Origin of the sequence: Kitasatospora sp. NPDC056273, from assembly GCF_042268845.1 — a bacterium.
Classification (GTDB): domain Bacteria; phylum Actinomycetota; class Actinomycetes; order Streptomycetales; family Streptomycetaceae; genus Kitasatospora.
On sequence record NZ_JBHJSJ010000024.1, the window covers coordinates 33,046 to 90,137 of the forward strand.

At 75.3% G+C, this 57,092-nt stretch carries 45 protein-coding genes and 1 pseudogene (1 of these 46 running past the window's edge); 19 read left to right on the forward strand and 27 right to left on the reverse strand.

Annotated elements, in window-relative coordinates:
• The first annotated feature begins 191 nt into the window (after positions 1-191).
• Positions 192-539: a GntR family transcriptional regulator gene (locus ACFCY1_RS22130; protein WP_074005740.1), complete on the forward strand. Its 348-nt coding sequence runs from the start codon at positions 192-194 to the stop codon at positions 537-539.
• Positions 536-1,561, forward strand: coding sequence for a DUF1648 domain-containing protein (locus ACFCY1_RS22135; RefSeq protein WP_375875707.1), 1,026 nt, complete (start codon positions 536-538; stop codon positions 1,559-1,561). Before ACFCY1_RS22130 ends, ACFCY1_RS22135 begins: the two co-directional genes overlap by 4 nt.
• Before the next feature lie 94 nt (positions 1,562-1,655).
• On the opposite strand, the gene ACFCY1_RS22140 is transcribed toward ACFCY1_RS22135, so the two are convergent.
• Positions 1,656-4,454, reverse strand: coding sequence for a hypothetical protein (locus ACFCY1_RS22140; RefSeq protein ID WP_375875708.1), 2,799 nt, complete (start codon positions 4,452-4,454; stop codon positions 1,656-1,658).
• A gap of 445 nt (positions 4,455-4,899) precedes the next feature.
• On the opposite strand from ACFCY1_RS22140, the gene ACFCY1_RS22145 reads away from it, so the two are divergent.
• Positions 4,900-5,649, forward strand: a complete 750-nt coding sequence (locus ACFCY1_RS22145) for a hypothetical protein (protein WP_375875709.1) — start codon at positions 4,900-4,902, stop codon at positions 5,647-5,649.
• Between the two features lie 99 nt (positions 5,650-5,748).
• On the forward strand, positions 5,749-6,588 hold the full coding sequence (locus ACFCY1_RS22150) for an SAM-dependent methyltransferase (protein WP_074005743.1): 840 nt from the start codon (positions 5,749-5,751) through the stop codon (positions 6,586-6,588).
• A 22-nt stretch (positions 6,589-6,610) separates the two neighbouring features.
• On the opposite strand, the gene ACFCY1_RS22155 is transcribed toward ACFCY1_RS22150, so the two are convergent.
• Positions 6,611-7,270, reverse strand: coding sequence for a response regulator (locus ACFCY1_RS22155; RefSeq protein ID WP_375875766.1), 660 nt, complete (start codon positions 7,268-7,270; stop codon positions 6,611-6,613).
• Positions 7,271-7,320: 50 nt separating this feature from the next.
• Positions 7,321-8,562 (reverse strand): sensor histidine kinase, encoded by a 1,242-nt coding sequence (locus ACFCY1_RS22160; RefSeq protein ID WP_375875710.1) that lies wholly within the window; start codon positions 8,560-8,562, stop codon positions 7,321-7,323.
• A gap of 126 nt (positions 8,563-8,688) precedes the next feature.
• On the opposite strand from ACFCY1_RS22160, the gene ACFCY1_RS22165 reads away from it, so the two are divergent.
• Both ACFCY1_RS22165 and ACFCY1_RS22170 read left to right on the forward strand, forming a co-directional pair.
• On the forward strand, positions 8,689-9,612 hold the full coding sequence (locus ACFCY1_RS22165; RefSeq protein WP_375875711.1) for an ATP-binding cassette domain-containing protein: 924 nt from the start codon (positions 8,689-8,691) through the stop codon (positions 9,610-9,612).
• A complete protein-coding gene (locus ACFCY1_RS22170) occupies positions 9,609-10,505 on the forward strand; it encodes an ABC transporter permease subunit (RefSeq protein ID WP_375875712.1) in 897 nt (298 codons plus the stop codon). The genes ACFCY1_RS22165 and ACFCY1_RS22170 overlap by 4 nt, the downstream gene beginning before the upstream one ends.
• Before the next feature lie 105 nt (positions 10,506-10,610).
• Here ACFCY1_RS22170 and ACFCY1_RS22175 read toward each other — a convergent pair whose 3' ends face one another.
• Positions 10,611-12,086, reverse strand: coding sequence for an MFS transporter (locus ACFCY1_RS22175; protein ID WP_053112161.1), 1,476 nt, complete (start codon positions 12,084-12,086; stop codon positions 10,611-10,613).
• A gap of 275 nt (positions 12,087-12,361) precedes the next feature.
• Here ACFCY1_RS22175 and ACFCY1_RS22180 point away from each other — a divergent pair, with 275 nt between their 5' ends.
• Entirely contained in the window at positions 12,362-14,428 is a 2,067-nt protein-coding gene (locus ACFCY1_RS22180) for an MDR family MFS transporter (protein ID WP_375875713.1), read from the forward strand.
• A gap of 57 nt (positions 14,429-14,485) precedes the next feature.
• Here the strand turns inward: ACFCY1_RS22180 and ACFCY1_RS22185 are convergent, their stop codons facing one another.
• Positions 14,486-15,736 carry an MFS transporter gene (locus tag ACFCY1_RS22185; RefSeq protein ID WP_049653802.1) on the reverse strand — a complete coding sequence of 417 codons (1,251 nt, stop codon included), beginning with the start codon at positions 15,734-15,736 and terminating at the stop codon, positions 14,486-14,488.
• A 105-nt stretch (positions 15,737-15,841) separates the two neighbouring features.
• Entirely contained in the window at positions 15,842-16,510 is a 669-nt protein-coding gene (locus ACFCY1_RS22190) for a GntR family transcriptional regulator (protein WP_074005749.1), read from the reverse strand.
• A gap of 182 nt (positions 16,511-16,692) precedes the next feature.
• Between ACFCY1_RS22190 and lysA the strand changes: the two genes are divergently transcribed.
• The gene (gene lysA / locus ACFCY1_RS22195; protein WP_375875714.1) at positions 16,693-18,051 is read left to right on the forward strand and encodes a diaminopimelate decarboxylase; all 1,359 of its coding nucleotides are present in this window, start codon (positions 16,693-16,695) and stop codon (positions 18,049-18,051) included.
• A 9-nt stretch (positions 18,052-18,060) separates the two neighbouring features.
• Positions 18,061-18,984, forward strand: a complete 924-nt coding sequence (locus ACFCY1_RS22200; RefSeq protein WP_049660390.1) for a LysR family transcriptional regulator — start codon at positions 18,061-18,063, stop codon at positions 18,982-18,984.
• Between the two features lie 67 nt (positions 18,985-19,051).
• On the opposite strand, the gene ACFCY1_RS22205 is transcribed toward ACFCY1_RS22200, so the two are convergent.
• The 7 genes from ACFCY1_RS22205 to ACFCY1_RS22235 all read right to left on the reverse strand — a co-directional run bounded on the left by ACFCY1_RS22205 (position 19,052) and on the right by ACFCY1_RS22235 (position 28,076).
• Complete coding sequence (locus ACFCY1_RS22205) at positions 19,052-19,891, reverse strand: serine hydrolase (RefSeq protein ID WP_053112553.1); 840 nt, start codon at positions 19,889-19,891, stop codon at positions 19,052-19,054.
• Complete coding sequence (locus tag ACFCY1_RS22210) at positions 19,888-21,516, reverse strand: amidohydrolase family protein (protein WP_375875715.1); 1,629 nt, start codon at positions 21,514-21,516, stop codon at positions 19,888-19,890. The genes ACFCY1_RS22205 and ACFCY1_RS22210 overlap by 4 nt, the downstream gene beginning before the upstream one ends.
• Positions 21,517-21,545: 29 nt before the next feature.
• The gene (locus tag ACFCY1_RS22215; protein WP_107418955.1) at positions 21,546-22,346 is read right to left on the reverse strand and encodes an amino acid ABC transporter ATP-binding protein; all 801 of its coding nucleotides are present in this window, start codon (positions 22,344-22,346) and stop codon (positions 21,546-21,548) included.
• A complete protein-coding gene (locus tag ACFCY1_RS22220) occupies positions 22,343-23,323 on the reverse strand; it encodes an amino acid ABC transporter permease (protein ID WP_259316988.1) in 981 nt (326 codons plus the stop codon). The genes ACFCY1_RS22215 and ACFCY1_RS22220 overlap by 4 nt, the downstream gene beginning before the upstream one ends.
• Before the next feature lie 31 nt (positions 23,324-23,354).
• A complete protein-coding gene (locus ACFCY1_RS22225) occupies positions 23,355-24,245 on the reverse strand; it encodes an ABC transporter substrate-binding protein (protein WP_375875716.1) in 891 nt (296 codons plus the stop codon).
• A 190-nt stretch (positions 24,246-24,435) separates the two neighbouring features.
• Positions 24,436-25,233, reverse strand: a complete 798-nt coding sequence (locus ACFCY1_RS22230) for a hypothetical protein (protein ID WP_049654642.1) — start codon at positions 25,231-25,233, stop codon at positions 24,436-24,438.
• 185 nt (positions 25,234-25,418) lie between these two features.
• On the reverse strand, positions 25,419-28,076 hold the full coding sequence (locus tag ACFCY1_RS22235; protein WP_375875717.1) for an SdrD B-like domain-containing protein: 2,658 nt from the start codon (positions 28,074-28,076) through the stop codon (positions 25,419-25,421).
• Positions 28,077-28,566: 490 nt separating this feature from the next.
• Between ACFCY1_RS22235 and ACFCY1_RS22240 the strand changes: the two genes are divergently transcribed.
• The gene (locus ACFCY1_RS22240; protein WP_375875718.1) at positions 28,567-29,535 is read left to right on the forward strand and encodes an NAD-dependent epimerase/dehydratase family protein; all 969 of its coding nucleotides are present in this window, start codon (positions 28,567-28,569) and stop codon (positions 29,533-29,535) included.
• Positions 29,536-29,677: 142 nt separating this feature from the next.
• Here ACFCY1_RS22240 and ACFCY1_RS22245 read toward each other — a convergent pair whose 3' ends face one another.
• Entirely contained in the window at positions 29,678-30,715 is a 1,038-nt protein-coding gene (locus tag ACFCY1_RS22245; RefSeq protein ID WP_049654646.1) for an aldo/keto reductase, read from the reverse strand.
• A 119-nt stretch (positions 30,716-30,834) separates the two neighbouring features.
• On the opposite strand from ACFCY1_RS22245, the gene ACFCY1_RS22250 reads away from it, so the two are divergent.
• Positions 30,835-31,455, forward strand: a complete 621-nt coding sequence (locus ACFCY1_RS22250; protein WP_375875719.1) for a TetR/AcrR family transcriptional regulator — start codon at positions 30,835-30,837, stop codon at positions 31,453-31,455.
• 703 nt (positions 31,456-32,158) lie between these two features.
• On the opposite strand, the pseudogene ACFCY1_RS22255 reads toward ACFCY1_RS22250, so the two are convergent.
• Positions 32,159-32,710: pseudogene (locus ACFCY1_RS22255) on the reverse strand (TerD family protein); the annotation flags it as partial.
• Between the two features lie 258 nt (positions 32,711-32,968).
• On the opposite strand from ACFCY1_RS22255, the gene ACFCY1_RS22260 reads away from it, so the two are divergent.
• Positions 32,969-34,228, forward strand: coding sequence for a pyroglutamyl peptidase (locus tag ACFCY1_RS22260; RefSeq protein WP_375875720.1), 1,260 nt, complete (start codon positions 32,969-32,971; stop codon positions 34,226-34,228).
• 54 nt (positions 34,229-34,282) lie between these two features.
• Here ACFCY1_RS22260 and ACFCY1_RS22265 read toward each other — a convergent pair whose 3' ends face one another.
• Positions 34,283-34,783: an inorganic diphosphatase gene (locus tag ACFCY1_RS22265; RefSeq protein ID WP_049652137.1), complete on the reverse strand. Its 501-nt coding sequence runs from the start codon at positions 34,781-34,783 to the stop codon at positions 34,283-34,285.
• A 229-nt stretch (positions 34,784-35,012) separates the two neighbouring features.
• Between ACFCY1_RS22265 and ACFCY1_RS22270 the strand changes: the two genes are divergently transcribed.
• The gene (locus ACFCY1_RS22270; protein WP_049652136.1) at positions 35,013-36,089 is read left to right on the forward strand and encodes a restriction endonuclease; all 1,077 of its coding nucleotides are present in this window, start codon (positions 35,013-35,015) and stop codon (positions 36,087-36,089) included.
• Between the two features lie 76 nt (positions 36,090-36,165).
• Here the strand turns inward: ACFCY1_RS22270 and ACFCY1_RS22275 are convergent, their stop codons facing one another.
• The 3 genes from ACFCY1_RS22275 to ACFCY1_RS22285 all read right to left on the reverse strand — a co-directional run bounded on the left by ACFCY1_RS22275 (position 36,166) and on the right by ACFCY1_RS22285 (position 40,488).
• A complete protein-coding gene (locus tag ACFCY1_RS22275; protein ID WP_375875721.1) occupies positions 36,166-38,061 on the reverse strand; it encodes a CocE/NonD family hydrolase in 1,896 nt (631 codons plus the stop codon).
• 222 nt (positions 38,062-38,283) lie between these two features.
• A complete protein-coding gene (locus tag ACFCY1_RS22280; RefSeq protein WP_082345763.1) occupies positions 38,284-39,108 on the reverse strand; it encodes a Mut7-C RNAse domain-containing protein in 825 nt (274 codons plus the stop codon).
• A gap of 102 nt (positions 39,109-39,210) precedes the next feature.
• On the reverse strand, positions 39,211-40,488 hold the full coding sequence (locus tag ACFCY1_RS22285) for an MFS transporter (protein WP_074005760.1): 1,278 nt from the start codon (positions 40,486-40,488) through the stop codon (positions 39,211-39,213).
• Positions 40,489-40,956: 468 nt separating this feature from the next.
• On the opposite strand from ACFCY1_RS22285, the gene ACFCY1_RS22290 reads away from it, so the two are divergent.
• From ACFCY1_RS22290 to ACFCY1_RS22300, 3 genes are all read left to right on the forward strand, one after another.
• Positions 40,957-43,404, forward strand: a complete 2,448-nt coding sequence (locus tag ACFCY1_RS22290) for a molybdopterin cofactor-binding domain-containing protein (RefSeq protein ID WP_375875722.1) — start codon at positions 40,957-40,959, stop codon at positions 43,402-43,404.
• Between the two features lie 35 nt (positions 43,405-43,439).
• A complete protein-coding gene (locus tag ACFCY1_RS22295; RefSeq protein WP_049652133.1) occupies positions 43,440-43,907 on the forward strand; it encodes a (2Fe-2S)-binding protein in 468 nt (155 codons plus the stop codon).
• 301 nt (positions 43,908-44,208) lie between these two features.
• Positions 44,209-45,366 (forward strand): alpha/beta hydrolase, encoded by a 1,158-nt coding sequence (locus ACFCY1_RS22300; protein ID WP_375875723.1) that lies wholly within the window; start codon positions 44,209-44,211, stop codon positions 45,364-45,366.
• A 12-nt stretch (positions 45,367-45,378) separates the two neighbouring features.
• On the opposite strand, the gene ACFCY1_RS22305 is transcribed toward ACFCY1_RS22300, so the two are convergent.
• From ACFCY1_RS22305 to ACFCY1_RS22330, 6 genes are all read right to left on the reverse strand, one after another.
• On the reverse strand, positions 45,379-45,975 hold the full coding sequence (locus ACFCY1_RS22305) for a TIGR03086 family metal-binding protein (RefSeq protein ID WP_375875724.1): 597 nt from the start codon (positions 45,973-45,975) through the stop codon (positions 45,379-45,381).
• Between the two features lie 176 nt (positions 45,976-46,151).
• On the reverse strand, positions 46,152-46,916 hold the full coding sequence (locus ACFCY1_RS22310; protein ID WP_375875725.1) for an SDR family NAD(P)-dependent oxidoreductase: 765 nt from the start codon (positions 46,914-46,916) through the stop codon (positions 46,152-46,154).
• Positions 46,917-47,192: 276 nt separating this feature from the next.
• Positions 47,193-47,936 (reverse strand): transglycosylase family protein, encoded by a 744-nt coding sequence (locus ACFCY1_RS22315; RefSeq protein WP_375875726.1) that lies wholly within the window; start codon positions 47,934-47,936, stop codon positions 47,193-47,195.
• Between the two features lie 556 nt (positions 47,937-48,492).
• Complete coding sequence (locus ACFCY1_RS22320) at positions 48,493-49,161, reverse strand: response regulator transcription factor (protein ID WP_049652130.1); 669 nt, start codon at positions 49,159-49,161, stop codon at positions 48,493-48,495.
• Between the two features lie 149 nt (positions 49,162-49,310).
• Entirely contained in the window at positions 49,311-51,011 is a 1,701-nt protein-coding gene (locus ACFCY1_RS22325; RefSeq protein ID WP_375875727.1) for a sensor histidine kinase, read from the reverse strand.
• 147 nt (positions 51,012-51,158) lie between these two features.
• Positions 51,159-53,690 (reverse strand): SpoIIE family protein phosphatase, encoded by a 2,532-nt coding sequence (locus ACFCY1_RS22330; protein ID WP_375875728.1) that lies wholly within the window; start codon positions 53,688-53,690, stop codon positions 51,159-51,161.
• A gap of 94 nt (positions 53,691-53,784) precedes the next feature.
• Between ACFCY1_RS22330 and ACFCY1_RS22335 the strand changes: the two genes are divergently transcribed.
• The 3 genes from ACFCY1_RS22335 (at position 53,785) to ACFCY1_RS22345 (ending at position 56,219) form a co-directional block, all read left to right on the forward strand.
• Positions 53,785-54,111: a DUF4326 domain-containing protein gene (locus ACFCY1_RS22335; protein WP_117493083.1), complete on the forward strand. Its 327-nt coding sequence runs from the start codon at positions 53,785-53,787 to the stop codon at positions 54,109-54,111.
• Positions 54,112-54,215: 104 nt separating this feature from the next.
• On the forward strand, positions 54,216-55,553 hold the full coding sequence (locus ACFCY1_RS22340) for a PQQ-binding-like beta-propeller repeat protein (RefSeq protein WP_375875729.1): 1,338 nt from the start codon (positions 54,216-54,218) through the stop codon (positions 55,551-55,553).
• Positions 55,554-55,583: 30 nt separating this feature from the next.
• On the forward strand, positions 55,584-56,219 hold the full coding sequence (locus ACFCY1_RS22345; RefSeq protein WP_375875730.1) for a uridine kinase: 636 nt from the start codon (positions 55,584-55,586) through the stop codon (positions 56,217-56,219).
• Here ACFCY1_RS22345 and ACFCY1_RS22350 read toward each other — a convergent pair.
• A complete protein-coding gene (locus ACFCY1_RS22350) occupies positions 56,167-57,015 on the reverse strand; it encodes a DNA-formamidopyrimidine glycosylase family protein (protein WP_049659204.1) in 849 nt (282 codons plus the stop codon). The two genes, ACFCY1_RS22345 and ACFCY1_RS22350, sit on opposite strands and share 53 nt — an antisense overlap.
• Before the next feature lie 52 nt (positions 57,016-57,067).
• Positions 57,068-57,092, reverse strand: the 3' portion of a protein-coding gene (locus ACFCY1_RS22355; RefSeq protein WP_049659205.1) for a universal stress protein. 437 nt of this gene lie beyond the right edge of the window; the window shows 25 of its 462 coding nt (coding positions 438-462); its start codon lies off the right edge, out of view — the gene reads right to left on this strand; it ends in the stop codon at positions 57,068-57,070.

Consider the following 57,092-nt stretch of genomic DNA (forward strand, 5'->3'; position numbering starts at 1 on the left):
GTGGGCCCCCCTGGCCTGGGGCCTCTTTTGGTTGTTTGGGGGCTTCTCGTGGCCGCGGCTGGGGTCGGGGCGCCGGCCGGCGGGGGCGGGGGGGGGGGGGGGGGGCCGGGCCCCCCCCCCCCCACCGCTGCCCGTTCCGCCGTCCCGGGGCCGTGGCACCAGACGTGAATGGTGCTATCGTCACTAGCACCATGTTGCTGAAGCTGGACATCGGGGACACCCGACCACTGCACGAACAGGTCGCCGGCGCGATCAGACGAGCCGTCGCCGAGGGCGAGTGCGCCCCCGGGGACAAGCTGCCCCCGGCCCGGGAGCTCTCCCGGGCCCTGGGGGTGAACACCAACACCGTCCTGCGCGGGCTGCGCACGCTGCGCGACGAGGGGGTGCTGGAGTTCCGCCGGGGCCGCGGCATCACGATCGCGACCGGCGCCGACACCCGCTCCGAACTTGTGGACCGGGTACGGCAGTTGGTCGAGGACGCGGCCCGGGCCGGCTACAGCAGGAACGATCTCGTGGACATGATCAGGGGGATGTCGTGACGGACTCGGGAAACACCACGGAACCGACCACGGAGCCGGCCGCCGCGCGGCCACCGGCACCCGGTGGCGCCGTCTGGGCCGCGGCGGCCTGGTCGGTCGGGGTGCTGGCGCTGCTGGTCGCCCTGCCGCTGGTGGCGCGCCACCGGCTGCCGGACCCACTGGCCACCCACTGGGGCGGGCGGGAACCCGACGGCTCGATGTCGCTGACGGCGGCCACGGTCTTCCCGGCCGCGTTCTGGGCGGTCCTGGTGCTGATCTCGGTGGTCCTGCGGCGGTACTGGGCCGGCCGGACGCCCGGGGCCGCGTCGGCGATGCTGGCGGCCGGCGGGGTGCTGCTGACGGGGGCGCAGGCCTCCATCGTGCACGCCAACCTGGACCGCGCCCGCTGGCAGGACGCCGCCCCGATGGGCATCGAGGTGGTCCTGATCCTGCTGGCCACCGGCCTCGCCGGGGTGCTGGCGGTGCTGGCCGGCCGGCGCTACGGCGGCCGTCCGGAGCGGCACCCGGCGGCCGGGGCACCGGCGCTGGAGGTGCCGCCAGGCGAGCAGGTCGTCTGGCTCTCCCAGGCCGCCAACCCGTGGCTGCAGCTGTCCGCCGCGGTGCTCGGGCTGCTCTCGGTGGCGGGGGTGCTGCTCACCGCGAGCGGGGTCGTCGACCTGGACTGGGTGCTGGTGCTGCCGCTCGCCGTCGGCGCCCTCGCGCTCCTCGGCTGCTCCTCGGTACGGACCCGGGTGACCGCCCGCGGCCTGACCGTCGGCTTCGGCCCGTTCGGGTGGCCCGCCCGCCGCTGGTCCCCCGCCGAGCTCGACTCCGCCCGTGCCGAGCGGCGCACCGCCGCGCAGTCGGGCGGCTGGGGCTACCGGATCAACGGGCTCGGCACCACCGTGATGGTGCGCCCGGGCGTCTGCCTGGTGGTCCGCACCCGTCGGGGCACGGACTTCGCGGTCAGCGTCGACGACGCCGAGCGCGGGGCCGCACTGCTCAACGCGCTGATCGCCCGCACCCGGCAGCCCACCGGCTGAATCGTTTCGGCGGCGGGATACCCGGCGGTCCGGTCACCACGACCGGGCCGCCTCGCCGTTCCGACTCCCCTCGCCGCACTCACCCCCGCTCCCCTCAGGACTCCCCCGCGCGCAGTTCGGTGGCGATCTGCCGCCGTCCGGCGACCAGCGTCTCCAGCACCACCCCGAGGCAGGCCACCAGCGTCAGGCCCGCGGTGGGCAGCAGCACCGGCAGCGGCGCGGGATCGAGGGAGCCGCCCGTCCCGGCCCCGACCAGGGTCGAGAGGTCGAAGGCCGGCCCCAGCAGGACGGCCGCCAGCACCGCGACCCCGGCGCCGCCGGCGGAGGCCGCCAGGGTCCGCGGCAGCGCCTCGGCGATGATCAGCGCCAGCCCCTGCCGGGGCCGCAGGCCCATGGTGCGCAGCCGGGCGAGCACCGCCGTACGGTCGGGCGCGGCCCGCAGCAGCGTCAACAGGACAGCGAGGACGGCGAATCCGGCGCTGGCCGGGGCCGCGTACCAGAACAGCCGTCCGGCGGCCTGCTGCAACGGGTCGTCGGCGAGCTGTGCGGCGTACTCGCGGCTGCTGCCGACCCGGTAGGCGGGCGGCAGTCCGTGGCTGCCCCGGCCGGCCGCCGCGGCCTCGTCCGCGATCAGCTTGTCGAGGCCGGTCGGCTCGACCAGGCCCCGCTCCAGGAGGAGCGACCTGATCCGTCCGGGGTCGAGGCCGTCGCCGACGGCCAGCCACCCGGTCCACCGGCCGAGTTCCGGCAGGCGCTCCACGGCGGGGCCGCTGGGCACCACGACGAACGGCTGCTCCGGCTCCGGCAGCGCCGGGGTCGCGGTGACGATCCCGGCGACGGTGGTGCGCAGTTCGCTCGCGGTGGACAGGTGCAGCGTCGGCGCGCCGGCGGCCAGGCGCGCGGCCAGGTCGCGGCTGAACAGCGCGGGTACCGGGGTGTCCGGGCCGCCGGGGGTGCCGGCGAGCTTCGCCGGGTCGAACGCGCCCGCCCCGAGGGTGCGGGCGATCGCGGCGTACGCGGTCGGCTCGGCGACCACCAGGGTCACCTTGGTGTAGTCGTTGGGGCCGGCGCCGACGAACCGCGCGCGCTGGTCCACCCGGACCGCGGTCGCGCTCCTGGCCTCCGGGAGTCCGCCCACGGCCTTGAGGAACGGGTCCGGCAGGGTCGCGTAGTCCGGGACGGAGACGGCGATGTCGCCGCCGGTCGCGACCCGTCCGGCGTGCAGCCTGCCGTGGTCCACGGAGGCGAGCAGGGTGGCGCCGAAGCCGGTCGCGGTGACGGCGATCAGCAGGGCGAGCAGCGGCAGCGCGGAGGGCCGGCGGCGCCCGGAGCCGTCCCGGGCGGCCCGGGCGAGGCCGAGGAAGCCGATCAGGCCCCGGCCGCGGCCGACGAGCCCGGCCAGCCGGCCGGTCGCGACCGGCTCGATCCGCGCCAGCAGCAGCCCGCCGGCGACGGCGAGCAGCAGCGGGGCGGCCACCAGCAGCGGGTCCACGCCCCGGCCGGAGTGGCCGACGCCGCGCCGGCGGACCTCGGCCACCGCCACGGCGGTGACGGCCAGCAGCGCGAGTTCGCCGACCACCCGGCGCCCGCGGCCGGTCGGCCGGGGGCGGTCCCACAGCAGGGCGGCGCGGGCCGGGAGGGCGAGCAGCGCGAGCAGGGTCGTGCCGAGGCCGGCCGCCACCGCGAGGCCCCAGCGCGGGGTGGGCAGCAGCACCAGGGCGAGCACCGCCCCGAGCGCGGCGGCGGGCAGCACGGTCACCGCGCCCTCGCCGAGCAGCCGCAGCAGCACCCCGCCGCGCGAGCCGCCGCGGGCCCGGAGCAGCCCGAGTTCGGCGGCGCGGCGGTCGGTGCCGAGCGCGGCGGCCAGGCAGAGCACCACCACGGCGACGCCCGCGACGCCGGCCGGCCCGATCGCGCTCAGCGCCATCGCGGCCCGGTAGCGCTCGGCCGCCCGGTCGAGGATGACGGGCAGCGTCGAGACGGACCGCAGGTCGGCGCGCCCGGTCGCGTCGGCCAGGGCCGCGACGCCCGGCCCGGACACGAGGGGCAGGACGTCGGCGCGGGTCCGCTCCAGCCGGTCGGCGCGCAGCGGGGCGGGGTCCACGGCCACCCGCCAGAAGTTCTGGACGGACGTGCCCCAGCCGGTCAGCCCGGCCAGGCTGTCGCCGTCGACGAAGCCGGTGGCCCCCAGCCAGTTGCCGTGCTCCAGGTCGATGTTCAGGCAGGGGCGGTCCGGGCAGCCGAGGCCGGTCCAGAACGGGTCCAGCGGGTCGTTGACCCGGAACAGGCCGGTCACCACGGCGGTCCGCCGGCTGTCGGGGCCGGTGCTGCCGCTGTCGACGACGTCACCGACCTTGATGCCGACCAGTTCGGCGGCCGTCCGGCTGACCATCACCGGCAGCGGGGCTCCGGCGGTGGCGGGGCCCGGGCGGCTGCCCTCGGTCAGGGTGACCCGGTCGGCGAGGCCGGCCAGGTGGGCCAGGGAGAGCCTGGGCGGGGCGCTGTCGCTCACCCGGCGGTAGCCCGGGTTGAACATCGGGACGGAATCGGTCACGGAGCCGTGCGCCAGGCCCGCCGGGGACAGCGCGAGCTTCCCGCCGACCCGTTCGACGAGCTGCCGGTCGACGGCGTCGAGGTCGGCGGCGGTGTCGCTCGGCCGGGCCTTGGAGGAGAAGTGCAGGCTGGTCGCGTGGATGCCCTGCCGGTGCACGTAGTCCCGCAGCGCCGCGTCCGCGCCCCGGTCGGTGACGCGGGGGACGGCCACGGACAGCAGGACGGTGACGAACGCGAGGGCCGCCGTCAGCAGGGCGGTGCCCGGGTCGGCGCGCAGCCGGGTGCGGACCCAGTGCGCCGGGCGGTGGGCGGCCCCGGGGGTGCCGGCCTTGGCGGTCACGTCTCCTCCACGAGGCGCAGCAGGACGGCGGCCGCCGGAGGGGCCGCGGGTGGACACGTCGTGCGCGCACCGCGCACGGATCACCGGCGACCGGTCGCCGGACGATGCTGTCAGATCCGATCACCGATCGGAAGGGAATGGTACAGATCGATCCCGGCTCGTCCAGGCACGGTTGGGGCTGGTGGGAGCCGCTGTCCCGCTCTCCGCGCGGGAGTTGAACCGTCGGGCCCTCCGGGTCCGTAGTGGATGGTCGTCCGGGGCGCTCCGGACGGTCATCGGGGGTCTAAACCGCTCAAATCGGTGGTGCTTCGAACGCCAATGCGGGTACACCAGTTGACGGTCGCTCAGGTGTGTGGCGGCGCCCGTCCGACGCCGCCCCACCCCGTCCCGCGCGGCCGGAGGACGAGCGGGCCCACGCGCCCGTGCGAAAGGCAAGGAGGCGTCCGTGACTCACGACGTGCGCACGCAGAACTCCCCCGCTGTCCGGCGGAGCACCCAGGACGATCGGACCATCGCGATCCTGCGCCTCGGCGTCGGCCTGATCGGCATCCTGCTGCCGGTGGCCCTGCCGTTCGGCAACTGGCTGGCCGCCGAGCTGACGGGGCGCAGCACCGACGGCTTCTGGCCGAACTCGATGAGCGGCGCGTACTACACCGACACCCGGAACGTCTTCGTCGGCGCGCTGTGCGCCCTCGGGGTGTTCCTGATCTGCTACCGCTTCGACCGCCGGGACGACCGCTGGAGCACGGCGGCCGGGTTCTTCGCGCTCGGGGTCGCGCTCTGCCCGACGTACACCGGGGGCGGGTCCGGCCTCGACCGCACCGTCGGGGTGTTCCACCTGGTCTTCGCCGGCCTGCTGTTCGTCATGCTGGCGGTCTTCTGCCTCTACTCCTTCCGCAACCCCCGCTCCGCCCAGCCGGCCCGGGTGGGCACGGCGTACCTGGTGGCCGGGGTGGTGATCCTGGCCGCCCTGGCGCTCTCGCTGCTGGCCGGGGTGACAGGCGTCGGCTCCGACTGGCCGGTGCGGCCGCTGTACCTGGGCGAGTGGCTGGCCACCTGGGCCTTCGGCCTCGCCTGGACGGGCGCCGCCCTCGAACTCGCGGCGCACGGGCGGCGCGACGCCGACAGCGCCGTGGTCCCCCGTCAGCCGGGCGCCGACGCGCTCGACCCGAAGCACCCGGAGGCGCACGCCTGAGACCCTGTCATTCCCGTGCGGCGGGCGACCGTTACCATGCGCACCATGAACCGCCACCAGGGCGGTTGGTGACGGATGCCCAGCGGCGGGAGAACGAACATGGCGAACGAGGTCCGGGCAGAGCACGGTCCGCGCGAGGACTACCCGTCGGTGGACCTGCGGATGGACGTTCCGCACTCCGCCCGGGTCTACGACTACCTCATCGGCGGAAAGACCAACTTCGAGGCGGACCGGGTCGCGGCGCACGCCTCGGTGCGGGCCTGGCCGGCGCTGCCGACCTCGATGCGCACCACCCGCGAGTTCATGCAGCGCTCGGTGCGCAGACTCGCCGAGCAGTACGGCGTACGGCAGTTCCTCGACATCGGCACCGGCATCCCGACCTCGCCGAACGTGCACGAGGTCGCCCAGGCGGTCGACCCCGAGGCCCGGGTCGCCTACGTGGACAACGACCCGATCGTGCTGACCCACGCGCGGGCCCTGATGGACAGCACGCCCGAGGGCCGCACCTGTTACGTGGAGGCCGACTTCCGCGACCCGGAGTCGATCATCGGCAACCCCCGGCTGCGCGAGGTGCTCGACTTCTCGCAGCCGGTGGCGCTGTCGCTGATCGCGATCGTCCACTTCGTGCTGGACGAGGACGACCCGCAGGGCATCGTGCGCCGCTTCATGGACGCCCTGGCCCCCGGCAGCTTCCTCGCCCTGACGGTCTTCACCGGGGACACCGACCCAGTGGGCGTGGGCGGCGTCGGCCGCGAGTACAACGCGCGCGGCATCCCGCTCCAGATCCGCGACAAGGCCGAGACGGAGGCCTTCTTCGACGGCTACGAGCTGCTCGACCCGGGCGTCACGCTGGTGCACCACTGGCGGCCGGACGCCGGTGCCGCGCCCGTCCGCGACCAGGACATCGCGATGTACGCGGGCGTGGCGATCAAGCGCTGAATCGTTTCTGCGGCGGGCCCGGTCAGCCGGACACCGAGACCAGGCCCGCCTCGTAGGCCAGGATGACCAGCTGCACCCGGTCCCGGGCGTCGAGCTTGGCCAGCAGCCGGGTCATGTAGGTCTTGACGGTCGCGATGCTGAGCACCAGTTCGGCGGCGATCTCGGTGTTGGACAGGCCCCGGCCGACCAGGGTCAGGATCTCGCGCTCGCGCCCGGTGATCGCCGCCAGCCGCCGCTCGGCTGCGACGGCGGCGGCCGCAGCGGTGACACCCCGGGCACCCGGCCCGGGCCCGCCGGTCCCCGACCGCGACGGGCAGCCCCCGACGAACGCCCCGATCAGCCGCCGGGTGACGCTCGGCGCGATCAGCGCGTCCCCGGCGGCGACCACCCGCACCGCGCCGAGGATGTCGTCCAGCGCCATGTCCTTGACCAGGAAGCCGGACGCCCCGGCGTGCAGCGCCGCGTACACGTGCTCGTCCTCGTCGAAGGTGGTGAGCACCACCACCCTGGTCGGCCCGCCGTCGGCGGTCACCAACCTGGTCGCCTCGATGCCGTCCATGCCGGGCATCCGGATGTCCATCACCACGACGTCCGGCCGCAGTTCGGCGGCCAGCCGGACGGCCTCCGCCCCGGTGCCCGCCTCGCCGACCACCTCGACGTCCGCCGTCTCCGCGATCACCATCTCCAGCGCGGCGCGCACCAGCGGCTGATCGTCGACCAGCAGGACCCGGATCACGCGCCCGCCTCCCCGGCCGACGAGCCCGACGAGCCCGGTACCGACACCGCCACCGCCACCGGCACCGACAGCCGGGCGGCCACCCGGAAGCCGCCCCCGGGCAGCGGCCCGGCCTCGAACTCCCCGCGCAGCAGGGCGACCCGCTCCCGCAGCCCGGCCAGCCCGAACCCGCCGCCGGCCCCCCGGACCGGACCCAGGCCCCGGCCCCGGTCGGTGACCTCGACGGACAGCTCCCCCGCCGTCCGGTGGTCCACCGCCACCACACAGGCGTCGGTGTCCGCGTGCCGCACCACATTGGTGACCGACTCCTGGACGATCCGGAAGGCCGCGAGGTCCACCTCCGGCGGCAGCGGCCCCGGTTCACCGCGCCGCCGCAGCTCCACCCGCACCCCCGCCGCGGTGGTCGCCCCGGCCAGCCGGTCGAGGTCGGCCAGGCCCTGCGGCACCGGGGCCGAGGCCTCGCCGTCGGCCTCCCGCAGCGCGACCAGCATCCGGCGCAGCGCCGCCAGGGTGTCCCGCCCGGCCGCCTCGATCTCGCCCAGCGCCTGCTTGGCCCGCTCCGGCCGACGGTCGATCACCCGGCGGGCGGCGCCCGCCTGGAGGGCGACGATGCCGAGGCTGTGCGCGACGGTGTCGTGCATCTCGCGGGCGATCCGCAGCCGTTCGGCGGTGACCGCCTCCTCGGCCGCCCGGGCGCCGAGCGCCGCCGCGTGCTCCCGGTTCTGCCGTCCCGAGCGGCCGACCAGCCAGGCGACCAGCGCGAGCAGCGCGGCGCCGTCGGCCGAGCCGATGTGGGTGCCGGTGAAGATGCCCACCGTGTTGCCGTGCACCATGCCGATGTGCGCCACCAGGAGGGCCATCACCAGCGTGAAGGCGGCCCGCGAGGTGCGGCGCGGCCGGGTCGCGGTGATCAGGCAGAGCGCGACGTCCACGGCGAGCAGCGCGCCGGGCGGCACCTGGGCGCCGCCGGCCCACCCGTCGGTCTCGGTGAACGCGGCGATCAGCAGCAGGGCGACGGAGAGCACCGGCAGCCGTCGCACCAGCGCCGCGCCCGCGAAGGCCACCACCGTGTCGGCCAGGGTGAACGCCCAGCCGCCGTGCGCGGCGGCGCCGGGGTGCTGCGAGGCGTCGCCGCCGAGCCGGACGGCGGGGTAGCCGGCGGCCACGCACCAGGCGAGGCCGACCCAGACCTCGGGCGGGACGCGCCGGAGCAGCGGCGGGGAGGGCGTCGGTGACATGGTCCAAGATCGTAACGACGGTCCGGCGAGGCCGTCATCCAGCCGTGGTTGTACGGCCGGGGGTGACGGGCACTGTCGACGCCGGTCCGATGCTGCCGTACGGGCCGGACGGGCACCGTGGAGCCCATGATCGAAGTCACCGAGCTGACGAAGCGCTACGGCCGCGGCCACCGCGTCCGCACCGCCGTCGACCGTCTCTCCTTCACCGTCCGGCCCGGCCGGGTCACCGGCTTCCTCGGCCCCAACGGCGCCGGCAAGTCCACCACCCTGCGGCTGGTCCTCGGCCTGAGCGCCCCCACCTCCGGCGCCGTCACCGTCGACGGCCGCCCCTTCCGCGGCAGGCCGCGCGGCCTGCGGCACGCCGGCGCGCTGCTCGACGCGGGCGACGCCCACGGCGGGCGGACCGGCCGGGCCCACCTGCGGGCGCTCGCCCGCACCAACGCGATCCCGGCCGCCCGGGTCGAGCAGGTGCTGCACGAGGTCGGGCTCGCCGAGGCGGGCGGGCGCCGGATCGGCGGCTACTCGCTGGGCATGAAGCAGCGGCTCGGCATCGCGGGCGCGCTGCTCGGCGACCCGCCGGTGCTGCTCTTCGACGAGCCGCTCAACGGGCTGGACCCGGAGGGCGTGCTCTGGGTGCGCGGGCTGTTCCGCCGGCTCGCCGCCGAGGGGCGCACCGTCTTCGTCTCCAGCCACATGATGGCCGAGATGGAGCACACCGCCGACCACCTGGTGGTGGTCGGACGCGGCCGACTGATCGCGGACGAGAGCCTGTCCGCGTTCGCCGCCCGGGCCGGCCGGGGCACCGTCACCGTCCGGGCCGCCGAACCCGACCGGCTGGCGGCCGTGTTGACGGCGGCCGGCGCCACCGTGCGGCCCGGCCCGGACGGCGCCCTCGCGGTGACCGGCGTGGGCGCCACCCGGATCGGCGAACTCGCCCTGGAGCACCGCCTGTTGCTGCACGCCCTGACCCCCAGGGGCGCCTCCCTGGAGGAGGCGTTCATGGACCTGACCGCCGACAGCGTCGAGTACCCCGCCGGAGAGCCCCGTTGAACACCTCCTCGAACACCCCGCTGGGCACCGTTCCCGCCGACCCCCGCACCGGCACCCGCACCGACCCCCGCACTGGCACCCGCGCCGCCGAGCCGCGCGCCCGGTTCGGCGACCTGCTGGCCGCCGAGTGGATCAAGTTCTGGTCGCTGCGCTCCGTCCCCTGGGTGCTCGGCCTCAGCGCCCTGGCGATCGTCGCCGCCGGCCTCAAGTCCGCGCTGTACACCCGCGACCACTACACGCCGGGCGAGGACGACCCGGTGATGATGGCGCAGGTGGCGCTGAACAACGCCTTCGGCGCCGCCTCCGCCGACATCCTGATGCTGGTCGCGGGCGGCCTCGGCGCGCTCGTCATCACGGGCGAGTACGCGACCGGGCTGATCCGCACCACCCTGGCCGCCGTGCCCGACCGCCGGGCGGTGCTCGCCGCAAAGGCCTGCGTGCTGGCCGCCGTGCTGTCCGGCTACGGCGTGCTCGCCGTCGGCGCCTCCTTCGGCATCAGCCAGGCGGTCCTGTCCGGGACCGGCATCGGGCAGTCCGTCACGGACCCGGCCGCGCTGCGGTACGTCGCGGCGGCGGTGCTGTTCGGCCCGGTCTGCGCCCTGGTCGGACTCGGCCTCGGCGCGCTGATCCGGCACAGCGCGGGGGCCGTGGTGGGCACCGTCGTGGTGCTGTTCTTCATCCCCTCGCTGGTCACCGAGCGCTACCGGTGGAGCGCCGACCTGCTGCACGCCCTGCCGCTGTCCGCCTGGCAGCGCCTGGCCCGGACCACCCTGACGGGCCTGCGGCCGTCCGAGTACCCGGCCACCGTCACGGGGGCCTGGACCACCTACGCGGTGTGGGCGCTGGCCTCGGTCACCGTCGCGGCGGCCGCCGTCCACCGCCGGGACCACTGACGGAAGCACTGACGGAAGCACTGACGGGACCACCGCCGGGACCGCTGACGGCCGATCCGCGCGCCGGGCCGCCCGGCCGGCGCGCCACGGCCCGCCGGTGCGCTCCTACGGCCGGCCGCCCCGGCCCGAGGCCAGGTCGGCGACCGCCACCAGCAGCGCCGCCAGCACCAGCCCGGCCGCGACCGTCACACCCAGCTGGAAGGCCAGCGACCAGTCCGGGCGGGGCCCCGCGGCATGGGCGAAGAACACCGAGCCGACGACGGCGATGCCCACCGCCGAGCCGACCCGCTGCGCGGTCTGCAGCACCCCGCCCGCGCTGCCCGCCCGGGCCACCGGCACCTGCTGGAGGGTCAGCGTCTGGTTCGGGGCGATCACCAGTCCGCTGCCCACCCCGGCGACCAGCAGCGGCAGCGCCGTCGTCCAGCCCACCCGGGGCCCCGACCACAGCTGCACCGCGAGCGCCGAGGCCAGCAGCCCGGCCAGCACCAGCACCAGTCCGGCCACCACCAGCCGCCGCCCCAGCCGGCTCACCAGGCGCCCGCCCACCGCCGCGGACACCCCCGAGCCGACCGCGAACGGCGTGATCGCCAGGCCCGCCGTCAGCGCCGAGTAGTGCAGGCCCGCCTGGAGGTAGAGCGTGAAGATGAAGAAGATCGCGGTGAACCCGGCGAAGTACACCAGCGACAGCAGCACCCCCGCCGCGTACGGCCGCACCGCGAACAGCGCCATGCTCACCAGCGGTTCGCGCCGCCGCCCGTAGTGCAGCTCCCAGCCGACGAAGGCGGCGAGCAGCACCGCCGCCAGCGGCAGCAGCAGCCAGCGGGTCGGGCCGTGCCACTGCTGCGCCTGGACGAACGGCAGCAGCAGCGAGACCGTCCCGGCGCCGAGCAGCAGCACGCCGACCGGGTCGAAGTCCCGGTGCCCGGCCCGGTCGCCGGCGGGCGGGGGCGCGGGGAGCAGCCGGTAGGCGACGGGCAGCGCGGCGACGCCGATCGGCAGGTTGACCAGGAACACCCAGCGCCAGCCGTCCTGCGGGCCGACCACGTGGATCAGCAGCCCGCCGAGCAGCGGCCCGACGGCGGTGGACAGCCCGATCGTCGCGCCCAGCGCGCCGAAGGCCCGGCCGCGCTCGGGGCCCTGGAACAGCACCTGGATGAAGCCGGACACCTGCGGCACCAGCACCCCGCCGGCCGCGCCCTGGAACAGCCGGGCCAGCACCAGCCACTCCTGGCTCTGCGCCGCCCCGGCGAGCGCGCTGGCCACGGTGAACAGGGCGAGCCCGGCGAGGAAGACGGCCCGCCGGCTGCGCGCGTCGCCGAGCCGCCCGGAGGGCACCAGCACCAGGCCGAAGGCCAGCGCGTAGCCGCTGAGCACCCACTGCAGGCCGCTGTCGGACATGTGCAGCCCGGCCCGTACGGTCGGCAGCGCGACGTTGACGATGCTGACGTCCAGCAGGGTCATGAAGCCGGCGACCAGGCAGACCGCGAGCGCCCGCCAGCGACGGGCTGCGGCCCGGCCGCCCACGGCGGTGGCGCCGGGCTGCGCCGGGTGCGCGGTGCTGCGCGGGGGGTCGGCGTTCATGGGAGCCCCTTCCCGGGGGCCGGGGCGTCGTGGCACCCGGACGAACGTCGGTCGGCTTCGACCGGCTTCGAATCAGATTCGTTCGAATTCGCTCGGCTTCGTCCGGCTCATCGTCGCCCGGCCCGTCCGGGGCCGCCACCGGGACCGCCACCGGGTCACCGGCCGGGCCTCGACCGGGCCTCGACCGGGAAGGCCGCCCGGGCCGCCGTCACCCGGCCTCACCCGGACGGCCGAACCGGATCGCGGCCACCGCCCGCACCCCGGAGGCTGACGGCATGACCGTCGCCACCGAGCCCCCGCCCTCCGCCCCTCCGGTGCTGGACGTCCGGCAGCGGAACGTCGTCTTCGCCACCATCGTGCTCGGCATGCTGCTGGCCGCCCTCGACCAGACCATCGTCGGCACCGCCCTGCCCACCATCGTCTCGGACCTCGGCGGGGCCGCGCACATGTCCTGGGTGGTGACGTCCTATCTGCTGGCCGAGACGGTGGCCACCGTCCTGGCCGGCAAGTTCGGCGACCTGTACGGGCGCAAGCTGCTGTTCCAGATCTCGGCGATCGTCTTCGTCGGCGGCTCGTTCCTGTGCGGGCTGTCCACCAACATGACCCTGCTGATCGCCTGGCGGGCCGTCCAGGGCCTCGGCGCGGGCGGCCTGATGGTCACCGCCATGGCCCTGATCGCGGACGTCATCCCGCTGCGCGAGCGCGGCAAGTACCAGGGCGCGATCGGCGCGGTGTTCGGCGTGGCCACGGTGATCGGGCCGCTGCTGGGCGGGCTGTTCACCGACCACCTGTCCTGGCGCTGGGCGTTCTACGTCAACGTGCCGATCGCGGTCGTGGTGGTCGCCGCGGCCGCCCGGACCATCCCCTCGGTCCGCTCGGCGACCCGCCCGGTCGTCGACTACCTGGGCATCGTGCTGGTCGCGGTCGGCGCCGGCGCGCTGATCCTGGCGACCAGTTGGGGCGGCAACGAGTACCCCTGGGGCTCCGGGGTGATCATCGGCCTGTTCGTCGGCGGCGCGCTGGCGCTCGGCCTGTTCTGCTGGGTGGAGACCCGGGCCGTCGAACCCATGCTGCCGATGCGGCTGTTCCGCAACCCGGTGTTCACGGTCTGCTCGGTGCTCAGCTTCATCGTCGGCTTCGCCATGCTCGGCGCGCTGACCTTCCTGCCGACCTTCCTCCAGTACGTGGACGGCGACTCGGCGACCGTCTCCGGCGTCCGGACGCTGCCGATGGTGATCGGTCTGCTGATCGCCTCGGTCGGCAGCGGCAACGCCGTCAGCAAGACCGGGAAGTACCGGCTGTTCCCGATCGTCGGTACCGCGGTGATGGCCGTCGGCCTCTACCTGCTCTCCCGGCTGGAACCGGGCACCGGCACCGCGCTGGCCTCGCTCTACATGTTCGTGCTCGGCGCCGGCATCGGGCTGAGCATGCAGGTCCTCACCATCGCCGTGCAGAACACCGTCGACTACGCCGACCTCGGCACCGCCACCTCCGGGGTGACCTTCTTCCGCACCATCGGCAGCTCCTTCGGCACCGCCGTGTTCGGCACCATCTACGCCAACAGTCTGAAGACCGAACTCGCCCACGGGATCGGCACCGCCGCCCGGCTCACCGGCGCCGACCCGGCCGTGCTCGCCCACGCGGCGGAGAGCCCGCAGGGCCTGCACCGCCTGCCGGCCGACCAGGCCGCGCCGATCGTCCAGGCCTACTCCGACGCCCTGCACACCGTGTACCTGTGGACCATCCCGGTGGCCGTGGTCGGCTTCGTGGTGGCGCTCTTCCTCAAACAGGTGCAACTGCGCGACACCGCCAGAGCGGGCTCCACCGACATGGGCGAGGGCTTCGCCCAGCCGACCACCGCCGACTCCGACCCGCACCTGGAGTACTCGGTCTGCAAGATCGTCCGCGGGGTCGACCTCGACACCGTCCGCACCATCGTCTCCGGCGCCGACACCCGGGTGGACCTCGCCGGGGCCTGGGCGCTGATGGAGGTGGCCGGCCACAAGAAGGCCGTCGGCCACGCCTCGCTCGACCTCATCGCCGCCCGCAAACGGGTACCGCCCGAGGTCCTGGAACCGGTCTTCGACCGGATGGCCGCCGAGGGCTACCTCCGCCGCGACGGCGACCGCCTCTCCCCCACCGAGGCCGGCACCCACGAGGTCCGCACCCTCGCGGGCGCCTGGTCCGACTGGCTCAACGCCCGCCTCGACGCCGACGCCGGCCGCCCCCGCAGCCCCCAGCTCAGGGCCGCCGCCGACACCATCGCCTGGCGCCTCCTGGTCGAGGACCTCGCCAACGGCCTCCCCGCCCACGCCCGCCCCAAGGACGACGCCAAGGTCTGACAGCAGGCCGCCCCCGCCCGGGGATGGGCGCGGGCGGCGGGGGCGGCGGCGGTGGGGTCAGCGGGAGGCCTCGGCGGGGGCGGTGCGGCGGGAGGAGAGGGTGATCACGGCGAGGCTGGCGAGGGCGAGGGCCGTCACCACGCTGAGCATCACGGTGTAGGAGGCCAGCGAGGAGAGCGCCGCGAGCACCGCGGGGAGCAGGAAGCCGGAGTAGCAGAGCGCGTAGTAGACGCCGGTGATGCCGGCCAGGTCGTCGGGGGTGACGATGCGCTGGATCTCCAGCAGGCCGGAGACCACCCCGATGCCGTAGGCGGCGCCGAGGAGGACCGCGCCGGCCAGGCCGAGCAGCGGGGAGCGCAGCGCCGCGTCGGCGGCGCAGACGGCCATGCCGCAGGCCATCAGCACCATGGAGACGATGACGCCGCGCGCCGAGGAGAGCGAGTCCAGGCGCTTGGCGAAGGGCTGGACGAGGGCGCCGGTGCCGAGGGTGAGGACGGTCAGCAGGGTCGCGTAGGCCAGCGACCAGTGGCCGAGCCGGTCGCCGACCAGCTGCGGGGTCACCGCGTACGCGACGCCGGCCGAGCCGAACACCCAGGGGGCCATCGGCAGGACCACCCGGACGAAGCGCCGGTGCCCGGCCGCCGGGACCTTGAGGTCGGCCCAGAGGCCGCGGACGGCGGCGGTCGCCCGCGCCCGGGTCTCGACGGCCTTCGGGAGCAGGAACAACGCGGGCAGGGTGACCAGCAGGTGGGCGAGGTACGGGGTGACCATCGGCCAGGGGCCCCACTGGGCGAGCACGCCGGCCACCCCGGCGCCGAGGCCGAAGCCGAGGGTCAGGGCGAGGGAGGCGCGGCGGGCGCCGGCCCCCTGGTCGGCGGTCGGGTCGTGCGGGGCCTGGGAGAGCTCCTTGACCCAGCTGGTGCCGACGGCCATCGCGATGCCGACGGCTATGCCAGTGAGGAACCGCCCGGCGTAGATGGGGAGTTCACCGGTCACGCCGCCGCACAGCACCCCGCTGGCGGCGAGCGAGGCGGCCACCGCGCCGATCATCAGCGGGCGGCGCCCGTAGCGGTCCGAGGCGGCGCCGCCGACCAGCAGTCCGGGGACCAGCCCGAGGACGTACGCCCCCAGGAAGGCGTCCACGGTGACCTCCGAGTAGCCGCCGAGGTGGCGGTACATCAGCAGCAGCGGGGTGAACTGGTTGCCGCCCCACCCGCAGCAGAACATGGCCAGGGCGGCGAGCAGCCACGGCCGCCCCCGGCCGGAGGGTGCGACGGGACCGGCGGACGGTGGCCGGGTGGTGCTCATGGTGGTGCTGCTCCTTGTCGGATGGGAGGTCCCGGCGGTCCGTCGGGGCTGTGCGCGCGAAACGCCCGTCGGTGCGCGAACGCGTCGGCGCGCGATGGGGGAAGGTCAGCGGTCGGTGACGGCGCGGTGGGCGTCCAGGTGGGCGCGCAGGGCGGCGGTGAAGCCCTCGGCGTCGCGGGCGGCGATCCGTTCGACGAGCACGGTGTGCTCCTCGACCAGCGAGGCCAGCCGCTGCCGCTGCCCCTCCGGCTGCACCTGGAGCAGCTGCACGGCCATCCGGCGCTGGCGGTCGCGCAGCGCCCCGTAGAACCGTTCGGCGAGCTCGTTGCCGGAGGCCGTCACGATGCCCCGGTGGAAGGCCTCGTCGGCGTCGGCGAAGGCGCCGAGGTCGGCCCGGCGGGCGGGTTCGCGCTGCTGGTCGATCAGCTCGGACAGCTGCCGGACGAGCGCGTCGAGGCCGTCGGGGCGGCGGGTGATCCGGCGGACGGCGGTGCTCTCCAGCGCCTCGCGCAGTTCCAGCACGTCCTCGGCCTCGCCGGGGCCGACCGGCACCACCACGGCTCCGCGCTTGGGGAAGAGCTGGAGCAGGCCCTCGGCCTGCAGCCGCAGGAAGGCCTCCCGGACCGGGGTGCGGCTGAGCGAGGCGCGCTCGGCGATCTCGCCCTCGCTGATCAGCGTGCCGCCGGGGAGGCCGCCGCCGAGGATGAGGTCCTTGGTCAGGTCGTACGCGCGGTCCGCGGCCGGGACGCGGGCGGGGGGCGGGGTGTCGGCCATGGACCACACCGTAGCACCATAGATGCAAGCTTAGATGCAACAGTCGGGACAGAGCCGTGAACCGGGCCGGAGCATCGGTTTCGGTACTGCTCAGGGCCGGAAGAATGCGCTTTCTCACCCCCTCCCGCAGGGCCGAGGATGGGCGGGGCCAACCAGCCTGCCGGGAGGAAGCCTTGTCCCCTGTGTCCCCAGCCCTGCCGCCCCTCGACCCGGCCCTGCCGCCCGTCGACCCGGGCCTGCTGCCGCTCACCGCCGAATTCCGCCCCGAGGGCCTGGCCGTCGGCGGCGTGCTCCTGGACGAGGCGGCCCGCCGGTACGGCACGCCGCTGTTCGTCTACGACGAGGAGCACCTGCGCCGACGCTGCCGGGAGGCGGTGGCCGCCTTCGGCCGGGGCAACGTCGCCTACGCCTCCAAGGCCTTCCTCTGCACCGCGATGGCCCGCCTCGCCACCGAGGAGGGCCTGCTGCTGGACGTCGCCTCCGGCGGCGAGCTGCGCACCGCGCTGTACGCCGGGGTCGACCCGGACCGGATCGTGCTGCACGGCAACAACAAGGACGAGGCCGAGCTGCGCACGGCGCTGACCGTCGGCCTGCGCCACATCGTGGTGGACAGCTTCGACGAGCTGGACCGGATCGAGCGGCTGCACCGCGAGGAGGGCCTGCCCCCGGCCCGGGTCCAGCTGCGGGTGGCGCCCGGGGTCGCGGCCGGCGCCCACCAGGCCATCCAGACCGGCGGCCACGACTCCAAGTTCGGCTTCGGCCTGGCCGACGGCGCCGCCGCGGCCGCGGTGCGCCGCGCCCGGGGCTCCGCCGCCGTACGGCTGGAGGGCGTCCACGCCCACGTCGGCTCCCAGGTGCTGGACCCGGCCGAGCTGGCCGACGGCGCCGCCGCGGTGGCCCGGTTCGCGGTGGAGCACGGACTGCGCCGGCTGACCGTCGGCGGCGGCCTGGGCGTGGCCTACCTGAGCGGGCAGAGCGCCCCCTCCTTCGCGGTCTGGGCCGAGCGGGTCCGCGCGGCGGTGCGCGGCGCGGGCTGGAGCGGCGAGGTGGGCGTCGAGCCCGGCCGCTCGATCGCCGCCCGGGCCGGGCTGACGCTGTACCGGGTCGGCACCGTCAAGCGGATCGAGGGCGTGCGCACGTACGTCAGCGTGGACGGCGGGATGAGCGACAACCTGCGCCCGGCGCTGTACGGCGCCCGCTACGAGGCCTTCCTGCCGCGCTGCCCCGAGGCGCCCCGGCCGGGGCACGCCCGGCTGGTCGGCAAGCACTGCGAGAGCGGCGACGTGATCATCGACGACGCCGCGCTCCCCGCCGACCTGCGGGTCGGCGACCTGCTGGCCACCCCGGTGACCGGCGCCTACGGCTACGCCATGGCGTCCAACTACAACAAGCTGCCGCGGCCCGCCGTGGTCTTCGTCCGCAACGGCGAGGCCCGCCTGGTGGTGCGCCGGGAGACCGAGCACGACCTGCTCCGGCTGGACGTGGCCGCCGGCGACGGCCTCGGGGAACCGGTGGCTGCGCAGCGGTCGCATGCCGTCTAACCTGGGCCGATGCTGAACAGCGCCCGACTGCACGTCCTCCTGGAGATCGCCCGCCGGGGCACCATCGTGGCCGCGGCGCAGGCCCTGCACCTGAGCCCGTCCGCCATCTCGCACCAGCTCGCCCGCCTGGAGCAGGAGCTGGGTGTCGCGCTGGTGGAACGGGCTCCGCAGTCCCTGCGCCTGACGCCCGCGGGTGTCCGGCTGGCCGAGCACGCCCAGGCGATCGCCGATCTGATGGCCGTCGCCCAGGACGACCTGCGGGCGCACGCCGAGGGCGCGGCCGGGGTGCTGCGGATCGGCTTCTTCGCCTCCGCCGGGCTGGACCTGCTGCCCCGGGCGCTGGCCGCGTTCTCCGCCGCGAACCCGCAGGTGGAGCTGGAGCTGATCATGGGCCAGCCGCACGAGCTGGTCCCGGACCTGGAGGCCGGCCGGCTGGACGCGGCCGTCGTCTTCGAGCACCCGCTGGACCCGTGGTGCCGCCAGGCGGCGGTGGACGTGCGGATGTACTTCGAGGAGCCGCAGCTGGTCGTGGTGCCGCTGCGGCACCGGCTCGGGCGGCGCTCGCTGGTGCGGCTGGCCGAGCTGGAGGGCGAGAGCTGGATCGGCACCCACGGCGGCAGCACCGGCGAGCCGGTGCTCGAACGCGCCTGCGCGGCCGAGGGGTTCCGCCCCCGGGTGCGCTGCCGCAGCGACCACTACCAGGTGACCATCAACCTCGCGCGGGCCGGCATGGGCGTCGCGCTGATCCCGGCGCTCGGCCTGGCCGACAGCGCCGGGGTGCACGTCTGCCGGCTGGACCACCCGCAGCTGCACCGCCGGATCGGGGTGGCCACCCGGACCACCAACCGCAACCCGGTGCTGCGGTCCTTCCTCGCCGAACTCGGCGCGGCGGCCGGGGAGATCAGGTCGCTGCTCGACATGCGCTGGGCCTGACCTCCCCGGCCCGGACGTCCCCCGGCCCGGACCATGCCCGGCCCTGACCTCCCCGGCCCGGAGCCCGTCAGGCCGGCCGCTGCGCCCAGGCCGCGAGGGCGCCGCCGACGTCCCGGATGGCGTGCACGGCGGCCCGCTCGGTGCTGGGCCCGAGCGCCACGTCCCAGTGCGCGACGACCGCGTAGGCCACCCGCCGGGCGCCCACGATGACGCCCGCGTCGGCCCGCACCCCGGTGTCCGTACCGGTCTTGTTGGCCACCAGCAGGCGGCCGGGCAGCGGTTCGGGGAAGCCGGGGGCGTACGGGTCGTGGTCGATCAGCGCGGGCACCAGGCCGTGGTCGGTGTTGGCGCGCATCCAGCCGAGCAGCCGGGCCGAGGCCCCCGGGGTGGCCATGGTGCCCCGGACCGCGAGGGCCACCAGGCGGGCCAGGTCGCGGGCGGTGCCGGTGGCGAAGACCGGCGGGACGTCCGGCCCGCGCTCGTCGCGCACCCGGTCGTGCAGGGTGAGCCGCTCGAGCCCGAGGTCGTGGGCCAGCCGCGCGGTGGCCGGCAGGCCGACCAGCCGCAGCAGGGCGTTGGTGGCGGTGTTGTCGCTGACCGCGGCGGTCAGCCAGGCCAGGTCCTCCACCGTCCAGCCGGGGCGGCTGAGCCGGCCGAGCAGGCCGGTGCCGCCGGTGACGTCCTCGGGGAGGATCGCGGCCGGCTGCCCGGCCGCCAGTTCCCCGTTGTCCAGCCGCCGGGCGACCTCGGCGAGCAGCAGCAGCTTGGAGGCGCTGGCGACGGGCAGCACGACGGTGTCGTCCACCCCGACCGCTTCGCCGCCGTCCACGTCGACGGCGGCCACCGCGAGGGTCAGCGGGAGCGCCGCCGAGCTGCGCGCGGCGGCGGCCACCTGGGCGAGGCTCATCGGACCCGCACCACCTCTCCGGCCCGGCTCGCGGTCGGCCGGCCGCCGCGCACCGCGACCCGGCCGGCCACCACGACGGTCTCCACGCCCGCCGGCGCCAGCAGCGGCCGCTCGAAGGTCGCGCCGTCCAGGACGGCCGCCGGGTCCAGCACCACCAGGTCGGCGACGGCGCCGTCCCGGACCACCCCGCGCCCGGCCAGCCGGAACCGCCCGGCGGGCAGGCCGGTCATCTTGTGCACCGCGAGCTCCAGCGGCAGCAGGCCCTGCTCGCGCCCGTAGTGGCCGAGGACCCGGGCGAAGCTGCCCGCCCAACGGGGGTGCGGGCGGCCGGGTTTGGGCACGCCGTCCGAGCCGATCATGGACAGCGGGCTGGCCAGCACCCGGCGGACGTCGTCCTCGCGCATCGAGTGGCTGATGATGGTCACCTCGCCCTGCGCCTCCAGCAGCAGGTCGCTCACGTAGTCGACCGGGTCGGCGCCGCGCTCGGCGGCCAGGTCGGCGATCCGGCGGCCCTCGGCGGTACGGCGGGCGGGCGCGGCGGCCACCGAGATCAGGTCCCAGCCGCCGTTGCCGACGGTGTTCTCCCAGCCCTCGACGCCGTTCGCGATGTCCGCCCGGATCCGGTCCCGCACCTCCTTGCTGCGCAGCCGCTCCAGCAGGGCGGCCGGCCCGCCCTCGCTGGTCCACGGCGGCAGCATCGCGTGCAGCACGGTGCTGCCGGCGGTGTACGGGTAGACGTCGCAGAGCACGTCCACGCCGTCGGCGCGGGCCTGTTCCAGGCGCGGCAGGGTGCGCAGGGTGGCGCCCCAGGCGTGCCGCCCGGCGGTCTTGTGGTGGGAGACCTGGAGCGCCGCGCCGGAGCGCACCGCGATCTCCAGCGCCTCCTCCAGGGCCTTCTCCACCTGGGACATCTCGTCGCGCAGGTGCGTCACGTACGGCTTGCCGTGCCGCGCGGCGACCTTGGCCAGGGCCACGATCTCCTCGGTGTCCGCGTAGACGCCGGGCGGGTAGATCAGGCCGGTGGAGAGGCCGGCCGCGCCCTGGGCCAGCGCCCGGTCGAGCAGGTCGCACATGGCGGCCAGCTCCTCGGGGGTGGGCGGGCGGTCCTCGAAGCCCATCACCCCGGCGCGCAGCGTGCCGTGGCCGACCAGCGAGGCGATGTGGTTGCGGCGCAGTTCGGGCCGCTGGCCGGCCGCGAAGGCGTCGAAGTCCTCGGCGGGCAGCACCGGCCCGAGGCCGAAGGAGACCCGCAGGTGCCCGGCCAGTTCGGGCAGCCGCTCGGGCAGGGCGGGGAACAGGCTGATCCCGCAGTTGCCGCTGATCTCGGTGGTGACGCCTTGGAGCAGCGGGGCGAGCCGCAGTTCGTCCAGGGCGTCGCCGTCGGTGTGGGTGCCGCCGCCGAAGGGGGCGGCGAGCGCGTCCGAGTGGGTGTGGACGTCGATGAAGCCGGGAGTGACGACCCGTCCGGTGACGTCCAGCGTCTCGGCCGCGGCCACCGCGGTGCCCGGCGGCAGGACGGTGACCCGGCCCCCCGCGACGGCGAGGTCGGCCGCGCGGCCGGGCGCCCCGGTGCCGTCCACCAGGGTGCCGCCGCGCAGCAGCAGGTCGACCGGGGTCGTGGTCACGTCCGCTCCCATCAGTCCTGTCGCTCCCATCAGAGCACCGTCGAGAGGAAGGCCCGGGTGCGGTCGTGCCGCGGGGCGGTGAACACCTCGGCCGGGCTGCCGGCCTCCACGACGGCGCCCTCGTCCATGAAGACGACCCGGTCGGCGACCTCGCGGGCGAAGCCCATCTCGTGGGTGACGACGATCATCGTCATGCCGCTGCGGGCGAGGTCGCGCATCACGCCGAGCACCTCGCCGACCAGCTCCGGGTCGAGCGCGGAGGTGGGCTCGTCGAAGAGCATCAGGGTCGGTTCCATGGCCAGCGCCCGGGCGATCGCCACCCGCTGCTGCTGGCCGCCGGAGAGCTGGGCCGGGTAGTGGTCGGCGCGGTCGGCCAGGCCGACCCGGGCGAGCAGCTCGCGGGCCCGGCGCTCGGCCTCCTGGCGCGGGCGCCCCTTGACCGCGATCGGGCCCTCCATCACGTTCTGCAGCGCGGTGCGGTGCGGGAAGAGGTGGAAGCGCTGGAAGACCATGCCGATCCGCTCGCGCTGGTGGCGGATGTCGCGCGGCCGGCGCTCGCGCAGCCTGCTGCCGGAGGCGCCGTGCGGCTCGTAGCCGACCAGCTCGCCGTCCACCTCGATCCGCCCGGCGTCGATCTTCTCCAGGTGGTTGAAGCAGCGCAGCAGGGTGGACTTGCCGGAGCCGGAGGGGCCGATCACGCAGAGCACCTCCCCCGCCCGGACCTCCAGGTCGATGCCGCGCAGCACCTCCAGCTCCCCGAAGTGCTTGCGCACCTTCCGGGCCGACAGGACCACCTCGGCGGTCGGCTTCGCCGGATCCGTACCCGTCACTTGCCCTCCCCCTTCTTCACGCGCTTCTGTGCTGCGCCGCGCCCCGGCCGCAGGTTGGCCAGCACCCGGCGGTGCAGGGCCGGCGGAGCGCCGGCCGGGTTGAACTTCCGCTCCACCGCGTGCTGGGCGACGCTCGCGATGGTGGTGAGCACCAGGTACCAGAGGGACGCGACGATCAGCAGCGCTATCACCTCGAAGTTGGCGAGGTAGAGGTGCTGGGAGACGGTCATCAGGTCGGCGCCGGCGATGACGGAGACCAGCGAGGTGGTCTTCAGCATCGAGATGAACTGGTTGCCGAACGGCGGGATGATCACCCGCATCGCCTGCGGCAGCACCACCCGGGTGAGGATCTGCCGGTTGGACATGCCGAGCGAGGCGCCGGCCTCGCGCTGCCCGGGGTCGACGCTCTGGATGCCGGCCCGGACGATCTCGGACATGTAGGCGCCCTCGTTGATCGACAGGCCGAGCAGTGCCGCCACGAAGCCGGTGATCAGGGTGTTGGACTGCCAGCTGACCAGCTTGGGCCCGTCGAACGGGATGCCGATGCTGATCTCCGGGAAGAGCAGCGCCAGGTTGAACCAGAAGATCAGCTGGACCAGCAGCGGGGTGCCGCGGAAGAACCAGGTGTACGCCCCGGCGGTGGTCCGCAGCACCGGGCTGTCGGACAGCTGCATCACCGCGACCACCACGCCGATGACGATGCCCACCACCTGGGAGATCAGGGTGAGTTGGACCGTCACCCAGAGCCCTTCCAGGATCACGCCGTCGAACTGGTACCGGGCGACGATGTCCCAGTGCAGGTTGGGGTTGACGATGATCGTCCAGGCCAGCCAGACGGCGACGAAGGCCGCCGCCAGCACGGCGAACCAGCGCGCCGGGCGGGGCCGGCCGGTGACCTCGAAGGCCAGGTCGTCGTCGGCCGCCGCCTCGGCGGTCGGGACTCGGCCGGCCGGTGCGGGCATCGCGGGGTCTCTCATGTCGGTGCTCATCTCGTCGGTGCCGCCGTTCTCACTGCGCCGCGTTGACGGTGGCGCGCTCCACCGCGCTGCCGCCGACCTGGTAGGCGTCCAGCACCTTGCGGTACTCGCCGCTCTCGATCAGCTCCTGGAGCGCCTTCTGCACCGCGTCGCGCAGCCCGGAGTCCTTCTTCGCCACCGCGATGCCCCAGGGCGCCGTCCCGTACTGGTCCGGCAGCACCTCGTAGGAGCCGCTGTTCTGCACGAACATCTGCGCCACCGGGTAGTCCACGATCGTGGCCACGGCCCGCTCGCTGTCCAGCTGGAGCAGCCCGGTCGGGGCGTCCTCGCTCTGCGAGATCGCCATCCTGGTGGCGCACTTGGCGTTCTGCTGCTCGCCGATCTCCAGGTTGGAGCTGCCCTTGGCGAGGACCACCTTCTTGCCGCAGAGGTCCTCCAGGGACTTGATGCCCTCGGGGTTGCCCTTCTTCGTCATGATCACGCCGCCGGTGCGGAAGTAGTCGACGAAGTCGACGGCCTGGCGGCGCTGGGCGCTGTCCGTCATGGAGGACATCACCAGGTCGTAGCGGCCGGCCTGGAGGCCGGGGATCAGGCCGTCGAAGGAGGAGTTGGCGAGCTCCAGCTTCAGGCCGAGCCTCCCGGCGACGGCGGCGGCGAGGTCCGGGTCGACCCCGGTCAGCTCGGTGGTGCCGGGCTTGTACATCTCCATCGGCGGGTAGCCGACGGAGGTGGCGACTCTGAGCACGCCGCTCTGCTTGTTCTTCGCCGGGAGCAGCTCGGCGGCGCTCTTCCCGGCGTTCTGCGCGGCCTGGGCCGCGCCGGCGGCCGGGGAGCCGCCCTGGTCGGAGCGCCCGCAGGCGGTGGCGGCCAGGACGACCAGGGACAGTGCGGCCAGACAGCGCAGGGAACGGGGGCGGTTCATCGGCTACTCCCTCGGGCGGTGACGGTGCGCCGATGCTGGCAGCCGGGTCCGGGTGAACGGAAGATGATGAAGCTATTGCTGCCTCACCAACGATTTTTGTACGGCTGACCGCCCTGTCCTGCGGCTTCCGGCCGTACCGGGCCGGCCTGGTCGCCCGGTCAACCGGTCAGCCGACCGACCGGTGCGCCGGTCAGCCGGTGAGCCACGGGGCCTCGGGCAGCTTGGCGTCCGGCTGCCGTCCGGCGAGTTCGACGGTGGTGGGGGTGCCCAGCCCCGGCATCCGCATCGTCACCCGGCGCAGCCCGCCGTCGCCGTCGACCCAGTAGGTCAGCGGCGAACGGGCACCGTCGGGCGCGGCCCCCTGGGCGCGCGGACCGGCGAAGCGGTCGTAGCCCTTGCCGTCGATCCGGTCCCGGCCCAGCCAGCGGGCCCCGGACTGGGCGAGCAGCAGCGGGTTGTCGGGGCGGTCCGCGCCGAGCTGGACCAGCAGGTTCAGTCCGGCGTCCAGCGGATCCGCCGTGTAGGTGCGCGGCGACCAGCCCTGGCGCGGGATGCGCTCGGCCTGCTCCCAGGCCGGGGCGTCGGTGGCGGGGGCGGTGCCGGCCTGGTCGGGGGCCAGCCCGAGGCCGCCGGTGTCCCAGACGATCAGGCCGTGGTCCAGCGCCCCGCTCGCGCCGGTGGTCCGGTAGCGGCCGACCCCCCGGTGGTTGCGGTAGTCGACGACCCCGTCGACCCGGATGGTGACGCCCCCGCCCTCCTCGGCGGTGAGCGTCACCGCCACCGGGCTCGCCTGGTAGAGGTTCAGCCGCGACAGGGCGAGCCGGCCGGCCTCGTCGGTGGTCACCGGGCGTTCGACGGCCTCGTCGGAGACCGTCCGGTAGACGGCCACGCCGCCCGCCGCGGCGCCGCACACCACGATCGCGATCAGGGCCTTGAGCCAGTGGGACCGCCGGGGCCCGCGGCCGTCGGCCTTCGTCTTGCGGGGCATGCAGCCGCTCCCTCTCCTCGGTCGGACACGACAGTCGGGCGGGCCCGGGGACCAACGGTCCCACGAACCCGCCCGATTCGGGCCCGGTGCCGGTCTCCCCGCACCGGGCCCGGTACGAACACCCCGTCCGGGGCTTAGGGCCTGTCGTCGAACTCGCGTCTGCGGGCCGACGCCGGGGCACGCACCTAGCCGCGCTGGGCGGCCTTGCGCCTGCGGGCCACCAGCACCGTGGCGGTGCCGAGGGCGATCAGCGCCGCCGCGCTGGTCAACACGATCGGCATCCCTTCACCCGCACCGGTGTTGGGCAGGTGCCCGGACGCCGGGGGTGCCGGGGCCGGCGGCACCGGGGCCGCCGTCGTCGGCGCCGGGGTCGGCGTCTCGGTCGGGGTGGGCGTCGGTGTCGGCGTCGGGATCAGCTTGTTGACGGCCGTCACCTCCACACCGGCGTCGAGGTTCGCCGAGGTCAGCTTCAGCGGGCCGAAGACGGTGACCTCCGGCGCCGCGTAGCCGTCCGGCGGGCTCAGCTCCTGCCAGTAGTACGTCCCCGGCACGCCGGTGCCCTGGCAGATGCCGTCGGCGCCGGTCGTGCAGGGCTCACCGACCTTGGTGTCGGGCTTGTCGCCGGTCGGCTGGAGCCCGTCGGTCCCGTTGGTCTCGTGCCACAGCTGGAACTTGGCGCCGGCCAGCGGCTTGCCGTCCTGGTCGTGCTTGACCAGGCGCAGCGCGCCCTCCTGGAGCCGGAAGCCGAAGTCGTAGGTGTGGTCGTTCTCGCCGGGGCCGCCGGTGGTCAGCGCCCGCTCCGGGAACCTGCCGTCCTTCGGAACGATGCCCTTGGAGTCGATGAAGTGGTTGTCACCGACGTCGTGGTCGGTCGGCACCCACTGGAAGAGGGGGCCGTCCTTGGCGTAGTCCGCCGGGTTGTCCAGCTTGATCGTGTACTTGGTCCTCGGCTTGAGGCCGCCGTCGACGTTGCTGTCGTCGAAGTAGTACTCGCCGCGCTTGGTCGTCTTGGTGGTGCCGACGAGCTTCCCCGACTCGTCGTACAGGTGGACGGTGGCACCCGGAACCGGCTTCTGGCCCGGCAGTTGGAGGCCGCTGCGCTCGGGGTCGTACCAGACCCGGTTGCCGATCTGGAGCGGTGCCTGGTCGCAGAGCACCTCCAGGTCGCCCATCGCGGCGCCCTTGCCGAACGGCGGGATGCCCGGGCCCGTGTTGAGCCGCACGCCGCCGTCCGCCTTGCCGTCGCGCTTCTGGAAGGCGCTGCCGTAACCGAAGGCCTGGCTGTCGCTGTCGTAGCCCGAGGTCACGATGGAGTCCTCGACCTTCGAGAACGCCATCCCGGCGTTGGCCGGGTTGTTGTGGCCGATCCGGGCGTTGTCGAAGAACCGCTGGCCCCGGGCCTTGGACCCGCAGCCCAGGTTGGTGTCCAGCACGTACGTGCCGTTCTCCGGGCAGGCCTTGAGGAGGTCGCCGCCGGGCAGGACCTTGGACATCGCGCTGCCCGTCGGGCTGGCCGCCGACTGGTCGCCGAAGCGGTCCCGGAAGGCGAGCAGCATCGAACCGTCGGTCTCGAAGGCGATCTCGGCGACCGCCGGCTCGGGGTTGGCCAGGTAGTTGGCCCCGCAGGCCTGGCCGTTCTGGGTGGTCGGGAAGGTGTCCTGCCACGGGAACCAGGCGGTGCCCGGGCACGGGCCGCCGACCGTGGTGCCGCGCGGGTAGTCGAGCGGCTGGTTCAGCACGGCCGGCTTGAACGCGCCGGTGGACAGGTCGAACGGCAGCACCACGGCGCGCAGGTCCGTGGCCTTGCCGGTGGACTCGCCCGAGCAGACGCCGCCGAGGAAGCCGGTGCCGTCCTGGATGCCGAGGCCGTACGGACGCCAGTCCCCCGGCGCCGGGCAGCCCGGGTCCGGGATGGCGTAGGCGGCCTTGGGCGCGGCCGCCGTCGCCGCGGTGGCGTCGTAGCGGTAGAGCTTGCGGTCGTTCAGGTTGACGACGAAGAGGTCCTTGCCGTCGTCGGTGATCTTGATGCCGCCGAGGCTCTCCTTGCCCACCGGGGCCAGGAAGCCGTCGTCGTTGCCCGGGCCGTGCGGGGTGGTGCCCGCGTCCGGGACGGTGGCGAACAGCGTGGTCTTCTTCGTCGCCCAGTCGGTGACGTAGATCCCGCCGGGGCCGCCGGGGCCGTAGGCGGTGGTCCGCTTGGCCTGGGCCGAGGAGAACACCCGCTTGTCGGCCTTGTTCCAGGCGATGCCGTACAGGTTGCCGGTCTGCCCGGCCGTGGCCACGTCGGTCAGGGTGAAGCCGGTGCCGGCCGTACCCCGGGACTCGTACGGGAAGGACACCAGCGTGTGCTGGGCGGCCCCGTCCTGGGGCGGGTTCTGACAGGTCGACACCAGCGGCGCGTTCTTCTGGCAGTAGTCACCCGGGCTCCAGAGCCCCGTGGTGATCTCCACCTTCTTGCCGCCGGAGAGGTCGACGAACTCCTCGTTGGAGCTCAGCTTGTTCGGCCCGCCGTCCAGACCGTCGCGGGAGGCGAAGGCCGGGTAGAGCACGCCCGGCTTCGGGTTCACCACCTGGACGCGGTACTTGCCGCCGGTCAGCTTGCTCGCGGCCGGCGCCAGCGTCACCGTGCCGTCCGCCGCCGTGGTGCCCTCGATGGCGACCCCGGCCTCGTCGGTGAGCGTCACCTTCACGCCCGCCATGCCCGATTCCAGCCCGGGCGTCCACACACCGTCGGTGTCCACGGCCCGGATCACGTGGACCGCCACCGTGCCGTCGCCGGTCTGGGGGAAGGCCGGCGGGGCCGCCGCCAGGGACCAGGAACCGGCCAGTACGGCCAGCGTCACCGCGCCGCCCGCGGTGCGAAGGCCCGCGGCGCGGCGGCCGGGTGGACCCGTCCGCCGCCCGCCGGAGCCGCGCGCGGCACCGACGGTTCGATCATTTGTCGTCGTCATCCCTGCTCTCATCATCCAGTTGGGCCTGCCGCCCGACCTCGGGAGCGAGTTCGCGAGTGGCGGAAAGCCGCCATTGTTAACGGGAGCTTAAAGGGACTTCACACAAGTTCGCCGGGAAACAAGGAACTTTGACAGGAGATCAGACGTTACGAGGCCGTCACGGCTGCTCATCCGGCCCCGGCCGTCGAGCCGTTGACCAGCGCCGATCCGCCTGCTGAGGCCCGCCGCCCCCGGCCGTCACCGTACCGCACCGTTGACCGTCGAACACTCTTCCCCCCGGAACCGTCCACACCGGGCCCCGACTCACCCACCCCACCCACAACTTGGGCAACAACCGGCCACCGGCTGGCCCCGCCCCGGGGCGGACTGGCACGATGTCCGAATGCGCATTCTGGTCATCGGCGGCACCCGCTTCATCGGATTCCACTTCGCCGAGGCGGCACTGGCCGCCGGGCACGAGGTCACGGTGGTACACCGGGGCCGCTCCGGCGCCGGACTCCTCCCGGACGCCACCCACCTGATCGCCGACCGCGACGCCGACCTGTCCGCGCTGCGCGGCCGGCACTGGGACGCCACCGTCGACCTCTGCGCCTACTACCCGCGCCAGGTACGGGAGTTGGCGGCCGCCCTCGACCCCGGCGCCGCCGGGCGCTACCTGCTGGTCTCCTCGCTCTCGGTGTACGACGTCCCGGCCGCCCCGGGCTACGCCGAGGACTCCGCCCTGCTCCCCGCCGACGGCCCCGAGGCCGAGGAGATCACCGCCGGGACCTACGGCGTCCTCAAGGTCCAGTGCGAGCGCGCCGCCCGGCAGGCCTTCGGCCCGGAGACCCTGCTGGTCCGCCCGACGTACGTGATCGGCCCCCGCGACTACACCCACCGCTTCGACTACTGGGTGGAGCGCCTCACCCGGGGCGGCGAGGTGCTCGCCCCGGGCCGGCCGGACGCGCCGCTCCAGGTGGTCGACGTCCGCGACCTCGCCGCCTGGATGCTCGCCCTGCTGGAGCGGGGCGCCTCCGGCGCCTACCACGCCGCCACTCCCCCGCCGTTCGGCATCGGCGACCTGCTCGACGCCGTCGCCACGGCGGTCGCCCCGCCCGGCACCACCCTCACCTGGGTGGACGAGGACTTCCTCCGGGCCGCCGGCGTCCAGGAGCGCGCCCTCCCGCTCTGGCCCGCCGACCCGGAGAGCCGCGCCACCAGCACCGCCGACCCGGCAGCCGCCCTCGCCACCGGCCTCGCCCTCCGGCCGGTGGCCGACAGCGCCCGCGACATCCAGCCGTTCGAGCGCGTGCCGGGCACCCTCGACCCCGAGCGGGAGGCCGAACTCCTCGCCGCCTGGCACCAGCGGTAGCGGTAGCGGCGCCGACGCGGAGTCCACCGGCACGGGGCCGACCGCCGCCCCGCGACAGCCGGTCCGGCCCCGGCCCGGACATCTCCCGGGCCGGGGCCCACGCCGCTCGGGCCTCCGCTGATCGCCACGCCCCCTGCGCGCCTCAGCCCGCCAGGGGCGGGTTGAGCCGGGCGAACGCCTCCTGCCGCCGGTACGGGAAGTACGGGTACGGCGCGGTGCGGGCGCTCGCCGCGTCCAGCCGGGCCACCTGCTCCTCCGTCAGGGACCAGCCGACCGCGCCGAGGTTCTGGCGCAGCTGCTCCTCGTTGCGGGCGCCGATGATGACCGAGGAGACGGTCGGACGGCGCAGCAGCCAGTTGATCGCCACCTGGGGGACGGTGCGTTCGGTCTCGGCGGCGACCTCGATCAGCGCGTCGACCACCCGGTACAGCAGCTCGTCCTCCACCGGCGGGCCGTAGTCGGCGGTGTCGTGCAGCCGGCTGCCGTCCGGGAGCGGCTGCCCGCGGCGGATCTTCCCCGTGAGCCGGCCCCAGCCGAGCGGGCTCCAGACCAGGGCGCCGACGCCTTCCTCCTGTGCGAGCGGCATCAGTTCCCACTCGTAGTCGCGGCCGACGAGCGAGTAGTAGACCTGGTGGGCGGCGTACCGGGGGCGGCCGTGCCGGTCGGCGAGGGCGAGGGACTTCATCAGCTGCCAGCCGGAGAAGTTGGAGACGCCGGTGTAGCGGATCTTGCCGGCCCGGACCAGGTCCTCCAGGGTGGCGAGCACCTCCTCGATCGGGGTGCCGGCGTCGTAGGCGTGCAGCTGGAACAGGTCCAGGTAGTCGGTGCCGAGGCGGCGCAGCGCGTCGTCGACGCTCCGGACCAACCGGGCGCGGGAGGTGCCGGCGTCCTGCGGGCCGTCGCCGGTGGGCAGTCCGGCCTTGGTGGAGATCAGCACCTGGTCGCGGCGGCCTCGGACCGCCTGGCCGAGCACCTCCTCGGAGGCGCCGTCGGAGTAGACGTCGGCGGTGTCGAAGAGGGTGACTCCGGCATCGATGGAGATGTCGAGGAGCCGGCGGGCCTCCTGGACGTCGGTGGTGCCCCAGGCGCCGAACAGCGGGCCGCGCCCGCCGAAGGTGCCGGTGCCGAGGCTGAGCGCGGGCACCTTGAGTCCGGACGCGCCGAGCCGGCGGTACTCCATGTCGGTGGCGATGGTCATGGCGGATTTCTCCCCTCGAAGCCCCTAATGGGACCGCTGTTCCGTTAGGATGCTCTGAACCTAGCAGAGCCCACCCGTCTAATGGAACAGGAATCCCGTTAATGGCCGTCGAGCCCTCCACGCCCGGCACGGTCCGCCCCGGCGGCCGGACCGCCCGGGTCCGCGCCGCCGTCCTGCGCGCCGCCGAGGACGCCCTGGTCGAGCGCGGCTTCAGCGGCCTCGACCTCGGCGACATCGCCCAGCGGGCCGAGGTCGGCCGCACCACCCTCTACCGCCGCTGGGGCAGCACCACCGCGCTGGTCGCCGACCTGCTCGCGGACATGGCCGAGCAGTCGCTGCCGCGCACCGACAGCGGCTCCCTCGCCGGGGACCTCCGGGCCAACGCCCGGCTCGTCCAGCGCACCCTGGCCGACCCCCGGCAGGGCGCGCTGTTCCGCGCCGTCATCGTGGCGGCGACCTGCGACCCGGACGCGGCCGAGGCCCTGCGGCACTTCTACCGGCGCCGGGTCGAGGAGTGGGCGCCGTGCGTCGCCGCGGCCGTCGAGCGCGGCGAACTCCCGCCGGACACCGACGGGTTCGAGGTCGTCCGGGCGGTCTCGGCACCGCTCTACTACCGGATGCTCACCACCGCCGAGCCGCTGGACGAGGCGGCCGCGGACCGCGCGGCGGAGGCCGCCGAGGCGGCGGCCCGCGCCGGGGCGTACCGGCGCGGGGACGACTAGGAACGCGAACGGCCGCACAGCGCCGAAGCGTTGTGCGGCCGCCGGGCGCGGCGAGGGCCCTGGAAGGCCGGAACGACGCTCCGACATCATCCGACCGACGGCGAGGGCCGCCGGGGGGCTCCCCCGGCGGCCCTCGGCGCGACCGTGACCTGACGGTTCAGAAGACGGTTTAGAAGAAGCCGTCGTCCTCGTAGTAGTTGTTGACGACCACCTGCGGGTCGTCGTCGAAGGCCTCGTTCAGCAGCGCACCGCCGACCAGGCCGGCCGCGCCGGCGCCGATCAGCGCGCCGGTGCCGAAGCGCCGTCCGCCCTGGGCCTGCTGGCCGGGCACCTGCGGCGGCTGGCCCTGCTGGACCGGCTGCGGGTAGCCCGCCTGCGCCGGGGTGTAGAACGGCGGGACGTTGGTCTGCACCCGCTGGGCGCAGGCCACGCAGGCCTCGATCTGGCGCGGCACGCCCCACTGCGGCGACCAGTACACCGCCGTGGTGCCGGCGCCGTGCGAGGGGTCGAAGAAACACGTCACGGGGTAACTCCCTGGTCCTTGCTGGGTCATCGGAACGGCGGGCGCGGCGGCGGGCAGCACGGCCGGCACCGGGGCCGCGACCGGCGCCGGCGGCGCGGCGGGCGGAGCCACGGGCGGGGCGGGCGGCGCGACCGGCGGCTTCACCGGGGCGGGCGGGGCGGCGGCGGGCGCCGGCTGCAGGACGTCCACCCCGAAGTCGGTGGCGATGCCCGCGAGCCCGTCGGCGTACCCCTGCCCGACCGCCCGGAACTTCCAGTCCGCGCCGTGCCGGTACAGCTCGCCGAACACCATCGCCGTCTCGCTGCCGGCCTCCGACGCCACGTCGTACCGGGCCACCTCGGTGCCGCTGTCCGGGTCGACGACCCGGATGTGGGCGCCGCGGACCTGCCCGAAGGACTGCCGCCGCTGCGCCGCGTCGTAGATCGCCACCGCGAAGACGACCTTCTCCACCCCGGCGGGGACCTCCGCGAGCCGGACCTCGACCTGCTCGCGGTCGGCGCCGCCGCCGGCCCCGCCCAGGTGGCGGACCGAGCCGTCCGGGCTCCGCAGGTTGTTGAAGAAGACGAAGTGCTGGTCCGAGGCGACCTTCCCGTCCGCCCCGCAGAGCAGCGCGCTGGCGTCCAGGTCGTACCCGTCACCGGCCGTCCAGCCCAGGCCCACCCGCACCACCCGCACCCCGGGGGCCTGCTTGCCCAGGGAGACGTTGCCACCCTTCGTCAGGGCCACGCTCATGGAACTTCCTCCACCACCGTACGAGTACCGCTGTTCGACCACGACAACGCTGTAGAACTCGCGGCGGTTCCCGGTCGAACCGCCGGCTTTCCGTCCGGGCCGGAACGCCGTCCCACCAGCGGCGGAACGCCGCCCGAGGGGCCCCCGGCGGCGCCTCCCGGTACCGGGCGGGCCGGTCCGGCGGCCCCCGGACCGGCGTACGGCGCGCCGTGTCGGCACTCTGGCGGGCCGTCAGGTCCGGACCTATTGTCAGCGCACATGACATGTCTACGCCGCACCGCCGGACTGGCCGCCGCGCTCGCCGGAACCCTCGTCGCCCTGCTGGCCCCGGCCGCCGCCCAGGCCGCCCCGGCCGGCTGCCGCACCTCCGCCACGGTGCCGCTGGACGCCGAGCAGGCCCGCCTCCAGGACGCCCGCACGGCCGGCTTCACCGAGCGCTCCGGCCTGGGCGAGCTGCTCGGCGGCTTCCCCTCCGCGCTGTGCGCCGCCCGCAACGCCCGGCAGGCCGAGCGGGTGGCCGACACCTGGGGCCGGACGCTCTGGCAGGCGGGCGTGGACCGCGCCCAGGGCCGGCGGCCGAGCGGCGAACTGCCCGCCCGGGACGACCGCCCGCTGTACTGGACCAGGCTCGCCATGACCGTCCAGCTCGCCCGCTGGCAGCCCCGGTTCGACGTCGACCACGCCGCGCTGCGGGCCCGTTTCGAGGACGCCTCGCGCGGCCTGGACGACGGTTTCAGCGCCGCCCCCGGCGTCCGGCGGATCTTCGTCAGCGGCTTCGACCCGTTCGGCCTGGACGCCGAGGCGCGCCGCGCCAACCCCTCCGGGTCCGCCGTCCTGCAACTGCACGGGCAGCGGATCACCCTCGCCGACGGCAGCGCCGCCGAGGTCCGGGCGGTCGTCCTGCCGGTGCGCTACGGGGACTTCGACAAGGGCATCGTGGAGCGCGCCTTCACCCCGCACCTGCGGCCGGGCCGGCAGTCCGCCGACCTGATCACCAGCATCAGCCAGGGCTACCCGGGCAAGTTCACCCTGGAGGAGTGGGCCGGGCGCGCCCGCTCCGCCGACCCGGCCACCGACAACGTCGCCGCGCTCTCCGGCGGCACCTCCCAGCACCCGGTGGACGCCCCGGGGCTGGCCCCCGGGCCGCAGTTCGTCCGAACCACCCTGCCGACCGACGCCATGCGGGCCGTCCAGCAGCCCTTCCCGGTGCTGCTCAACACCTTCGTCACCGAGATCCCGGCGGGCGGCACCGGGCCGGTCTTCCGGCCGGACGGCCCCACCCCCGGCTCCCGCGCGGTCTCCGGTGGCGGCGGCGGGTACCTCTCCAACGAGGTCGCCTACCGCTCCAACCGGCTGCGCCTGCTCCTCGCCCCGGACCTCCCCGGCGGCCATCTGCACACCCCGGTCCTGAACGGCCTGCCGGCCGACCCGGAGCGGCTCACCGCACCCGAGTTCGAGCAGAACGAGGCCGCGATCGGCGACGAGGTCCGCGCGATCCTGAGCGCCGCCAGGCTCTGACGGACCGTCCGGGCACGCCCCGGGGACGGTCCGGGGCCGCCCGGGGGGCGCCCGCTACGCCGGGTCGGCGAAGCGGGTGCCCGCCGCGCGGGCCCGCGACTCGGCGATCTCCGCGTAGGCGGCGTCGCGGCCCGCCCAGTGCGAGCCCTCGACGGACTTGCCGCGCTCCAGGTCCTTGTACACCTGGAAGAAGTGGGTGATCTCCAGCAGGTCGAACTCGCGCAGGTCGCCGATGTCCCGCAGGTCGGCGTAGCGCGGGTCGTGGGCCGGGACGCAGAGCACCTTCTGGTCCGGGCCGCGTTCGTCGCGCATCACCCACACGCCCACCGCCCGGCAGGTGAGCACGCAGCCGGGGACGGCCGGCTCGCCGCCGAGCACCAGGGCGTCCAGCGGCTCGCCGTCGCCGCCGAGAGTGCCCTCGACGTAGCCGTAGTCGGCGGGGTAGGCGGTGGCCGTGAAGAGGGTGCGGTCCAGCCGGATCCGGCCCGCCACGAAGTCCATCACGTACTTGTTCCGCGACCCCTGCGGGGTCTCGATCATGACCTCGAACTCCACCGCTGGCCTCCTCCTCGGCTCCTGGGGGGATTGTCCGCCGTCCGGACGGCCACCGGAAGCACCCCCGCCGTCGAGCCGCCCCCGCGCCGCCCGAGGCCCGTGCGCACGCCGGTGCCCGTGCGCCAGGTCTCGATTGTGCGGCGGAAGTGACGGCCCGACAATTCTTCGTCCACGATTCCTCTACGGTGACGCCTGCAACAGCCGTCACCATGCAAGAGGGGGCACGCCCATGTCCCGGAGCCGGAAGCTCCACCGCCTCAGCAACCCCGACGCCGACGAACGCCGCGCCCAGCGCGCGCTCTTCCGTCACCTCCGCGACGACACCAACGCCAACCGCGGCCGGATGGCCAGGCGCGTCCGCGAACTCCAGCTCCTGCTGGCGATGGACCCGGTCGAGTTCGAAGGCCTCATCGCCCGGCTGATGGAGGCGATGGGCATGAAGGTCGAGCTCACCGCCCGGTCCCGGGACGGCGGGGTGGACGTCCGCGGCATCGACCCCGACCCGTTCCGCGGCGGCAACGTCATCGTGCAGGTGAAGCGGTACCGGGACACGGTGGCGCCCACCGCGGTGCGGGACCTGTACGGGACGCTGCGCCACGACCAGGCCGCGACCAAGGCCGTCCTGGTCACCACCAGCAGGTTCGGCCCCAGCTCGCACCAGTTCGTCGCGGGCAAGCCGATCACCCTGCTGAACGGCTCCGAGCTGGTCGGTCTGCTCAAGCACCACGGCTTCCACGAGGTCTTCGCGGCCGTCCAGGACGAGGCCTCCGCCGAGGCCGGCGCCCTGGACGGACTGCCCGCGATCGAGGTGGCCGCCGAGCCCTCCCGGCTGCTCCTGCACTGGACCGGGGAGGAGGAGTACGACATCGCCGCCCTGGTCTGCCGGGGCAACGTGGCGCTCTCCGACGACCACCTGGTGTTCTACAACAACGGCTCCACGCCGGACGGTTCGGTGCGGCTGGTGACCGGCTACGGCGACGCGAACGCCTGCCTGATGGTCGACTTCGACGCGCTGCCCGCCGACGTCGACCGGCTGGTGGTCATCGCCGCCGCGGACACCGAGAACCACCCCGGGGCCACCATGGGCGGGTTCGCCGGGCCCGCGCTGATCCTGGAGGCCGGCGCCGGACAGGACGCGGCCGTGGTGCACCTGGCGGACGGCGCGGAGACCAACACCGCGATGCGGCTCGGCCGGTTCGACCGCGAGCCCTCCGGGGACTGGGAGTTCACCCCGGCGCTCGCCGGGTACCCGGGCGGGCTGCGGCAGGCCGTGACCGCGTACGGCCTGGAGGTCGTGGACGCGTGACCCGGCGCGACACGACGTGAGGTGAGGTGCCGACGCGGGGCACCCGGCCGAGACCGGGTGCCCCGCGTCGCACCCCTCAGCGCACGACGGGCAGCTCCAGCGCCGAGCCGCGGTCGCCGCCCCAGCCGATCCGGTAGCCCGCCTTCCCGTCGGCCGGGAGCAGCTGGAAGGAGTCGGGGTTGGCGGCCGCGACGGTCAGCCGGATCCGCTCACCGGCCCGGAACAGCACCGAGACGGGCTGGAGGTCGATGGTGACGCGCTGCGCGCGGCCCTGCGGGAAGTCCTCGGCGTCCTCGGCCGCGTAGCTGCGCGGCGTGCGCAGCCGGCGCCAGTCGGGATTGTCCGAGCGGTCCGCCACCGCCCGGTCGGCCAGCGAGAGTTGACCCTCCGTCAGATAGGTGACCCGGCCGTCCGGCGCGACGTCCTCCAGGTAGACGTGCAGGGCGCCGCGGGCCGAGCCCGCCAGGCCGGTGACGTCGAGGGTGACCTTGCCGTTGCCGGTGACCCGGGTGTCGGCGCCCAGCGGTGCGGTGGTGTAGCCGAGCAGCTTGGCGTCGACGGCGGCGCGGTCGGGGTAACTGACCTCGTCGCCGCTGAGGTTGGTGTTCCAGCGGTCCAGCGGGCCGGTGCCCGCGGTCGGGTCGAGGAGCAGCTGGTCGGAGCCGCCGCGGCGGTCGTCCGCCCCGTCGACGGACGAACGGCCCGTGGGCGGGTGGTCGGTGAGCGAGCGGCCCGCGCCGAGGTCGAACCGCCGGGTGCGGGTGCCGGGCACCGGCCAGCGGGTGGTGGTGCGCCAGACGCCCTCGTTGAAGGTGTAGTAGTGCACCCGCCGGGTGCCGTCGGGGCGGGCGTCGCCGCGGACGTAGCGGTCGAAGAAGTCGAGCACCCGCTGGTCGTTCTCCTGGTGCTCCTGCCCAGTGAGCGGGCGGGCGGGCTGGAACGGGTCGGCGAACCAGCCGGCGCCGTGGTTCCACGGGCCGATCCAGTCGTCCTGGGTGTTGGACAGGCCGGTGAACTGGGAGAGCACCCCGTTGGCGGTGCCCGCGTCGAGCCAGCCGGCCCTGGTCAGGACCGGCACCCCGCCGGCCTCGACGGCGTCGGTCCGCTCGCCGACGCTGCCGACCGTCCAGCTCTTCGGCCCGTCCCGGTAGTCGCGGTGGACGCCGGAGTGCGCCATCTCGACCAGGTTGGCGTTGTTCGCGTGCTCGGCGCGCGCGGCGGCGAGCAGGGCGGGGCCGTCGGGCCCGTCGACCGGCCGGGGCTGGAGGCCGGTGAGGCCGATGCGCGCGCAGAGCTGCCGGGTGTCCTCGTCCGTCTCGCAGGTGGTTCCACCGGCCTGGTCGAGGATGCGCAGCAGCAGCGCGTACGGGGCGACCCGGGGTTCGATGAGCAGGCCGCCGGGGCGCACCAGGTCCTCGTAGGGGTCAAAGTCGTAGGAGATCGGGGCGGCGGCGGTGATGTGGTGGTTGCCGAGGGAGATGGCGAGCATCGCGGTGTCGCCGCCGTAGGAGATGCCGGTGGTGCCGATCCGGCCGTTGGACCAGGGCTGGGCGGCGATCCAGTCGCTGAGCGGGCCGCTGTCGGCGGTCACGTCGGCGCCGAGTTCGGAGGTGAGGGTGCCGAAGGAGGCGCCGGTGCCGCGCAGGTCGGCGACCACGTAGGCGTAGCCGCGGGCGGTCCACCGCTCGGCCTCGCCACTGGTGCCGCCGGGTTGGCCGGCCTTGACCCTGGCCCGCCAGTAGCGCTGGGTGACCAGGACGGTGGGCAGGTCGGCGCCGGCCCGGGTGCCCTCGGGCAGGTAGACGTCGACGGCGAGGCGGACCCCGTCCGGCATGGTCACGTAGCGCGACCGCAGATGCGGCTCGACGGGCCCGGCGCTCCCGGCGGCGGCCGCCGGGGCGACCGAGAGCCCGAGCACGGCCGCGGCGGCGACCAGCGCCGCCAGCGGGCGGCGCAGCACTCCCCGCCTCATCGGACGGTCGCCTTCCAGGGGTCTTCCTCCGGGCGTGCCTCGGCCCCGACCGGGATGGTCACCACCGCGGTGTCCGTGTCCCCCGTGTCCGTGGTGCGGAAGGGCTGTTGCCCTGGCTGAGTACTCATACGACGACCTGGCCTCTCTCCTGCGAGTGAGTAGCGTGGTCTCGTCCCCCACCGCCGATGGGACCACGGGCGCCGGGCCGTCCGCCAGAGCGCGCTACCCTGAGACGACCCCGATCCGGCCCTGGCCCTCCCCGGACCCGTGGACCTCCCCGAACTCCCCGACCGGCCCGGGCTCCTGGCCCGGTCCGCCCGCCCGGCCTGGCCCGAAGTCGCGCACCGCCTCGGCGACGATCGCCTCCAGCCGGGCGTGGTGGGCGCCGCGCCAGTAGGCCTGGCCGCAGTCCTCGCACTGGGCGAAGGCGTCGTACGAGCGCTCGGTGCCGTCCCGCAGCTGCTCGCGCACCGAGGTCTTGGTGGCCGGGTGCAGCCTGCCGTTGCAGGCGGTGCAGCGGCTCCACGGGGCGAGCGGCGGCGCGAAGCGGGAGAGCACGTCGCGCAGTTGCTCGGCGGGGCGGTGGCTGTAGACGTAGGCGCCGGCCCACAGTTCGCGGCGGCGCAGCAGGCCGCGGTCGCGGGAGAGCATGATCCGCTGCTCGGCGGCCGAGCGGGCGGCCAGGGCGGCGTCGCCGATGTCGGGGTTCTCGTACGCGGCGTCCACGCCGAGCAGGCGCAGCCGGCGGGCGAGGGTGCCGAGGTGGACGTCCAGCAGGAAGCGCGCCGGGACGGGCGAGGGCTGCGGCCTGGCCACGGCCCGGACGGTGATCTCCTCGCCGTCGGCCGGGACGTGGCTGTCGGGCACCGCCCGGCCGTCCACCAGCAGGGCGCCGACCTCGGTGAGCGGCACCCCCAGGGACTCGACGACGTGGCCGAGGGTGGAGGCGCCGTCGGTGCGCAGCGCGGTACGGCCGGCCCGCCGGGGCGCGGAGACGAAGAGGTGCAGCTCGGGGGCGAAGTCGAGCTGGATCTGGGGTCGGTCCACGCGGCCAGCATGCCAGCGGGCGGCGGCCCGGGGCCACCGGGTTTCCGGCCCGGTCCCGTTGGACGCTCCCCGGGCCGCCTTGGGGGTTCCCGTCCCGTACGGTCAGGCCCCCGGCGCCGCTCCCGCCACCACCGGGGGCGCCGGCGGCGACACCGCGTGACCGCGGTCCCGGGCCGCCCAGCGGGCGACCGGCCCCATCGCGTACCCCGCCGCGAGGAACACCCCGCCCAGGACCAGCCAGCCGGCCAGGCCCCCCTCCAGCAGCAGCGCGGTGAGCAGCAGCGGTCCGAGGGTGCGGGCGACGGCGACGCCGGTACCGAAGAAGCCCTGGTACTGGCCGATCCGCCCGGGCGGGGCGAGGTCGAAGGCGATCTGCCAGCTGCCGGCCGACTGCCGCATCTCCCCGGCCACCTGCAGGACGGAGGCGGCGACCAGCAGCGCGCCGACCGCCCAGACCGGCACGTCCAGCGCGGACAGCCCGAACACGGCGCAGGAGCCGAGCAGCAGCAGCCCGGCGGAGCGGACCGCCCGGGCGGCCGGTTCCAGTCCGGTGATGCCGCGGGCCGCCCGGACCTGGAAGGCCAGCACCGCGAGGGTGTTGAGCACGAACAGCGCCGAGCCGAGCCAGCCGATCCCGGGGGCGCGCGCGGCGATCCAGAGCGGGATGATCAGGCTGAGCAGCGGCATCCGCAGCAGCAGGACGGCGTTGACCGCGGTGACGGCGGCGTACCGGCGGTCGCGCAGCACGGCCAGGCGCGGCCCGGCGTCCGACGGCCCGGTCGCGGGCGGGGCTTCGGGCAGCCGCCGCAGGACCAGCGCGCCGATCAGGAAGCCGAGCGCGGTGACGGCGAAGGCGGCCAGGTAGGCGGCGCGGGTGCCGACGCTGAGCGCGATGCCGCCGATCGCCGCGCCGACGGCCAGTCCGCCGTTGAGGGTCGACTGGATGTGGGCGAGCAGCGCGGTCCGCTGCGCGGGCGGCACCAGGGCGGCGACCAGCGCCTGCCGGGCGGCGGTCAGGCCGGACTGCGCGGTGGCGTAGAGGCAGACCGCGAGCAGGAACAGCGGGTAGGAGCGGATCACCAGGAAGGCGGCGACCACGGCCGCCGTGCCGAGCGCGAGCGCCATCGAGGTGCGGCGCGGGCCCCGCTGGTCGGCGAGGTGTCCGAGCGGGACGCCGGCGAGGGAGCCGAGCGCCCAGGCGAGGGTGAGGCCGAGCCCGAGGGCGGTCGGGGACATCCCGACCACGCGGGTGAAGTAGAGGGCGGAGCAGGTGTAGTACGCGCCGTCGCCCACGGCGGCGGCCAACTGGGCGGCCGCGAGGGTCCGCTGGGGCCCGGCGGGCGGCAGGGCGCCCCAACGGGCGGTTCGGTCGGACGGCATGCCCCTCCTTCACTCGTTCGCGGGCGCCACCGGCCGGAGGCGTCCGGGCGGTCACCCGCACGCGCCCCAGGGCCGTCAACGCCCCGCGGCCGTAAACGCCTCACGGACCGTCACCCTTGTTCGCGGCCCCCGGACGGGCGGCGCGCGGAGTCGGTCCTCGCAACCGCCGGTTCGGGTGCGCCCCCAGCCTACGGAAGAACCGGCCCAGTGGAATGGTCCAGTGATCAAGGAATTTCCTGGGCCAATTCCCCCTGCCGCCGCACCGTCGACCGACCCCTGAACCCACGTGCGAGGGGCGCCAGTTGGCGCCTCCGAGCCCGTCCCGGCGGCCCTGCTCCGGCCCCGCCCGCAGCTCCGAAGCGCCGTCCGTACCCGCTCCGACTCCGCTCCCGCCGACCGTCGCACAACCGTGATCGGGCCGACCAAGGGCCAACTTTGACCGTGTTGACCCGTCAGTAGCCTCCTTTTATGCTCAACGGCGTTCGCGATCCGGCACCGGCCCGGGGCCGCCCCGCCCGCCCGTTCCGTCGCCGTCTCCGGCCCGAAGGGTGTCCTCCCATCAGCACCTCCCTCGCCCCCTCGGACTCCAACGGCCGACCGCGCGACGCCGGGCACCCGCACGGTACGGCTGCTGCCACGGACACCCCGGGCACCTCCGGCGCTCCGGCCGACCCGGGCCCGGAGGGCACCCGCCGCCGGCGCTTCCTCACCTACCTGCTGGCCGCGCCCACCCTCACCGTCGGCGCCCGCCTCGGCGCCGACGCCGTCGCACCCGCCACCGCACAGGCCGCCCCGCGCCCCGTCCCGTCCCCCGCCGCGGCCGCCGTGCCGGTCCGCGAGACCGCCCTCCCCCAGCAGCTGATCGGCCTGCCCGGCATCCCGGACATCGTCGACCTCGGCGACGCGATGATCATCGCCGGGCTGCCGACCGCCCACCTGCTGGTCCTCGAAGTCACCCCCGCCGGACGCGCCGTGCTGCACCTGCCCCGGCTGGAGGTCGGCCAGGGCCTGACCACCGCGATCGCCGTCATCGTCGCCGAGGAGCTCGACGCCCGGCTCTCCGACGTCGACGTCCCGCTCTCCGACGCCCGCCCCGAACTGCTCTTCAACCAGCTGACCGGCGGCTCCAACTCGATCCGCTCGCTGTACGACCCGGTGCGCGCCGCGGCCGCCGCCGCCCGGGCCCGGCTGGTGACCGCCGCCGCCAGGCGATGGAACGTTCCCGCGCCCACCCTGCGCACCGCCGACTCCGCCGTCCTCGCCCCCGACGGCCGCCGGCTCGGCTACGGCGACCTCGCCGCCGAGGCGGCCACCGTCGCCGCACCCGCCGTCCCGGCCCTCCCCAAGACCCCCGACCAGCTGCGCCTGGTCGGCCGGCCGACCGGCCGGATCGACGCCCGCGACATCGTCACCGGCCGTGCCAAGTACGCCGGGGACCTCGACGTCCCGGGCGCCGTGCCCACCGTGGTCGCCCGCCCGACCACCGTCAACGGCACCCTCAAGTCCCTGGACGCCTCCGCCGCCCGCGCCATGCCCGGAGTCCTCGGGGTGGTGCGGATCCCGACCGGCGTCGCCGTCCTCGCCGAGACCTTCGACCAGGCGCTCAAGGCCCGCGACGCACTGCGCACCACCTGGAACCCGGGGCCGGTCGCCGGCCTGTCCGACGCCGACGTACGGTCCCGGCTGCGCGCCGCCCACCTGCCGTCCCTCCCGCCGCCGCTGCTCTCCCACCGGCTGGAGGGCGAGTTCGACTTCGCCTTCGTCAACCACGCCCCGATGGAGGTGCTCACCGCCGTCGCCGACGTCCGGCCGAACCGGGCCGAGCTGTGGTTCGCCGCGCAGAGCCCGATCCTCGCCCAGGGCACCATCGCCGCCGAACTCGGACTGCCGACGAACGCCGTCACCGTCCACGTGGTGCGCGGCGGCGGCTCGTTCGGCCGCCGGCTGTTCTTCGACGCCGCCCTGGAGGCCGCCCAGGTCTCCAAGGCCGCCGGCCGCCCGGTCAAGCTGATGTGGACCCGCAACGACGACATGCGCCACGGCCGGATGCGCCCCGCCAGCCACCACATCGTCCGGGCCACCTACGGCCTCGGCCAGGTGTTCAGCTGGGAGCACCACGTGGCCGGCGTCCGCACCGACCTCGGGCACGGCCTCGGCGACATGTTCACCGCCGCCGGCTACAAGCTCCCACTGGCCGGGCTCACCGGCGCCGAGCTGTTCTTCCTGCTCACCGAGAAGATCCCGTACGACGTCGGGGTGACCAACCAGCTGCTCGCCGAGGTGCCGCTGGAACTGCACACCGGCAGCTGGCGCTCCGTCTACTCCGGCACCGTCCGGGTCTCCGACGAGATCATGATGGACGAACTCGCCCGCCGGATGGGCCAGGACGAACTGGCCTTCCGCCGCGACCGGATGCGCAGCGCCACCGGGCGGGCGGTGCTGGACGAGCTCGCCAAGCGGGGCGGCTGGGGCCGCCCGATGCCCCCCGGTCAGGCCCAGGGCATCGGCTACCACGACGAGCACAGCGCCTGCGTCGCCTACCTCGTCGAGCTGGACGCCACCGACCGCGCCAACCCCCGGGTCACCAAGGCCGTCGTCGTCGCCGACGTCGGCCGGGTGATCAACCCCACCGGCCTGGAGGCCCAGCTCACCGGCGCGCTGGTCGACGGCATCTCGGTGATCCTCCAGGCCGGCAACCACCTGGACAACGGCGCCTTCCGGGAAGGCAGTTACGGCGACTTCCACTATGCCCGGCAGCGGCACACCCCGCCGGTGGTCGAGATCCACCTGATGCCGCCGAGCGGACCGCCCGGCGGCGCGGGCGAGCTGGGCGTCCCGGCCGCCTCCGCCGCCGTCGCCAACGCCTACGCCCGCGCGACCGGCACCAGCCCGCGCTCCTTCCCGATCAACTTCTGACCACCAGCCGAGCCAGCCGAGGAACCGCGACCCCCATGCCCAGCCACACCTTCGTCCTCAACGGGCAGCCCGTGACCGTCGAGGCCCCGGACGACATGCCCCTGCTCTGGGTGCTGCGCGACAAGCTCGGCGTCACCGGCCCCAAGTACGGCTGCGGGGTGGGCGTCTGCCGCGCCTGCACCAGCCACCTGGACGGCCAGGAGTTCCAGCCCTGCACCCGTTCCGTCAAGGACTGCGCGGGCCACACCGTCACCACCATCGAGGGCCTGGCCGACGGCGAGGTGCTCCACCCCGTCCAGGAGGCCTGGCTCGCCTGCGACGTCGCCCAGTGCGGCTTCTGCCAGCCGGGCCAGATCATGACCGCCGTCGCCCTGCTGCGCCGCACCCCGAACCCGACGGACGCGGACATCGACCAGATCCAGAACATCTGCCGCTGCGGCACGTACCCGCGCATCCGCGAGGCGATCAAGCAGGCCGCCACCCGGCAGGGCGCCAAGCCCTGAGCCCTGGGCCCGGGTTCGGCTTCGGGTTCGGTCCCGCCGCCGACTTGCCGTCGGTCCTCCGCCGCTCCGAACCCTGGCGTCACCGGTCCAGACCACCCAGGTCCTCTCTTTCGGATCACGTCGGATCAGCGCGCGGCGTCGGAGTGCGTGCATCGCAAGGCGGAGGAGGGAGTCCATGCGGAGCATCGGCGACCGACGACAACGCGGCGAGGTGCGTGCTCCGGCGTCGCGCGCCCGGCGTGATCCGAAAGAGAGGGCCTAGACTGACCGGGCCCCGTCGCCGAGCCGGCAAGGATGACGCATGATCAGGCGCCGTTCACTGCTCGCCCTCACGGGCCTGGGCGGGACCGCCGCCCTGCTGCCCGCCGCGCCCGCCCTCGCCGCGCCGGTCGCTCCGACCGCCCCGCCGCGCACCATCGACCTCCCCGCGCCCACCGTCGGCCGGCCGGTCGGCACCACCAGCCTGCACCTGGTCGACCACGACCGGCTCGACCCCTTCGCGCCCACGCCCGGCCCGCGCGAGCTGATGGTGCAGCTCTGGTACCCGGCGCGCGGCACCGCCGGCCGGCCCCGCGCGCCGTACACCACCCCCCGGGTCGCGGCCGTGATCGAACAGGCCCTGCCGCTGGCCCCGGGCACCCTCGGCCTGGTCCGCCCCACCGCCCGCGCCGGCGCACCCGCCCACCCCGGCCCGCTCCCCCTGCTGCTGCTCGGCCACGGCCGCAAGGGCGGGCGCAGCAACTGCACCGCGCTGGCCGAGGAGTTGGCCGCGCACGGCTACCTCGTCGCGGCTCTCGACCACACCTACGACGCCGCCGCCGTCGAGTTCCCGGACGGCCGGCTGGTGCGCAGCGTCCTGTCGGAGGAGCCGCCGGACTGGGACGCCGCCGAGCGCGAGGAGATCGCCGCGCGGGTCGGCGACCTGCGCTTCGTGACCGGCCAACTGACCGGCGGCCGGCTGCCGTTCCGGGTCGACGAGGCGCGGATCGGCGTGCTCGGCCACTCCATGGGCGGAGCCGCAGCCGCCGAGGCGCTGCGCCAGGACCCGCGCTTCCGGATCGGCCTCGACCTGGACGGCGGCCTGTTCGGCTCCCCCGTCCCGGAGCTCGGGCTGGACCGGCCGTTCCTGCTGCTCACCTCGCTCGACGACCACGACACCTGGCGGCGCTGGCGCGAGCACCACCACGCCTGGGGCCGCCAACTGCGCACCCTGGGCGCGGGCCACTTCAGCTTCACCGACCTGCCGCACGCCGCCGTCCCCGGCAACCTCCCGGGCCACCTGCCCCCCGAGCTCTACGCCGCCCTGCTCGGCACCATCGCGCCCGCCCGCGCCACCGCACTCACCCGCACCTACGTCCGGGCCTTCGCCGACCACTTCCTCCGCGACCGCCCCGCCCCGCTCCTCGACGCCCCGTCCCCGCGCCACCCGGAGATCGAGTTCCGCTGGAGCCGCCGGTAGGCGTCCGACGCCTCAGGTGACCGCCGGGTCGCGGCCGAAGAAGGCGGCGAGCCGGTCGTACGCCGGGGCGTCCTCGGGGACGTCGACGGCGGGCCCGAAGGCGTGCCGCTCCTCCTCGGCGCCCCGGTACTCGGGTTTGAGCGCGCCGGTCGCCCAGGCGAGCGCGGCGAGCGCGACCTCGTGGTCCAGGCCCTCGGTGGACTGGCCGGTGGCATGGGCCAAGTCCCAGCCGTGGACGGCGAATTCGGTGGTCTGCTGGTCCACCGGGAAGCGGGCCGGGAGGGTGCCGACGCCGGGGACCTCCAGGGTGCCGCCGAGGTCGCCGGCCGCGCGCCAGGCGTCGACCAGCTCCTCCGCCCCGGCCTCGAAGGCGTGCAGCCAGTCCTCCTCGACCCGTTCGAAGGGCTGCGACCAGTCCGGCTGCCCGCCCTTCGCCCGGACGGTGAACTGCCGCAGGTCGTGCAGGAGGTGGCTGACCAGGTCGCCGACGTCCCAGGAGCGGCAGGGCGTCGGGTGGCCGGCCAGCTCGACGCCGGTGCCGTCGATCAGCCCGGCGGTCTGCGCGAGCGCCCGGGCGAGCAGCCCGATCGGGTCTTCCGCTGCGGTCATGGCACACCTCTCGGTACGGGTCCCGGTCCGGGAGCACGGGTCGTGCCGGGCGATCGTAAGCGCGTGCGCCGACAACCGCCCGGCGCGACACCGGGCCCGCCGCCGCCCGGGGCGCGCCCCGCGGATCCCTGCCGGGCCTGCGGGACACGCCCCGGGGGCCTGCCGTCGAACCCGCGTCAGGCGGCGAAGCCGCCGTCCACCGCCAGCTCGGCGCCGGTGACGTACCGGCCGCCCTCGCCGACCAGGTAGGAGACCGCGGCGGCGACCTCCGCGCCGGTGCCGAAGCGGCCGAGCGCGGTGAGCTCGCGCTGGCCCTCCGCCGCGGGGCCGCCGGCCGGGTTCATGTCGGTGTCGATCGGCCCGGGGTGGACCAGGTTGGCGGTGATCCCGCGCGGCCCGAGCTCCCGGGCCAGCGCCTTGGTCAGGCCGATCAGCGCGGCCTTGCTGGTCCCGTACAGCGTGGCGCCGGGGAAGGCGACGCGCTGGGCTATGCAGCTGCCGAGGTTGACGATCCGCCCGCCCTCGGTCAGGTGCGCGGAGGCCGCCCGGGCGTACAGGAAGGGTGCCCGGACGTTCACCTCCAGGACCCGGTCGACGTCCTCCAGCGTGAGGTCGCCGATCGGGCCGAGGACGCCGACGCCCGCGTTGTTCACCAGGACGTCCAGCCTCCCGAACCGCTCGACGACGGCCTCGACCACGCCCCGCACCGCCTCCGGGTCGGCGCTGTCCGCCCGTACGGCCCAGCCGGTCCGCCCCATCGCGGTGATCTTCGCGGCGACCTCCTCGGCCCGCTCCGCGCCGCCCTGGTAGGTCAGCACCACATGGGCGCCGTCCTCGGCCAGCCGCAGGGCGACCGCCGCCCCGATCCCCCGGCTGCCGCCGGTCACCAGGGCCACCTTGCCCTCGAGGCTGTCGAGCGCTGCCGCACCGTTCATCGTCATATCTCCAGAACTCCTCGTTCCGATCTCGGACATGACTCGATCCTGGCCCGGGGCCCTTCAAACCTCCGGCGGTATTCGGACGTTGCGTTCAACGTTCAACCAAGTCGCGACGTGCTCCCGTGCCCCGGCGTGTGCGCCGACCACCGGTGGTGCGGTCCGACCGCCGGCCGCCCGGCCCGGGGCTCCCCCGGGAACGGACCGCGAACGCGCCGGGACCGTCCGAGCGGCCGCCCTGATGGGGGCGGCCGCTCGGGCGGTCGGACAGCCGTCAGTCGGTCAGACGGTCAGCGTCTGGCCCGGGAAGATCAGGTCCGGGTCGGCGCCGATGGTGCGCAGGTTCTTCTGGTACAGGCTGTCCGTGTCGGTGCCGAACTTGGCCGCGATGTCGCTCAGGGTGTCACCGCTCCTGACGGTGTAGCCGCCCGCGGCGGTGTTCTTCGGCGCGACCGGCGCGGACTGCGCCGGCTTGGCCGAGGGCTGCCCCTTGGGCGCCTGCTGCGCGGCCGCCGGCTTGGCGGCGGGCTTGGCCGCGGGCTTGGCGGCCTTCGTGGCCGGCTTCGCGGCGGGCTTGGCCGCCTTGGCCGCCGTGCCGCCCGAGGTGTCGGCGACGGCCGGGGCGCCGCCCTTGCCCAGGCCCGCCCTCTGCGAGCAGACGGGCCAGGCGCCCGCGCCCTGCGAGGCGAGGACCTTCTCCGCGACGGCGATCTGCTGCGCCTTGGTCGCCTTGTTGGCCTGGGAGGCGTACGCGGTCCCGCCGTACGCGGCCCAGGTGGACGGGCTGAACTGCAGTCCTCCGTGGAAGCCGTTGCCGGTGCTGGTGCTCCAGTTCCCGCCGCTCTCGCACTGGGCGACGGCGTCCCAGGTCGAGGAGGTAGCGGCGGAGGCCGAGGTGGCCGTGACGAGGCCGGCCACCGGCAGGGCCGCGACGGCGGCGCCCGCGAGGACCGCCATCCGCACGCGGTGGCGCTTGGTGGTGGCGGTGGTGTCGGTGGCAGCGGCGGTCTCGTGACGGGGATTCATACAGTTCCTCTCGACAAGTCCCGGGTGGGCATGCGGAACCAGGCCCGGGACATGGGCCGGCAGTCTTTCGCTCACCTCACTCGACGGGCGGCCGGACACGTGTCGGACGTGCCGTGCCGCCCCGGTCACCTCCGCACGCCGACGGCCTGTTCGAGCCGGTCTCGTCGGCGGGCACCGCCCTCACGCCGCGGGTCAGTCGGCGGGCAGTGCGTCGGGGTGAACCCGGGTGGCGCTCGTTGCGCCGCCAATGAAGCTAGGGGGCATCACCCGGACGCAGCAAGCAATTCTTCGACGTCGCAGGTCAGTTGACTGTTACCGGCGGTACGGGTCAAAAAATCATGCCCGATTTGACCATTTTTGACCAGATTTCCAAGATCAAACGGTCAAATTCCGTGCCCTCACTCACACCTGTCCGCCCGAGAAAGCCGTCACACCATCCACGCGGAGGAACCGTCAGCTGACACACCGTCACCACCGCACCCGGAGTTCCCGGTTCCGCGCCGCCGTCGAGTGGCATCCGTCACGCCCGACACGTACAGCGACCGCGCGAACACCCTCAGCGACGGCCGTCGAGCTCCGCGTCCCGCGCCAACAGCGCCGCCTGGACCCGGTTGTCGCAGCCCAGCTTGGCCAGGATCCGGCTGACGTAGGTCTTCACCGTCGCCTCGCTCATGTGGATCCGCGCCCCCGCGTCGGCGTTGGACAGACCCTCTCCGAGCAGGGCCAACACCTCCAGCTCGCGCGGGGTGAGCACCTCCAGCCGACGCCGCGCCGCGACGGCGCGGGCGGCCAGCGAGGCACTGCGCCCGGAGGCCAGCGAGTCGACGATGTGCCGGGTCGCGGCCGGCGAGAGGAAGGCGTTCCCGCCCGCCGCCGCCCGGACGGCCTGGATCAGCTCGTGCGGTGCGGTGTCCTTGAGCAGGAAGCCGGCACCGCCCTCGGTCACGGCGCGCAGGACGTTCTCGCGCTCCCCGAAGGTGGTGAGGATCAGCGCCCGCGCGCCGGGGGCGACCTTCGCCAGTTCCCCGAGCGCCGTCAGCCCGTCCATCACCGGCATCTGGATGTCCAGCAGCACCACGTCCACCCGGTGCGCCCGCGCGAGCTCCAGCGCCTCCCGCCCGTCGGCGGCCTCCGCGACCACCTCGATGTCCTCGGCGGAACCGAGGATCATCCTGATTCCGGCCCGGATCAGCGGCTCGTCGTCGGCGACGAGGACTCGGATCACGCTGGTCATTCCCCTCGAACGGTGCTGTGGGCTGCGGCACCATCCTCACATCCCGGCAGGACCGTTCCGAACCACCCCGATCCGGACCACCGTGATCCGAAACCGGCCCGGCCCGCCCGGCCGGGGCACCCGCCCGCGCACGGGGGCACTCAACCGCTGATCACGTACTCCTGTTTCTCCACCAGTGCCCCGTCCCGGAAGCAGAATCGCGCCACGTGCTCCTCGTTCCAGCCGGCGCCGGGCGCCCCGTTCAGGGCGAACCAGCGGCAGTGCGCGCCCTCCGGGATCTCGGGCCCTGTCCCCTTATACGTGTCGGTGATGAAGTCGTTGCCGCGCGGCAGCGTCTGCAGCACCTCGGACTCGGCGGTGCCCACCCTGATCTGGTCGTACATCGGCTGCTGCACGGTCGCGTCGTTGGTGCCCTTGACGAAGGCGACCACGCCCCAGACCACCAGGCCGAGCACGGTCACCGCGATCGCGACCACCCCGAGGGCGCAGCCCATCGCCGGACTGCGCCGCTTGCGCTCCGGCTCCTCGACGGGCGGCAGTCCGTCCAGCATCCAGTCCTCGGCCCCGTCCGCCGCCGCGTCCTGCTCCTCCCCTTCATAGGGGAGCACCGCCGCCAGCCGGAAGCCCTGCTCCGGCGTGGGCCCGGCGTGCACCATGCCGCCGACCAACCGGGCGCGCTCCCGCAGGCCGGTCAGTCCCTGACCGCCGCTGACGGCCGCGCCCACCCCGACGCGTGCCCCCACGAGCTCCGGCGCGCGGGCGTTGGTGACCTCCACCACCAGCGCGTCCGGCTCGTACCGCAGCGCGACGCCGATCGGCGCGCCTGGAGCGTGCTTGTGCGCGTTGGTGAGCGCCTCCTGCACGATCCGGTACGCCGCGTGGTCGACGGCGGCCGCCAGCGGACGCCGCTCCCCCTCCACGGTGAGGTCGATCCCGGCCCCGGCCGCCCGGGAGGACTCCACCAGCCCCTCGATCCCGTCCACCCCGCCCCGGGCCGACGCCCCGGCACCCGCCCCGGTGGCCGCCGACCCGGCGGTGGGCACCCCGACGGCCGCCGGGGTGGTGGCCGGCACCGCCGTCGACTCGTCGTGCAGCACCCCGACCACCTCGCGCAGCTCGCGCATCGCCGCGACCGCCGCCTGCCGCAGCACCCCGACCGCCTCGCGCTGCCGGTCGGTGAGCGTCCGGTCCACCTCCAGCGCGCCCGAGTGCACCGAGATCAGTGCCAGTTGGTGGCCCAGGCTGTCGTGCATGTCCTGGGCGATCCGGTGCCGCTCGCGCAGCCGCGCCTGGTGCACCACCATGACCCGCTCGCGCAGCAGCTGCTCGTTGCGCTCGCGCAGCGCGTCCAGCAGGGCGCGGCGCTGCGCCCGGTAGCGGCCGTAGAGCGCGGGCAGCACGGCCACCACCAGGAAGGCCCCGAACGACAGCGGCAGCAGCAGCTTCGGCGAGAACGAGGCGCCCTCCTTCAGCACGCCCGTCATGGTGAACAGCGCCCAGCCCACCACGAAGGTGCCGACCAGCGACCAGACCCGGCGGATCCGCGCCCCGGCCGTCCAGCCCGCGCAGACCAGCATCGGGATCGGGCCGACCGCCCAGCCGGCGGCGGCCGCGACGACGACCAGCACGGTGGCCGGCAGTCCCTTGCGCAGCACCCACGCCACCGCGACCCCGACGCCGACGAGCACCGCCTGGCCGGTGTTGGAGAGCAGCTCCATCAGCGCGGCGAAGCCGCCCATCATCAGGGCGAGCAGTGCCTCGCCCACGACCCGCCGGGGCCGCCAGGGCCCCGGCAGCGCCGTCCGTACCGCCGTGTTCCAGGCCCGCGCGATCGCTTCCACCCGTCGAGGCTATCGGTCCGGCCGGGTCGTCCGCCGTCCTCCTTCGTCGCCGCCCCCGCCGACGAAAGTCGCCTGGTCGGCCCCGTCCCGGTGGCCTGCCCGCCCGGTCCGCACGGCGCGGCCGCCGGGTCCGAACGGCGCGGCCGCTCAGCCGAAGGCCGTGAGCAGCAGCGCCACGTCGTCCACCCGGCGGGCGGAGCCGACCTCGCGCAGCAGCCGCTCGGCCGCCTGCTCCAGTCCCTCCCCCGCCACCGCCCGGGCCAGCGCGGCCCGCAGCCGGTCCACGCCCTGGTCGATCGCCACCGCCGGGTCCTCCACCAGCCCGTCGGTGTAGAGGGCGAGCACCGCTCCGCTGCCCAGCCGCAGGTCGCTGACCGGGTAGTCGGCCCGCTCGTCCACCCCGAGCAGCGGCCCGCCCGGGACGTACAGCGCCTCGGCCCGCCCGCCGGGGTGGCGCAGCACCGGCGGGAGGTGCCCGGCCCGGGCGATCCGGCCGAGCCCGACGGCCGGGGTGAGCCGGACCAGGCAGCAGCTGGCGAGCAGCCCGGGGTCGAGGTCGAGCAGCAGCCGGTTGGTGCGGGCGAGCACCTCGTCGGGCGGGTCGCCACCGGTGGCGAAGGCGCGCACGGCGCTGCGCAGCTGTCCCATCGTGGCGGCCGCGCCGACGCTGTGGCCCTCGACGTCGCCGATCACCAGGGTGACGTCCTCGCCGGTGACGATCGCGTCGTACCAGTCGCCGCCGATCTCCATGCCCTGGGTGCCGGGCAGGTAGCGGGCGGTGATCCGGATGCCGGGCACCTCGGGCAGCCGGTGCGGCAGCAGCGCCTGCTGCAGGCCGCGGGCCAGGGCGAACTCGGCGTCGTACAGCCGGGCGCGCTCCAGGGCCTGGGCGATGAAGCCGCCGAGCGCGGTGAACAGGCCGCGCTCCTCCACGGTGAACGGGCGCGGCAGGTCGAAGCCGACGATGCAGGTGCCGACCGGACGGCCGGAGGCGATCAGCGGCAGGAAGGCCCAGGCGCCCATCTCGTCCAGGGCCAGGCCGGGGTAGGTGGCGGCGAGTTCGCGCACCGACTCGAAGAAGACCGGGGTGCCGGTGCGGAGCGTCTCCGCGCCGGGCACCCGGGTGTCCATCGGGATGCCCTCGAAGGCGTCCAGGAAGCCGTCCGGGTAGCCGGTCTGCGAGAGCAGGTGCAGCCGCTGCTCGCGCACCGCGTAGATGGCGAGCTCCTGGCCGCCGAAGGCCGGCAGGAGCTCCTCGGCCACCGCCCGGCAGACGTCCCGGACGGTGACCGCCTCGGTGAGCGCGCTGGCCAGTTGGAGCAGGTGGTGGGTGCCGCCCATCCCCGTGCGGGCGGCGGGCGGCGGCGGGACGGCGGCCGGCTCGGCGGCGCCGGGCGGGGCCTCGGCCGCGACCACCCGGGCGGTGACGCCGTGCGGGTCCGGGTAGAGCGAGAAGGCGAGCCAGCCGTCCGGCGGTCGGGCGGCCAGGAAGGCGGTGGGCCGCTGGGAGAGCTGGGCGGCGCGGTAGCGGTTCTCGTAGAAGGGGTCGGCGAGCCAGGGCAGCGCCTCCCACGGGGGGCGGTGGACCAGGTCCTCGCGGCGGGCCCGGAGCAGTGGCTCGACGGCACGGTTGGCGTAGCCGATCCGGCCGTCCTGGTCGAGCGCGAACACTCCCTCGGGCAGCCGGTCGACGGCGGCCGCGGCGGCGGTCAGGCTCCGGAGGTCCAGCACCGCGCCGACCAGGTGGGTCCGGCCGTCGGAGATCGCCCGGGGCACCCGGGCCCACAGCTCCACCGGGTACGGCAGGCCGTCCGGGCCGAGCACCCGGACCCGGGCGGCCAGCACCTCGCCGCGCTCCAGCGCGATCCGGGCGGCGGCCCGGAACCCGGGCAGGTCGCCGGGGGCGACGCGACGGCCCAGGGCGGCCACCGTGCCGTCGAACTCCCCGGGTCCGAAACCGAAGATCTCCAGGAACTGGGTGTCGGCGGCGAGCGACCCGGTGGCCACGTCCCAGTCGAACATCCCGACCCGGGTGGTCGGCACCGACGGCGGCGGCAGCTCCACCACGGCCGCCTCGCAGCCCGGCTCCACCGACTGCCCGGACTCCGCCAACCCGGCCAGGCCGTCGGCCAGTTGGGCGGCCGCCTCGGCCAGCCGCCGGGCCGCCGGCGCCGCCACCCCGTCGTCCGAGGCCGGCCACAGCGCGGTCAGCACCCCGAACGTCTCCCCGCCGTGCCCCACCGGCTCGCAGGCGGAGACGAAGTCGTACGGCAGGCCGACCGCGAGCTGCGGGAAGCGCCGCATGGTGTCCTCGGCGTCGGTGAGGACGACGGCGCGCCCGGTCCGGAAGGCGACCGCGACCGGCAGCGGCCCCGCGGCGGCCACCCGCCGGAACGGGCCCATCACCGACAGCGGCACGCCCGCGATGGTGCGCAGCACCAGCGAGCGCCGGTCCCGCGAGCGCAGGTACACCAGCGAGCCGTACGCCCCGGTCGACTCCAGCACCCGGCGCGCGGCCAGGGCGAGCAGCTCGTCGCGCCGGTGGTCCGCCCGCCGGGCCGTCTCCCGGACGGACGGCGGGGCCGCCCGGCCGGTCTCCGCGCCGGCCCCGGGCTCCGGCGGCCGGTCCGGGCCCGGCCGCGCCCCAGGGGCCCCGCCGGTCGCGTGCGGATGGCGCATGCTCTTTTGCTACGCCCGGCCCGCACCGGTGTCAAGGCGAGCCCGCACCGGCCCCGGGCTGCCCCGTGGCCCGCCGTGCGCCAGCATGGACGGCATGCCGAGCGAACCCCGCCGCACCACCGTGGTCAACCTCAAGGGCCACCGCGACGACCCCGGGTACCGCGACGTCGTCTACGTCGGCCGCGCCATGCACCGCGGCGGCTGGCACCTCGCCGAGTCCCCGCTGCACTGCCCGTACCGCCCCGGCCCGGACCTCACCCGCGAGGAGATGGTCGCCAGGTACCGCGCCCACCTGCTCGCCCACCCCGACCTGCTCGCCCTCGTCCCACCCCTGCGCGGCCACCGCCTCGGCTGCTGGTGCGCCCCGCTCCCCTGCCACGCCGACGTCCTCGCCGACCTCGCCGACCACCCGCCTGCGTGATCCGCTTTCCCCACCTCTTCCACCATTTCGTATGCATAGCTGACTGTTCGATATTCTCCGGGCGGGTGGCGGCGTGGGGCCGCCGGTGGGGAAGCGAGAGCCGTATGCAGTCGTCGTCCGGGGGTCCCGCGAGCGGGACGGCGTGGCAGTGGGACGAGGAGACCGACGGCGGCGGGGCCCCCGAGGACGTGATCGCGGGCGGCGGGGAGCGCGCGCGGCCGAGCCGGCGCCGGCTGCTGCTCGGGGCCGGGGTGCTCGCGGCGGGCGGGGCCGCCTGGGCGTTCGGCCGTTCGGGTGTCGGCGGGGCCTTCCCCTCGCCCGGGCCGACCGGGCCGGTCCCGACCGCGCTGTCCGGGCCGACGCCGCTCTGGACGTACCGCGGCCCGGAGGCGATGACCCCGGAGCGCCTCACCGACCCGCCGAGCCACCCGGTCTACCTCTCCAGGAACGGCCTGCAGATCCTCGACCACGAGAAGGGCACCGCCGCCCGGCTGCTGGTCTTCGACCCGCCGGCCGCCCGCAGCTGGCCCATCGACGGCGACGTGCTCGGCAAGGTGGTGGTCGGGCCCGACCACCTCTTCACGATCTACGAGGGCCACCTCGACGCCCGGCACTTCACCGACCCGGCCGGCGACTGGAGCCTGCCGCTGCCCGACGAGCTCCAGGGGCAGGTCCGCCTCGCCGGCTACGACCGCCAGGCCCCGGGCATCCTCTACGGCTACGCCTGGGGCCGCCCGCGGTCCGACGGCACCCGGACGGAGAACCGCCTCTTCGCGCTGCGGGTCACCGACCGCTCCCTGCTCTGGTCCGTCCGCACCGAGCAGACGGAGCAGCCGGTCACGCCCGCCACCCACATCGGTGGCGGCCTCCTCGCCTGCCTCCGCTTCCTCGGCGGCCGCGCCGAGGTGGTGGCCCGGGACGCCGCCACCGGCCGCGAGCTGTGGACCGCCCCCGGTGAGGAGGACCTGCGCTGGTGCGTGGCCGGCTCGGGGGGCTTCTTCGTCCCGGACGGCAACGGCGGCGTGCGCAGGCTGCTTCCCGCCGGCGAGCCGGGCTGGACCTACGCGCCCCACCGGGGCGAGTCCTGGCGGGCGCTGCCGCCCCTCGAACACGGCGGCCGGGTGTACGTCCCGTGGGACCAGGGTGTCGTCAGCTGCCTCGACCTGTCCTCCGGCGCGGAGCTCTGGTCCTGCCGGCTGCCGTTCCCGCTGGACCGCCGCAGCCGACCGCTGGTCGCCAGGGACACGCTGTTCGTCCCGGGTACGGCGGCCGGCGGGGTCAGCGCGATCCACCCCGCGACCGGCGAGCTGGGGTGGACCTTCCACGACTCCGGTCCGGGGAAGGACGTCTGGACCCTCGCCACCGACGCGGCCCACCAGTTCGACGGCACCCGCCTCTACGCGGGCCACGACGACGTCCTGCACGCCCTCCCCCTGAACTGAGCGCCCCCCACGACACGGCAGGACGGCCCGATGCAGGTACGCCCGATCTCCCCCGACAACCTGGCCGAGCTGCTCGCCGACCGCATCGCCGCCCTGCCCGACGCCCGCGGCCGGCGCCTGCGGGTGGCCGTGGACGGCGCTGCGGCCGCCCTCCCCGGGGCGCTCGCCGACGCGCTGGTGGAGCCGCTGCGGCTGCGCGGCCACCCGACGCTGCGGGTCTCGGCCGACGGCTTCCTGCGCCCGGCCTCGATCCGGCTGGAGTACGGCCACCAGGACGCGGACGCCTTCCACGACCTCTGGCTGGACGACGGCGCCCTGGCCCGCGAGGTGCTCGACCCGCTGGAGCCGGGCGGCAGCGGCCGCGTCCTGCCCTCCCTGCGCGACCCGGCCACCGACCGGTCGACCCGCGCCCCGTACACCGAACTCCCGCCCGGCGGCGTGCTGTTGCTGGACGGCGCGCTGCTGCTCGGCCGCTGGCTGCCGCTGGAGCTGACCGTCCACCTGGCGCTCGGCCCGGCCGCGCTGGCCCGCCGCACCCCGGCCGACCAGCAGTGGACGCTGCCCGCCTTCGCCCGCTACGAGGCGGAGACCGGGCCCGCCGCGACGGCCGACGTCACCGTCCGGGTGGACGACCCGCGCCACCCCGCGCTGGTCGAGCGGCCGTGACCTCCGGGGCCGGGCCGCGCTGGCAGTACGGGCACCAGAACACCGTCCGGTCGCGCGGCGGCGAGCCCTGGCGCCCGGTGACGACGGGGGTGACGCAGCGCGGGCAGGGCCGTCCGGCCCGGCCGTAGACCCAGTGCTGGTAGCCGGGCCGGGTGTCGCCGGTGGTGATGTGGCCGGGGCGCAGCTTGTTGGCCTCCAGCATCTGCCGGGCGCGCTCCACCAGCCGGTCGGGGTGCGGGAGTTCGCCGACCTCGGTCCACGGCGTCACGCCCGCGACGAAGCACAGCTCGTTCGCATAGACGTTGCCGATCCCGGCGAGGTTGCGCTGGTCGAGCAGGGCCTCGACGACCGGGCGCCCCGGGCGGGCGAGGAGCCGGCGGACGGCCTCGACCGGGTCCCAGTCGGAGCCGAGCAGGTCGGGGCCGAGATGGCCGACGATCCGCCGTTCGTCGGCGGTGCGCAGCAGTTCCACGACGGGCAGCCGGTAGCCGACGGCGGTGCCCCGGTCGGTGCCGAGGACGGCGCGGATCTGCCACTCCGGGCCGCCGGTCCACCGCTCGCCGGGGCGGTAGACCACCCAGCGGCCGTCCATCCTCAAGTGGGTGTGCAGGGTGAGGCCGCCTTCGAAGCGGGCGAGCAGGTGCTTGCCGCGCGGGGCGACCTCCAGCACCCGGCGGCCGGTGAGGTCGGCGGTGGCGTGCGCGGGCACCCGCAGGTCGGCGCTGGTCAGCGGCTGTCCGGCGAGGGCCTCGTGCAAGTGGGCCGCCACGCGGTAGACGGAGTCACCTTCTGGCATGCCTCCATTCTGGTCCGCGCGGCGGCCCGCCGGGGCACCGCCCCCGGGTGCGCTACTCCGACTGCTCGGCGGCGCCG

Coding starts and splice junctions, on each gene's coding strand:
- ACFCY1_RS22130 (WP_074005740.1), top strand. CDS start 192: ATGTTGCTGAAGCTGGACATCGGGGACACCCGACCACTGCACGAACAG.
- ACFCY1_RS22150 (WP_074005743.1), top strand. CDS start 5,749: ATGGCGAACGAGGTCCGGGCAGAGCACGGTCCGCGCGAGGACTACCCG.
- ACFCY1_RS22155 (WP_375875766.1), bottom strand. CDS start 7,270: ATGGTGATCGCGGAGACGGCGGACGTCGAGGTGGTCGGCGAGGCGGGC.
- ACFCY1_RS22160 (WP_375875710.1), bottom strand. CDS start 8,562: ATGTCACCGACGCCCTCCCCGCCGCTGCTCCGGCGCGTCCCGCCCGAG.
- ACFCY1_RS22165 (WP_375875711.1), top strand. CDS start 8,689: ATGATCGAAGTCACCGAGCTGACGAAGCGCTACGGCCGCGGCCACCGC.
- ACFCY1_RS22175 (WP_053112161.1), bottom strand. CDS start 12,086: ATGAACGCCGACCCCCCGCGCAGCACCGCGCACCCGGCGCAGCCCGGC.
- ACFCY1_RS22180 (WP_375875713.1), top strand. CDS start 12,362: ATGACCGTCGCCACCGAGCCCCCGCCCTCCGCCCCTCCGGTGCTGGAC.
- ACFCY1_RS22185 (WP_049653802.1), bottom strand. CDS start 15,736: ATGAGCACCACCCGGCCACCGTCCGCCGGTCCCGTCGCACCCTCCGGC.
- ACFCY1_RS22190 (WP_074005749.1), bottom strand. CDS start 16,510: ATGGCCGACACCCCGCCCCCCGCCCGCGTCCCGGCCGCGGACCGCGCG.
- ACFCY1_RS22200 (WP_049660390.1), top strand. CDS start 18,061: ATGCTGAACAGCGCCCGACTGCACGTCCTCCTGGAGATCGCCCGCCGG.
- ACFCY1_RS22205 (WP_053112553.1), bottom strand. CDS start 19,891: ATGAGCCTCGCCCAGGTGGCCGCCGCCGCGCGCAGCTCGGCGGCGCTC.
- ACFCY1_RS22220 (WP_259316988.1), bottom strand. CDS start 23,323: ATGAGAGACCCCGCGATGCCCGCACCGGCCGGCCGAGTCCCGACCGCC.
- ACFCY1_RS22225 (WP_375875716.1), bottom strand. CDS start 24,245: ATGAACCGCCCCCGTTCCCTGCGCTGTCTGGCCGCACTGTCCCTGGTC.
- ACFCY1_RS22230 (WP_049654642.1), bottom strand. CDS start 25,233: ATGCCCCGCAAGACGAAGGCCGACGGCCGCGGGCCCCGGCGGTCCCAC.
- ACFCY1_RS22240 (WP_375875718.1), top strand. CDS start 28,567: ATGCGCATTCTGGTCATCGGCGGCACCCGCTTCATCGGATTCCACTTC.
- ACFCY1_RS22245 (WP_049654646.1), bottom strand. CDS start 30,715: ATGGAGTACCGCCGGCTCGGCGCGTCCGGACTCAAGGTGCCCGCGCTC.
- ACFCY1_RS22250 (WP_375875719.1), top strand. CDS start 30,835: ATGGCCGTCGAGCCCTCCACGCCCGGCACGGTCCGCCCCGGCGGCCGG.
- ACFCY1_RS22260 (WP_375875720.1), top strand. CDS start 32,969: ATGACATGTCTACGCCGCACCGCCGGACTGGCCGCCGCGCTCGCCGGA.
- ACFCY1_RS22270 (WP_049652136.1), top strand. CDS start 35,013: ATGTCCCGGAGCCGGAAGCTCCACCGCCTCAGCAACCCCGACGCCGAC.
- ACFCY1_RS22275 (WP_375875721.1), bottom strand. CDS start 38,061: ATGAGGCGGGGAGTGCTGCGCCGCCCGCTGGCGGCGCTGGTCGCCGCC.
- ACFCY1_RS22285 (WP_074005760.1), bottom strand. CDS start 40,488: ATGCCGTCCGACCGAACCGCCCGTTGGGGCGCCCTGCCGCCCGCCGGG.
- ACFCY1_RS22290 (WP_375875722.1), top strand. CDS start 40,957: ATGCTCAACGGCGTTCGCGATCCGGCACCGGCCCGGGGCCGCCCCGCC.
- ACFCY1_RS22295 (WP_049652133.1), top strand. CDS start 43,440: ATGCCCAGCCACACCTTCGTCCTCAACGGGCAGCCCGTGACCGTCGAG.
- ACFCY1_RS22300 (WP_375875723.1), top strand. CDS start 44,209: ATGATCAGGCGCCGTTCACTGCTCGCCCTCACGGGCCTGGGCGGGACC.
- ACFCY1_RS22305 (WP_375875724.1), bottom strand. CDS start 45,975: ATGACCGCAGCGGAAGACCCGATCGGGCTGCTCGCCCGGGCGCTCGCG.
- ACFCY1_RS22310 (WP_375875725.1), bottom strand. CDS start 46,916: ATGACGATGAACGGTGCGGCAGCGCTCGACAGCCTCGAGGGCAAGGTG.
- ACFCY1_RS22315 (WP_375875726.1), bottom strand. CDS start 47,936: ATGAATCCCCGTCACGAGACCGCCGCTGCCACCGACACCACCGCCACC.
- ACFCY1_RS22330 (WP_375875728.1), bottom strand. CDS start 53,690: ATGCGCCATCCGCACGCGACCGGCGGGGCCCCTGGGGCGCGGCCGGGC.
- ACFCY1_RS22335 (WP_117493083.1), top strand. CDS start 53,785: ATGCCGAGCGAACCCCGCCGCACCACCGTGGTCAACCTCAAGGGCCAC.
- ACFCY1_RS22340 (WP_375875729.1), top strand. CDS start 54,216: ATGCAGTCGTCGTCCGGGGGTCCCGCGAGCGGGACGGCGTGGCAGTGG.
- ACFCY1_RS22345 (WP_375875730.1), top strand. CDS start 55,584: ATGCAGGTACGCCCGATCTCCCCCGACAACCTGGCCGAGCTGCTCGCC.
- ACFCY1_RS22350 (WP_049659204.1), bottom strand. CDS start 57,015: ATGCCAGAAGGTGACTCCGTCTACCGCGTGGCGGCCCACTTGCACGAG.